The organism is Clavibacter rahimiani (assembly GCF_052654495.1).
The window spans coordinates 2,022,493-2,080,163 of record NZ_CP199790.1 but is presented as its reverse complement, the minus strand read 5'-3'; the positions used below and the strand labels follow the sequence as shown (position 1 = coordinate 2,080,163).

50 protein-coding genes (2 of these 50 only partly in view) are annotated in these 57,671 nt (G+C 72.3%); 38 read left to right on the top strand and 12 right to left on the bottom strand.

Annotation, left to right across the window (positions count from 1 at the left end; translation table 11 throughout):
• Both ftsR and ACT7CP_RS09860 read left to right on the top strand, forming a co-directional pair.
• On the top strand, window positions 1-421 hold the 3' portion of the coding sequence (ftsR, locus tag ACT7CP_RS09865) for a transcriptional regulator FtsR (RefSeq protein ID WP_413962701.1). Its footprint begins 281 nt before the window's first position; only the last 421 of its 702 coding nucleotides appear in the window; its start codon lies beyond the left edge, outside the window; its stop codon occupies window positions 419-421.
• 265 nt (window positions 422-686) lie between these two features.
• Entirely contained in the window at window positions 687-1,229 is a 543-nt protein-coding gene (locus tag ACT7CP_RS09860; RefSeq protein WP_012038569.1) for a MerR family transcriptional regulator, read from the top strand.
• Window positions 1,230-1,380: 151 nt separating this feature from the next.
• Here the strand turns inward: ACT7CP_RS09860 and ACT7CP_RS09855 are convergent, their stop codons facing one another.
• Window positions 1,381-2,193, bottom strand: coding sequence for a ParA family protein (locus ACT7CP_RS09855; RefSeq protein WP_086513362.1), 813 nt, complete (start codon window positions 2,191-2,193; stop codon window positions 1,381-1,383).
• A gap of 80 nt (window positions 2,194-2,273) precedes the next feature.
• Between ACT7CP_RS09855 and ACT7CP_RS09850 the strand changes: the two genes are divergently transcribed.
• The 3 genes from ACT7CP_RS09850 to ACT7CP_RS09840 are packed head-to-tail and all read left to right on the top strand — an operon-like array spanning window position 2,274 to window position 7,690.
• A complete protein-coding gene (locus ACT7CP_RS09850; RefSeq protein WP_445442068.1) occupies window positions 2,274-5,681 on the top strand; it encodes a pyruvate carboxylase in 3,408 nt (1,135 codons plus the stop codon).
• Between the two features lie 5 nt (window positions 5,682-5,686).
• The gene (locus tag ACT7CP_RS09845; protein ID WP_445442067.1) at window positions 5,687-7,165 is read left to right on the top strand and encodes a mycothione reductase; all 1,479 of its coding nucleotides are present in this window, start codon (window positions 5,687-5,689) and stop codon (window positions 7,163-7,165) included.
• A 33-nt stretch (window positions 7,166-7,198) separates the two neighbouring features.
• Window positions 7,199-7,690, top strand: a complete 492-nt coding sequence (locus ACT7CP_RS09840) for a peptide deformylase (RefSeq protein WP_413962704.1) — start codon at window positions 7,199-7,201, stop codon at window positions 7,688-7,690.
• A 40-nt stretch (window positions 7,691-7,730) separates the two neighbouring features.
• Here the strand turns inward: ACT7CP_RS09840 and ACT7CP_RS09835 are convergent, their stop codons facing one another.
• Entirely contained in the window at window positions 7,731-9,557 is a 1,827-nt protein-coding gene (locus tag ACT7CP_RS09835) for an AMP-dependent synthetase/ligase (protein ID WP_445442066.1), read from the bottom strand.
• Between the two features lie 132 nt (window positions 9,558-9,689).
• Here ACT7CP_RS09835 and ACT7CP_RS09830 point away from each other — a divergent pair, with 132 nt between their 5' ends.
• The 3 genes from ACT7CP_RS09830 (at window position 9,690) to ACT7CP_RS09820 (ending at window position 12,862) form a co-directional block, all read left to right on the top strand.
• Window positions 9,690-10,655: an ROK family glucokinase gene (locus ACT7CP_RS09830; protein ID WP_445442065.1), complete on the top strand. Its 966-nt coding sequence runs from the start codon at window positions 9,690-9,692 to the stop codon at window positions 10,653-10,655.
• Between the two features lie 87 nt (window positions 10,656-10,742).
• A complete protein-coding gene (locus ACT7CP_RS09825) occupies window positions 10,743-11,432 on the top strand; it encodes a lysophospholipid acyltransferase family protein (protein ID WP_413962707.1) in 690 nt (229 codons plus the stop codon).
• 59 nt (window positions 11,433-11,491) lie between these two features.
• Window positions 11,492-12,862, top strand: a complete 1,371-nt coding sequence (locus ACT7CP_RS09820) for a class II 3-deoxy-7-phosphoheptulonate synthase (protein ID WP_413962708.1) — start codon at window positions 11,492-11,494, stop codon at window positions 12,860-12,862.
• A gap of 80 nt (window positions 12,863-12,942) precedes the next feature.
• Here ACT7CP_RS09820 and pknB read toward each other — a convergent pair whose 3' ends face one another.
• Complete coding sequence (pknB, locus tag ACT7CP_RS09815; protein ID WP_445442064.1) at window positions 12,943-14,892, bottom strand: Stk1 family PASTA domain-containing Ser/Thr kinase; 1,950 nt, start codon at window positions 14,890-14,892, stop codon at window positions 12,943-12,945.
• A gap of 82 nt (window positions 14,893-14,974) precedes the next feature.
• The gene (locus ACT7CP_RS09810) at window positions 14,975-16,261 is read right to left on the bottom strand and encodes a LysM peptidoglycan-binding domain-containing protein (protein ID WP_445442063.1); all 1,287 of its coding nucleotides are present in this window, start codon (window positions 16,259-16,261) and stop codon (window positions 14,975-14,977) included.
• Between the two features lie 219 nt (window positions 16,262-16,480).
• On the opposite strand from ACT7CP_RS09810, the gene ACT7CP_RS09805 reads away from it, so the two are divergent.
• Window positions 16,481-16,822 carry an Rv2175c family DNA-binding protein gene (locus tag ACT7CP_RS09805; RefSeq protein WP_413962711.1) on the top strand — a complete coding sequence of 114 codons (342 nt, stop codon included), beginning with the start codon at window positions 16,481-16,483 and terminating at the stop codon, window positions 16,820-16,822.
• A 53-nt stretch (window positions 16,823-16,875) separates the two neighbouring features.
• Here the strand turns inward: ACT7CP_RS09805 and ACT7CP_RS09800 are convergent, their stop codons facing one another.
• Complete coding sequence (locus tag ACT7CP_RS09800; RefSeq protein WP_445442062.1) at window positions 16,876-17,997, bottom strand: polyprenyl synthetase family protein; 1,122 nt, start codon at window positions 17,995-17,997, stop codon at window positions 16,876-16,878.
• Window positions 17,998-18,074: 77 nt separating this feature from the next.
• Between ACT7CP_RS09800 and ACT7CP_RS09795 the strand changes: the two genes are divergently transcribed.
• The 20 genes from ACT7CP_RS09795 to dnaE all read left to right on the top strand — a co-directional run bounded on the left by ACT7CP_RS09795 (window position 18,075) and on the right by dnaE (window position 42,029).
• A complete protein-coding gene (locus ACT7CP_RS09795) occupies window positions 18,075-18,470 on the top strand; it encodes a DUF3040 domain-containing protein (protein ID WP_413962713.1) in 396 nt (131 codons plus the stop codon).
• Window positions 18,471-18,809: 339 nt separating this feature from the next.
• The gene (mraZ, locus tag ACT7CP_RS09790; protein ID WP_012038555.1) at window positions 18,810-19,241 is read left to right on the top strand and encodes a division/cell wall cluster transcriptional repressor MraZ; all 432 of its coding nucleotides are present in this window, start codon (window positions 18,810-18,812) and stop codon (window positions 19,239-19,241) included.
• Between the two features lie 103 nt (window positions 19,242-19,344).
• Window positions 19,345-20,301: a 16S rRNA (cytosine(1402)-N(4))-methyltransferase RsmH gene (gene rsmH / locus ACT7CP_RS09785; RefSeq protein WP_445442061.1), complete on the top strand. Its 957-nt coding sequence runs from the start codon at window positions 19,345-19,347 to the stop codon at window positions 20,299-20,301.
• Window positions 20,298-20,972 carry a cell division protein FtsL gene (locus tag ACT7CP_RS09780; RefSeq protein ID WP_445442060.1) on the top strand — a complete coding sequence of 225 codons (675 nt, stop codon included), beginning with the start codon at window positions 20,298-20,300 and terminating at the stop codon, window positions 20,970-20,972. Before rsmH ends, ACT7CP_RS09780 begins: the two co-directional genes overlap by 4 nt.
• Window positions 20,973-21,063: 91 nt before the next feature.
• Entirely contained in the window at window positions 21,064-22,845 is a 1,782-nt protein-coding gene (locus tag ACT7CP_RS09775) for a peptidoglycan D,D-transpeptidase FtsI family protein (protein ID WP_445442059.1), read from the top strand.
• A 12-nt stretch (window positions 22,846-22,857) separates the two neighbouring features.
• Window positions 22,858-24,402: a Mur ligase family protein gene (locus tag ACT7CP_RS09770; RefSeq protein ID WP_445442058.1), complete on the top strand. Its 1,545-nt coding sequence runs from the start codon at window positions 22,858-22,860 to the stop codon at window positions 24,400-24,402.
• A gap of 1 nt (window position 24,403) precedes the next feature.
• Window positions 24,404-25,813: a UDP-N-acetylmuramoyl-tripeptide--D-alanyl-D-alanine ligase gene (locus ACT7CP_RS09765; RefSeq protein WP_445442057.1), complete on the top strand. Its 1,410-nt coding sequence runs from the start codon at window positions 24,404-24,406 to the stop codon at window positions 25,811-25,813.
• The gene (gene mraY, locus ACT7CP_RS09760) at window positions 25,807-26,916 is read left to right on the top strand and encodes a phospho-N-acetylmuramoyl-pentapeptide-transferase (protein WP_191146854.1); all 1,110 of its coding nucleotides are present in this window, start codon (window positions 25,807-25,809) and stop codon (window positions 26,914-26,916) included. The genes ACT7CP_RS09765 and mraY overlap by 7 nt, the downstream gene beginning before the upstream one ends.
• Before the next feature lie 2 nt (window positions 26,917-26,918).
• Window positions 26,919-28,463: a UDP-N-acetylmuramoyl-L-alanine--D-glutamate ligase gene (murD, locus tag ACT7CP_RS09755; RefSeq protein ID WP_445442056.1), complete on the top strand. Its 1,545-nt coding sequence runs from the start codon at window positions 26,919-26,921 to the stop codon at window positions 28,461-28,463.
• Window positions 28,420-29,709, top strand: coding sequence for a putative lipid II flippase FtsW (gene ftsW / locus ACT7CP_RS09750; protein WP_445442055.1), 1,290 nt, complete (start codon window positions 28,420-28,422; stop codon window positions 29,707-29,709). Before murD ends, ftsW begins: the two co-directional genes overlap by 44 nt.
• Window positions 29,706-30,806: an undecaprenyldiphospho-muramoylpentapeptide beta-N-acetylglucosaminyltransferase gene (murG, locus tag ACT7CP_RS09745; RefSeq protein ID WP_445442054.1), complete on the top strand. Its 1,101-nt coding sequence runs from the start codon at window positions 29,706-29,708 to the stop codon at window positions 30,804-30,806. Before ftsW ends, murG begins: the two co-directional genes overlap by 4 nt.
• A 42-nt stretch (window positions 30,807-30,848) precedes the next feature.
• Complete coding sequence (gene murC / locus ACT7CP_RS09740; protein WP_445442053.1) at window positions 30,849-32,279, top strand: UDP-N-acetylmuramate--L-alanine ligase; 1,431 nt, start codon at window positions 30,849-30,851, stop codon at window positions 32,277-32,279.
• Between the two features lie 242 nt (window positions 32,280-32,521).
• Window positions 32,522-33,658, top strand: a complete 1,137-nt coding sequence (locus tag ACT7CP_RS09735) for a cell division protein FtsQ/DivIB (protein ID WP_445442052.1) — start codon at window positions 32,522-32,524, stop codon at window positions 33,656-33,658.
• 167 nt (window positions 33,659-33,825) lie between these two features.
• Window positions 33,826-34,965 (top strand): cell division protein FtsZ, encoded by a 1,140-nt coding sequence (gene ftsZ, locus ACT7CP_RS09730; protein ID WP_445442051.1) that lies wholly within the window; start codon window positions 33,826-33,828, stop codon window positions 34,963-34,965.
• Window positions 34,962-35,693, top strand: a complete 732-nt coding sequence (locus ACT7CP_RS09725) for a YggS family pyridoxal phosphate-dependent enzyme (protein WP_445442050.1) — start codon at window positions 34,962-34,964, stop codon at window positions 35,691-35,693. The genes ftsZ and ACT7CP_RS09725 overlap by 4 nt, the downstream gene beginning before the upstream one ends.
• Window positions 35,694-35,740: 47 nt before the next feature.
• Window positions 35,741-36,232 (top strand): cell division protein SepF, encoded by a 492-nt coding sequence (locus tag ACT7CP_RS09720; protein WP_445442049.1) that lies wholly within the window; start codon window positions 35,741-35,743, stop codon window positions 36,230-36,232.
• Between the two features lie 69 nt (window positions 36,233-36,301).
• The gene (locus ACT7CP_RS09715; protein WP_015490517.1) at window positions 36,302-36,601 is read left to right on the top strand and encodes a YggT family protein; all 300 of its coding nucleotides are present in this window, start codon (window positions 36,302-36,304) and stop codon (window positions 36,599-36,601) included.
• A gap of 139 nt (window positions 36,602-36,740) precedes the next feature.
• A complete protein-coding gene (locus ACT7CP_RS09710; RefSeq protein WP_445442048.1) occupies window positions 36,741-37,394 on the top strand; it encodes a DivIVA domain-containing protein in 654 nt (217 codons plus the stop codon).
• A gap of 127 nt (window positions 37,395-37,521) precedes the next feature.
• Window positions 37,522-38,439 carry an RluA family pseudouridine synthase gene (locus ACT7CP_RS09705; protein ID WP_413962728.1) on the top strand — a complete coding sequence of 306 codons (918 nt, stop codon included), beginning with the start codon at window positions 37,522-37,524 and terminating at the stop codon, window positions 38,437-38,439.
• Between the two features lie 128 nt (window positions 38,440-38,567).
• Entirely contained in the window at window positions 38,568-42,029 is a 3,462-nt protein-coding gene (gene dnaE / locus ACT7CP_RS09700) for a DNA polymerase III subunit alpha (protein WP_445443978.1), read from the top strand.
• Between the two features lie 25 nt (window positions 42,030-42,054).
• On the opposite strand, the gene ACT7CP_RS09695 is transcribed toward dnaE, so the two are convergent.
• Window positions 42,055-42,570, bottom strand: coding sequence for a flavin reductase family protein (locus tag ACT7CP_RS09695; protein WP_445442047.1), 516 nt, complete (start codon window positions 42,568-42,570; stop codon window positions 42,055-42,057).
• A gap of 60 nt (window positions 42,571-42,630) precedes the next feature.
• Between ACT7CP_RS09695 and hisD the strand changes: the two genes are divergently transcribed.
• Genes hisD through ACT7CP_RS09680 form a run of 3 tightly spaced genes read left to right on the top strand, consistent with a single transcriptional unit; the run spans window position 42,631 to window position 45,504 of the window.
• Window positions 42,631-43,935: a histidinol dehydrogenase gene (gene hisD / locus ACT7CP_RS09690; protein WP_445443977.1), complete on the top strand. Its 1,305-nt coding sequence runs from the start codon at window positions 42,631-42,633 to the stop codon at window positions 43,933-43,935.
• A 17-nt stretch (window positions 43,936-43,952) separates the two neighbouring features.
• Window positions 43,953-44,426, top strand: a complete 474-nt coding sequence (gene nrdR / locus ACT7CP_RS09685) for a transcriptional regulator NrdR (RefSeq protein WP_445442046.1) — start codon at window positions 43,953-43,955, stop codon at window positions 44,424-44,426.
• A gap of 43 nt (window positions 44,427-44,469) precedes the next feature.
• The gene (locus ACT7CP_RS09680) at window positions 44,470-45,504 is read left to right on the top strand and encodes a quinone-dependent dihydroorotate dehydrogenase (protein WP_445442045.1); all 1,035 of its coding nucleotides are present in this window, start codon (window positions 44,470-44,472) and stop codon (window positions 45,502-45,504) included.
• 36 nt (window positions 45,505-45,540) lie between these two features.
• On the opposite strand, the gene ACT7CP_RS09675 is transcribed toward ACT7CP_RS09680, so the two are convergent.
• A complete protein-coding gene (locus ACT7CP_RS09675) occupies window positions 45,541-46,134 on the bottom strand; it encodes a DUF3043 domain-containing protein (RefSeq protein WP_445442044.1) in 594 nt (197 codons plus the stop codon).
• Window positions 46,135-46,174: 40 nt separating this feature from the next.
• Between ACT7CP_RS09675 and ACT7CP_RS09670 the strand changes: the two genes are divergently transcribed.
• The 6 genes from ACT7CP_RS09670 (at window position 46,175) to ACT7CP_RS09645 (ending at window position 51,742) form a co-directional block, all read left to right on the top strand.
• Window positions 46,175-47,596 (top strand): dipeptidase, encoded by a 1,422-nt coding sequence (locus tag ACT7CP_RS09670; protein ID WP_445442043.1) that lies wholly within the window; start codon window positions 46,175-46,177, stop codon window positions 47,594-47,596.
• Window positions 47,597-47,727: 131 nt separating this feature from the next.
• Complete coding sequence (gene erpA, locus ACT7CP_RS09665; protein ID WP_012038530.1) at window positions 47,728-48,090, top strand: iron-sulfur cluster insertion protein ErpA; 363 nt, start codon at window positions 47,728-47,730, stop codon at window positions 48,088-48,090.
• Between the two features lie 123 nt (window positions 48,091-48,213).
• Window positions 48,214-49,125 carry an aa3-type cytochrome oxidase subunit II gene (gene ctaC / locus ACT7CP_RS09660; RefSeq protein WP_445442042.1) on the top strand — a complete coding sequence of 304 codons (912 nt, stop codon included), beginning with the start codon at window positions 48,214-48,216 and terminating at the stop codon, window positions 49,123-49,125.
• A gap of 11 nt (window positions 49,126-49,136) precedes the next feature.
• The gene (gene ctaD / locus ACT7CP_RS09655; RefSeq protein WP_307500861.1) at window positions 49,137-50,882 is read left to right on the top strand and encodes an aa3-type cytochrome oxidase subunit I; all 1,746 of its coding nucleotides are present in this window, start codon (window positions 49,137-49,139) and stop codon (window positions 50,880-50,882) included.
• Between the two features lies 1 nt (window position 50,883).
• Entirely contained in the window at window positions 50,884-51,300 is a 417-nt protein-coding gene (locus ACT7CP_RS09650; RefSeq protein ID WP_413962735.1) for a cytochrome c oxidase subunit 4, read from the top strand.
• A 4-nt stretch (window positions 51,301-51,304) separates the two neighbouring features.
• Window positions 51,305-51,742, top strand: coding sequence for a GNAT family N-acetyltransferase (locus ACT7CP_RS09645; RefSeq protein WP_413962736.1), 438 nt, complete (start codon window positions 51,305-51,307; stop codon window positions 51,740-51,742).
• A gap of 191 nt (window positions 51,743-51,933) precedes the next feature.
• Here ACT7CP_RS09645 and ACT7CP_RS09640 read toward each other — a convergent pair whose 3' ends face one another.
• The 5 genes from ACT7CP_RS09640 to qcrC form a co-directional block, all read right to left on the bottom strand.
• Window positions 51,934-53,307 carry a PP2C family protein-serine/threonine phosphatase gene (locus tag ACT7CP_RS09640; protein ID WP_445442041.1) on the bottom strand — a complete coding sequence of 458 codons (1,374 nt, stop codon included), beginning with the start codon at window positions 53,305-53,307 and terminating at the stop codon, window positions 51,934-51,936.
• A 252-nt stretch (window positions 53,308-53,559) separates the two neighbouring features.
• Window positions 53,560-54,474 carry a methyltransferase domain-containing protein gene (locus ACT7CP_RS09635; RefSeq protein WP_445442040.1) on the bottom strand — a complete coding sequence of 305 codons (915 nt, stop codon included), beginning with the start codon at window positions 54,472-54,474 and terminating at the stop codon, window positions 53,560-53,562.
• 115 nt (window positions 54,475-54,589) lie between these two features.
• Entirely contained in the window at window positions 54,590-56,224 is a 1,635-nt protein-coding gene (gene qcrB, locus ACT7CP_RS09630) for a cytochrome bc1 complex cytochrome b subunit (protein ID WP_445442039.1), read from the bottom strand.
• The gene (qcrA, locus tag ACT7CP_RS09625; protein WP_413962740.1) at window positions 56,205-57,314 is read right to left on the bottom strand and encodes a cytochrome bc1 complex Rieske iron-sulfur subunit; all 1,110 of its coding nucleotides are present in this window, start codon (window positions 57,312-57,314) and stop codon (window positions 56,205-56,207) included. The genes qcrB and qcrA overlap by 20 nt, the downstream gene beginning before the upstream one ends.
• 45 nt (window positions 57,315-57,359) lie before the next feature.
• On the bottom strand, window positions 57,360-57,671 hold the 3' end of the coding sequence (qcrC, locus tag ACT7CP_RS09620; protein WP_413962741.1) for a cytochrome bc1 complex diheme cytochrome c subunit. Its footprint extends 489 nt past the window's final position; only the last 312 of its 801 coding nucleotides appear in the window; the start codon falls outside the window, past its right edge; it ends in the stop codon at window positions 57,360-57,362.

Below are 57,671 nucleotides of genomic sequence, written 5' to 3'. Positions count from 1 at the left end.
CCTGTCGCCCGCGCTCCCCGGTGCCGCGACCACGCCGCCCGCGTCCATGCTCGACCAGGAGCGCCGCTACAGCCGCGCGGAGCTGGTGCGGGAGTCGGGCGCCACGGCGCCGCTCCTGGGCGACGCGATCACCGCGGGGGTGCTCGTGCCCGCCGAGGTCTACGGCGAGGAGGCCGTGCAGGTGATGCGCGCGCTCGTCGAGCTGCAGCGCACCGGCATCGAGCCCCGTCACCTCCGCGGCTTCCGCCAGGCGGCGGAGCGCGAGCTAAGCCTCATCGAGTCGGCTCTCGTGCCGGTGTCCCGGCGCCGCGACGCGTCGAGCCGGGCCCACGCGGCGGAGCTCGCGCGCGAGATCGCCCAGCAGCTCGAGGTCGTGCGGGGGAGCCTCATCCGCTCCGCGCTCGGCCGCCTCTCCTCCTGACCGCGCTCGCGTCCACGGGCCCGGCCCGTAGACTGACGTGTCCGCACGGGGCCGTCCGCATGTCGGAGGGCGCCGTCGGGACCGGTCGATCCGCACCCCCGACGGGGGCTCCGCGGAGGGCCGGGGCGACACGCCGGGCGCTTCCGCCGGATGTCGTTGATCGGGCCCGCGGGCCCCGCTACCGTGAGAACACGATCCCGACGAACCGACCCGAGCAGCGCGCGACCCCCACCGGGGCGGGCGCCACGGGGTGGAAGGCAGAACGATGAGCGACTCCACCCCGGACTCCGGGCGCTACGACCTCGGTCTGCTGTTCACCGACGGCCTCCCCGAGATGGACGCCAGCGCCGGCTACCGGGGCGCCGTCGCCGCGCGCGCCGCGGGGATCACCTACCGCCAGCTCGACTACTGGGCCCGCACCGGCCTCGTCGAGCCCACCGTCCGCGGCGCCTCGGGCTCCGGCACCCAGCGCCTCTACGGCTTCCGCGACATCCTCGTGCTGAAGCTCGTCAAGCGCCTCCTCGACACCGGCATCTCCCTCCAGCAGATCCGCACCGCCGTGAACCAGCTCCGCGAGTCCGGCGTCGTCGACCTGGCGCAGACCACCCTCATGAGCGACGGCGCGAGCGTCTACCTCTGCACCAGCAACGACGAGGTCATCGACCTCGTGAGCCGCGGCCAGGGCGTCTTCGGCATCGCGGTCGGCAAGGTCCTCCGCGAGGTGGAGCACAGCCTGGTCGAGATCGACACGCAGACCGTGGACCCCACCGACGAGCTCGCGGCCCGCCGCGCCGTCAAGGCGTCCTAACCCGCTCCTCCCTGCGCCGCCGCAGGAGGCGCGCATCTCCGCGACCCCGGTGACCGAGGCGCCCTCGGCGAGGCGGTGAGCTCCGCGCGGGACGGCGCTGCAGGCACACCGATCGACGCCGTCTCGACGGCGATGGATCCGGAGGACCGGATCAGCGCGCGGTGTTCTCCGCGTAGTCGCCGATCTTGGCCGTGCGCATGATGCGCTCGAGCAGCTGGTCGAAGTTGCGCGCCATCTCCTGCGCACTCTCGCCGGGCCACACGTGCAGCGGCTTCGCGGCGCCCTGCGCCTGCTGGAGCGACGTGCGCTCGGGCAGCTGCGGGCTCAGCACGAGCGGGCCGAACATGTCGCGGAGCTCCTTGATGCGGAACTGGTGCTCGAGCGACTGCACGCGGGCGCGGTTGACGATGATGCCGAGCGGCTGCAGGCGTGGGGAGAGGCCGCGGCGGATCTCCTCGATGGCGCGGAGCGCGCGGTCCGCGGCGGCGACGGAGAAGAGGCCGGGCTCGGTGACGACCGTGACGCGGTCGCTGGCCGCCCACGCGGTGCGCGTGAGGGCGTTGAGCGACGGGGCGCAGTCGATGAGCACGAGGTCGTAGTCCGCCTCGACGTTGGCGAGGGCCTCCTCGAGCTTCCAGATGTCGCGGATGCTCGGGTGCGGGCCGTCGAAGTTGATGGCGGAGGGGCTGCCGATCATGACGTCGATGGTGCCCGTGCGGCCCTTGGTCCAGCCGCTCGGGGCGATGGCCGCGCGCACGATCTTCTCCTTGGGGGAGGCGAGCACGTCGGCCACGTTGAGGTGGCCGGCGACCTGGATGTCCATGCCCGTGGACACATCGGCCTGCGGGTCGAGATCGACCACCAGGGTCCTCAAGCCACGGGAGAAGGCGGCGGACGCCAGTCCCAGGGTCACTGTGGTCTTCCCCACGCCCCCCTTGAGGGAGCTGACGCTCAGTACATGCACGTGGGAGAGGCTACCGTCGATACTCTGGGAAGACCTAAACGCGGGGGTGCCCGAAGCCCCGTCCGACGAGAGGCCCCGCCATGTTCGAGAAGATCCTCGTCGCCAATCGCGGGGAGATCGCGATCCGGGCCTTCCGCGCCGCCGTCGAGCTGGGCGCCCGCACGGTGGCCGTCTACCCGCACGAGGACCGGCACTCGCTGCACCGGCTGAAGGCCGACGAGGCGTACCTGATCGGCGAGGAGGGCCACCCGGTCCGGGCGTACCTCGACGTCGACGAGATCATCCGCGTGGCGCTCGAGTGCGGCGCCGACGCCATCTACCCGGGCTACGGCTTCCTGTCGGAGAACCCGGGGCTCGCGCGCGCGGCCGCCGCGAACGGCATCGTCTTCATCGGACCCGGGGCGGACGTCCTCGAGATGGCGGGCAACAAGGTCACCGCCAAGGAGCACGCGACCGCGGCCGGCGTGCCCGTCCTCGCCTCCACGCCGCCGTCGACCGACGTCGACCTGCTCCTCGCCCAGGCCGAGGGGATCGGCTTCCCGATCTTCGCCAAGGCCGTCGCGGGCGGCGGCGGACGCGGGATGCGCCGCGTCGAGCGCTCGGAGGACCTCGAGGACGCGCTGCGGGCCGCCATGCGCGAGGCCGACAGCGCGTTCGGCGACCCGACCATGTTCCTCGAGCAGGCGGTGCTCCGGCCCCGGCACATCGAGGTGCAGATCCTCGCCGACGCCGGCGGCGAGACCGTCCACCTCTTCGAGCGGGACTGCTCGGTGCAGCGCCGCCACCAGAAGGTGGTGGAGATCGCGCCGGCGCCGAACCTCGACCCGGCGATCCGGGACGCCATGCACGCGCACGCCGTCGCGTTCGCCCGCAGCATCGGCTACGTGAACGCCGGGACGGTGGAGTTCCTGCTCGACACGGACGGGCCCCGCGCGGGCCAGCACGTCTTCATCGAGATGAACCCGCGCATCCAGGTGGAGCACACGGTGACCGAGGAGGTCACGGACGTCGACCTCGTGCAGTCGCAGATGCGCATCGCGGCGGGGGAGAGCCTCGCCGACCTGGGGCTGCACCAGGAGGACGTCGTGCTGCACGGCGCCGCGCTCCAGTGCCGGATCACGACCGAGGATCCCGCGCAGGGCTTCCGGCCGGACACGGGCAAGATCACGACCTACCGCTCGCCGGGCGGCGGCGGGATCCGCATCGACGGCGGCACGGTCGCCACCGGCGCGCAGATCAGCCCGCACTTCGACTCGATGCTCGCGAAGCTCACCTGCCGCGGGCGCGACTTCCCCGCGGCCGTCACGCGCGCCAAGCGGGCCCTCGCCGAGTTCCGGATCCGCGGCGTCTCCACCAACATCCCGTTCCTCCAGGCCGTGCTCGACGACCCGCAGTTCCAGGCGGGCGACCTCAGCACGTCCTTCATCGACGAGCGGCCGGGCCTCGTCCGCAGCAACGTCTCCAAGGACCGCGGCACGAGGATCCTCAACTGGCTGGCCGACGTCACGGTCAACCAGCCGAACGGGCCGCGCACCGCGCTCGTCCGGCCCGCGGACAAGCTGCCCGACGTCGACCTCCGGCAGCCGGCGCCCGCCGGGTCCCGCCAGCGCCTGCTCGAGCTCGGCCCCCGCGGCTTCGCGGAGGCCCTGCGCGCGCAGACCGCCCTCGCCGTCACCGAGACCACGTTCCGGGACGCGCACCAGTCGCTGCTCGCCACGCGGGTCCGCACGCGCGACCTCGTGGCGGTCGCGCCGCACGTGGCGCGCACGACGCCCGAGCTCCTCTCGGTCGAGGCGTGGGGCGGTGCGACCTACGACGTCGCGCTGCGCTTCCTCGGCGAGGACCCGTGGGAGCGGCTGGCGTCGCTCCGCGAGGCGCTGCCGAACATCGCCATCCAGATGCTCCTCCGCGGCGCCAACACGGTCGGCTACACGCCGTACCCGACCGAGGTCACCGACGCGTTCGTGCAGGAGGCGGCCGCCACGGGCGTCGACGTGTTCCGCATCTTCGACGCGCTCAACGACGTGGAGCGCATGCGCCCGGCCATCGACTCGGTCCTCGCCACGGGCACCACCGTCGCCGAGGTCGCGCTCTGCTACACGGGCAACCTGCTCGACCCGGCCGAGGACCTCTACACGCTCGACTACTACCTCGCCCTCGCCGAGCGGAGCGTCGCCGCCGGGGCGCACGTCCTCGCGATCAAGGACATGGCCGGGCTCCTCCGGCCGGCCGCCGCCGAGCGGCTCGTGACCGCGCTCCGCCGCGAGTTCGACCTTCCGGTGCACGTGCACACGCACGACACCGCGGGCGGGCAGCTCGCGACCCTCCTCGCCGCCAGCCGCGCGGGCGCCGACGCGGTCGACGTCGCGAGCGCGCCGATGTCGGGCACCACGAGCCAGCCCTCCGCCTCCGCGCTCGTCGCGGCCCTCGCCGACACCGACCGCGACACCGGGCTCTCGCTCGACGCGGTCAGCGACCTCGAGCCGTACTGGGAGGCCGTGCGCCGCCTCTACCGGCCCTTCGAGTCCGGGCTGCCGGGCCCGACCGGCCGGGTCTACCGGCACGAGATCCCGGGCGGCCAGCTGTCGAACCTCCGGCAGCAGGCCATCGCGCTGGGGCTCGCCGACGACTTCGAGCTGATCGAGGACATGTACCAGGCGGCCGACCGGATCCTCGGCCGCATCCCCAAGGTCACGCCGTCGTCCAAGGTGGTCGGCGACCTGGCCCTCCAGCTGGCGGCCGCGAAGGCCGACCCGCGGGACTTCGCCGAGAACCCGCAGGACTACGACATCCCCGACTCCGTGATCGGCTTCATGGCCGGCGAGCTGGGCGACCTCCCGGGCGGCTGGCCCGAGCCCTTCCGCACCCGGGTCCTCCAGGGCCGCGACGTGCGCATCGGCGTGACGCCGCTCTCCGACGACGACCGGCGGGTGCTCGGGGTGCCGGGCGCCGAGCGCCGGCGCACCCTCAACCGCCTGCTGTTCCCGCAGCCCACCGAGCAGTACGAGACCATCCGCGAGCTCTTCGGCGACCTCTCCGTGCTCGACACCGAGGACTACCTGCACGGGCTCCGCCAGGGCCAGGAGCACGTCGTGCGGATCGGCCGCGGCGTCGAGGTCATCATCGGCCTGGAGGCCGTGGGCGACGCCGACGCGTCGGGCATGCGCACCGTCATGGTGGTCATGAACGGGCAGCTCCGCCCCGTGTTCGTCCGCGACCGCGGCATCGCCGTCACGACCGTCGCCGCCGAGAAGGGCGACGCCTCCCGGCCCGGGCACGTGTCCGCGCCGTTCTCCGGCGTGGTGACCCTCAAGGTCCGGGAGGGCGACGTCGTCGCCGCCGGCCAGGCCGTCGCGTCGATCGAGGCCATGAAGATGGAGGCGGCCATCACGTCGCCCGTCGCGGGCCGCGTCGCGCGGCTCGCCGTCCCCACCACCCAGCAGGTCGACGCGGGCGACCTGCTCGTGGTCGTCGAGACCGAGAAGTGAGCCCGATGACCCGCACGCAGGAGACACCTGACGAGACGCCCGACGAGCGCTACGACCTCGTGGTCGTGGGCGGGGGATCCGGCAACTCCATCGTCGACGAGCGCTTCGCTGACCAGCGTGTCCTGCTCGTGGACGACGGCGAGCACTTCGGCGGCACCTGCCTCAACGCGGGCTGCATCCCCACCAAGATGCTCGTGCACGTGGCCGACGTCGCCGCGGGGACGCGCGACGGCGCCGCCCTCGGGATCCGCGCCTCGGTCGACGCCGTCGACTGGCCCGCGATCAGCGCGCGCGTCTTCGGCCGCATCGACGCCATCAGCGAGGGGGGACGCGAGTGGCGCGAGAGCGGCGCGGAGAACGTCACGCTCCTGCGCGAGAGCGTCGGCTTCGAGGGGCCCGGCGTGCTCGTGACGGCCAGCGGGCAGCGGATCACCGCGGACCGGATCGTGCTCGCGGCGGGGTCCCGCCCGCGCCCGCTCCCGGCGGCCTACACGCCGGACCCGTCGATCCACGACTCCGACTCGATCATGCGCATCGCCGAGCTCCCGGCCTCGCTCCTCATCGTCGGCGGCGGCTACGTCGCGGCCGAGTTCGCCCACGTGTTCAGCCACCTGGGCGTGCACGTCACGCAGGTGGCCCGCTCCCCGCGCCTCCTCGGGCACCTCGACGAGGACGTGTCCACCCGCTTCACGACGCTCGCGCGCACCCAGTGGGACCTCATCACCGACTGCGAGGTGGAGGAGATCGAGCGCGACGGCGACGTGCTCCGCTCGCGCCTCGCGTCCGGCCACCTGGTGGAGACCGAGGCGGTCCTGGTCGCGCTCGGCCGCATCCCGAACACCGACACGCTCGCCGTCGCGAACGCCGGCTACGACCTGCACGCGGACGGCCGCATCGTCGTGGACGCGCAGCAGCGCGTGCTCGCGGGCGGGGAGCCCGTGCCCGGCGTCTTCGCGCTCGGCGACGTCAGCGCGGAGCACCAGCTCAAGCACGTCGCCAACCACCAGGCCCGCGTCGTGCAGCACAACCTGCTGCATCCGGATGACCTCGTCGGCGGCGCGCCCGGGCCGGTCCCGCAGGCCGTGTTCTCGCGTCCGCAGATCGGCTCGTTCGGCCTCACGGAGGCGGAGGCGCGCGCGGCCGGCCCCGTCGTCACGATCGAGCAGCCGTACTCGTCCACCGCCTGGGGCTGGGCGCTCGAGGACACGACGTCGTTCTGCAAGCTCGTGGTGGATCCCCGCGACGGCGGCACGATCCTCGGCGCGCACATCATCGGCTCCGACTCGGCGGCGCTCATCCAGCCGCTCCTCATGGCCGCGAGCCTGGGGCACCGGGTCACGGGGCTCGCCCGCGCGCAGTACTGGCCGCACCCGGCCGTGACCGAGGTCGTCGAGAACGCCCTGCTGTCCGCCGAGTCCGCGGTGGCCGACTGGGCACGGGAGAATGGTCCGGGCGATGCGCCCGCGGGGGCCGGTCGACCCTGACCCGCCGCCCGCCAGGACCCACGGAAGCAGAGAATGACTGAACGACAGATCCGCCTGTTCGGCGATCCGGTGCTGAAGACCGTCTCCTCGGAGATCCGCGAGATCGACGAGGGCGTGCGCGCCCTGGTCGAGGACCTCCTCGACAGCGTGCGGCCCGACGGCCGGGCCGGCGTGGCGGCGGCGCAGATCGGCGTGAACCTCCGGGCGTTCAGCTACAACGTGGGGCCGGCGTTCGGCTACATCCTCAACCCGGTCATCGAGGAGCTCCGCGGCGAGGCCGTGCTCGTCGACGAGGGCTGCCTCTCCGTGCCCGGCCTGTGGTTCCCCACGATGCGCCACCCCGAGGCCGTCATCAGCGGCATCGACCTCGACGGGAACGCGGTCCGCCTCGAGGGCACGGGCGTGCTCGCGCAGGCGTTCCAGCACGAGGTGGACCACCTCGACGGCCTCGTGTACCTCGACCGGCTCGACAAGCAGCGCCGCCGCGAGGCCATGAAGCAGGTGCGCGAGTCCGACTGGTTCTGATCCGCCGTCGGTCCCGCGCGCGCGGGACCGACGACCGGCGTCAGTGGACCAGCGAGTGCCCCTCCGTGTTCGGCGCGGCCTCGTAGATCCGGGTGATGACGTCGGCGAACGCGTCGAGCACCACCTGGCGCTTGATGCTGAGCTTCGGCGTGAGGTGCCCGGCCGCCTCGGTGAGCTCCACCGGCAGCACGACGAACTTCCGGATCGACTCGGCGCGCGACACGGTCGCGTTGGCCGCATCGACAGCACGCTGCACCTCGGCGAGCACCGCGGGGTTCTGCGACGCCTGCTCGAGCGTCAGCGCCGGGTCCTGCCCGTTGTTGCCGAGCCAGACCGTGAGCATCTCGGGGTCCAGCGTGATGAGCGCCGAGATGAACGGCCGTCGGTCGCCCGCGACCACGACCTGCCCGACGAGCGGGTTCGCGCGGATCGGGTCCTCGAGCGCGGCGGGCGCCACGTTCTTGCCGCCCGCCGTGACGATGATCTCCTTCTTGCGCCCCGTGATCGTGAGGTAGCCGTCCGCGTCGTAGCTGCCGAGGTCGCCCGTGCGGAACCAGCCGTCGTCGAAGACGGCCGCGGTCGCCGCCTCGTCCTGCCAGTAGCCGTCGAAGACGTTGACGCCCTTGACCTCGATCTCGCCCTCGTCGGTGATCCGGGTGGAGACGCCGGGGAGCGCGGGCCCCACGGTGCCGATCCGGAAGCCCGCGACGAGGTTCACGCTCACGGGCGCCGTCGTCTCGGTGAGGCCGTAGCCCTCGAGGATGGTGAGCCCGAGCGAGCGGTAGAAGTGGCCGAGGCGGAGACCGAGGGGCGCGGATCCGCTCACCGCGTAGCGCACCCGGCCGCCCATCGCCTGCCGGATCTTCGAGTACACGAGCGCGTCGAACAGCTTGAACTGCAGCGCGAGCGCCAGCGGGACCTTCCCCGCGTCGACCGCGACCGAGTGCGCGTAGGCGACCTCCGCGGCCTTGCGGAACACCTTGCCCCGGCCGGCGCCCTCCGCCTTCTGCTCCGAGGAGTTGTAGACCTTCTCGAACACGCGCGGGACGGCGAGCAGGAACGTCGGCTTGAACGACGCCAGCGCGGGGAGGAGCTGCGTGGTGTCGGCCTGGTGGCCGGTCTTCACGCCGGCCTGCACGTTGAGGATCGAGATGAAGCGCGCGAACACGTGCGCCGTCGTGATGAACAGCAGCGTGGACGCGCCGACCTGCACGACCTCGCTCATCGCGACCTCGGCGTTCCGGGCGAGCTCGACGAAGTTGGAGTGGGTGAGCACGCAGCCCTTCGGCCGTCCGGTGGTGCCCGACGTGTAGATCAGGGTCGCCATGTCGGAGCCCACGGCGATGTTGCGCCGGCGCTCGATCTCCTCGTCCTGCACGTCGACGCCCTGCCGCGCGAGCTTGTCGAGGTCGCCGAGGTCGATCTGCCACACGTGTCGCACCGCGGGCAGCTCCGGGTGCACCTCGTCGAAGCGCGAGAAGTGCTCGGCGGACTCGAGGACCACGGCGACGCTGCCGGAGTCCTGCATGTTCCAATGCACCTGGCCGGGGGAGGACGTCTCGTAGACGGGCACGAGGACGCCGCCGGCGAAGAAGACCGCGAAGTCGACGAGGGTCCACTCGTAGCGCGTGCGGCACATCATGCCGATGCGCTCGCCCGGCTCGATCCCGGCGGCGACGAAGCCCTTCGCGAGGGCGACGACCTGGCGGTGGAACTCGGACGCCGAGACGTCGGTCCACCCGCCGGACCCGTCCGGCAGCGCGAACAGCGGAGCGTCGGGGCTCGTCCTCACGCGGTGCACGAGGACGTCGGTGACGTTGTCCTCGGGTCTCGCCTCGACGGCGGCGGGCATGGTGTGCTGTTCCACGGCAGCTCCTTCGGTACCGGAAATGGATGGGGTCAGCTTAACGGCGGCCGGCGCCCCCGCGCTCGTCCCCGGTCGGGGGCGTCCGGCGCGTCACTAGGATCGACTGGCGAGACGAACGGAAGGGCCCGCGGAGTGCATGCAATCGGGATAGACATCGGCGGGACGAAGATCGCGGGAGCCGTGGTCGACGAGCTCGGCGTCATCGCGGCGGAGGACCGGGTCCCCACCGAGGCCAGCAGCCCGGACGCCATCGTCGAGGCCGTCGTCGGCATGGTCGAGCGCCTGCGCGCCCAGCACCCCGACGCCGTGGCGGTCGGCGTCGCGGCGGCCGGCTTCATCGACGCCGCCCAGTCCACCGTCTACTACGCCCCGAACATCAACTGGCGCAACGAGCCGGTGCGCGAGAAGCTCCGCGGCCGGATCGACCTGCCCATCGTCATCGAGAACGACGCGAACGCCGCCGGCTGGGCCGAGTTCCGCTACGGCGCGGGCCGGCTGGTCAGCGACATGGTCACCCTCACCATCGGCACGGGCGTGGGCGGCGCGATCGTCGCCGACGACCGCCTCTTCCGCGGCGGGTTCGGCGCGGGCGCCGAGCTCGGCCACATGCGCGTCGTCCCCGACGGCCTGCCGTGCGGCTGCGGCGCCCGCGGCTGCATCGAGCAGTACGGATCCGGCCGGGCGCTCCTCCGCACCGCCGACGAGCTCGCGGACCTCGGCGGCACGCACGGCGCGGGCCTCGCGGCACGGCGCCAGGAGGTGGGCACGCTCACCGGCCACGACGTGGGCGACCTGATCCAGGCTGGCGACCCCGGCGCGCTCCTCGCGCTCCGTCGCCTCGGCGGCTGGCTGGGGGAGGCGGCCGCCAGCATCGGCGCGATCCTCGACCCGCAGATGTTCGTCATCGGCGGCGGCGTCGCCCAGGCCGGCGACCTCCTGCTCGACCCGATCCGCGACGCCTACCTCGCGCACCTCCCGGCCCGCGGCTACCACCCGGAGCCGGAGTTCCGCATCGCCGAGCTCGTGAACGACGCCGGCGTCGTGGGCGCGGCCGACCTCGCGCGCCTGCACGCCGCCGCCCTCCGCCACGGCGCCTGACGCCGGGCGGCCCGGCCCCCGCCTGCCGGGCGCGGGCGTCGTCGCTGGCTATGCTGGATCCGACCCCGCCCGGAAGGTGGCCATCCGATGTTCTACTGGTTCATGAAGAACCTGGTCGCGGGACCCATCCTCCGCAGCACCTTCCGCCCCTGGGTCACCGGGCTCGAGAACATCCCCGCCAAGGGCGGCGTCATCCTCGCGAGCAACCACCTGTCGTTCATCGACTCCGTGTTCCTGCCGCTCCTGGTCGACCGCAACCTCGTCTTCCTCGCGAAGAGCGACTACTTCACGGGCACCGGCCTCAAGGGCTGGGCCACGAAGATGTTCTTCACGGCCACGGGCATGCTCCCCATCGACCGGTCGGGCGGCAAGGCCTCCGAGGCGTCGCTCAACACGGGCCTCCGCGTCCTGGCCGAGGGCCGCATGCTCGGCATCTACCCGGAGGGCACCCGCAGCCCCGACGGCAAGATGTACCGCGGCCGCACGGGCGTCGCCCGCATGATCCTCGAGGGCGAGGTCCCGGTCGTCCCGATCGCGATGATCGACACCGAGAAGGTCATGCCCATCGGCACGCGGATCCCCAAGGTCCGCCGGATTGGTGTGGTCATCGGCGAGCCGCTAGATTTCAGTAGGTTCGCCGGCCTCGAGGGAGATCGGTTCATCCTCCGCTCCATCACCGACGAGATCATGTACGAGCTCTCGAGGCTCAGCGGCCAGGAGTACGTCGACGTCTATGCGACCTCGGTCAAGGAGAAGCGCGCGAGCGCGGCCCGCTGACCGTCTCCCGCACCGCCTCCACCGCGCACCACGCGCACGACACGAACCGGGATCCCACCGTGGCCTCTGAGCACCTCGTCCCCGCCCACCCCGACGTCCTCGCCGGACTCGACCACTGGCGCACGCTCGAGGTCAAGCAGCAGCCCGCGTGGCCCGACGCCGCCGCCGTGCACGCCGCCAGCGCCGAGATCGCGCTCCTGCCGCCGCTCGTGTTCGCGGGCGAGGTCGACCAGCTGCGCAGCCGCCTCGCCGCCGCCGCCGACGGCCGCGCGTTCCTCCTCCAGGGCGGCGACTGCGCCGAGACCTTCGCCGGCGCGACCGCCGACCAGATCCGCAACCGCGTGAAGACCGTGCTGCAGATGGCCGTCGTCCTCACGTACGGCGCCGCGATGCCCGTCGTGAAGATGGGCCGCATGGCCGGCCAGTTCGCCAAGCCCCGCTCGAGCGACTCGGAGACGCGCGGCGACCTGACGCTGCCCGCGTACCGCGGCGACATCGTCAACGGCTACGACTTCACCCCGGAGTCCCGGGCGGCTGATCCCGCGCGCCTCGTGAAGGGGTACCACACGGCCGCCTCCACCCTGAACCTCATCCGCGCCTTCACGCAGGGCGGGTTCGCCGACCTCCGCGAGGTGCACAGCTGGAACAAGGGCTTCGCCGCGAACCCCGCCAACCAGCGCTACGAGCAGCTCGCCCGCGACATCGACCGCGCCATCAAGTTCATGGAGGCCGCGGGCGCCGACTTCGACGACCTCAAGCGCGTCGAGTTCTACACGGGCCACGAGGGCCTGCTCATGGACTACGAGCGGCCCATGACCCGCATCGACTCGCGCACCGGCACGCCCTACAACACGTCGGCGCACTTCATCTGGATCGGGGAGCGCACGCGCGACCTCGACGGGGCGCACGTCGACTTCCTGTCGCGCGTCCGCAACCCGCTGGGCGTCAAGCTCGGCCCGAGCACCACGCCCGAGACGGTGCACGAGCTCATCGAGAAGCTCGACCCGGATCGCGAGCCCGGCCGCCTCACCTTCATCACGCGCATGGGCGCGGGGAAGATCCGGGACGCCCTCCCGCCCCTGCTCGAGGCCGTGAAGGCGTCGGACGCGAACCCGCTGTGGGTCACCGACCCGATGCACGGCAACGGCCTCACCACGCCCACCGGCTACAAGACCCGTCGCTTCGACGACGTGGTCGACGAGGTCCAGGGCTTCTTCCAGGCCCATCGGGCAGCGGGCACGCACCCGGGCGGCATCCACATCGAGCTCACCGGCGACGACGTCACGGAGTGCCTCGGCGGCTCCGAGCACATCGACGAGGCCACCCTCGCGACGCGCTACGAGTCGCTGTGCGACCCGCGGCTCAACCACATGCAGAGCCTCGAGCTCGCGTTCCTCGTCGCCGAGGAGCTGGCGGCCGCGCGCGGCTGATCCGCATCCGTCGCTCCGCGCCCCGTCGCCCTCCCGGGCGGCGGGGCGCCGTCGTGTGAGCGCCAGGCGAGGGAGCGGGGTCAGCCGGAGGCCGTGATGCCGAGGTTGACCGTCGAGCCGCGCCGCGCGAGCGCCTGCGCCTCGGGGCTCGCCGAGGCCACCCGGGTGATGCTGTTGGGCAGCGCGTCCCAGAACGCGGAGTACGCGTACTTGAAGCCGGCCGCGTCGAGCGCCGCCTTCGCCTCGTCGCGCGTGAGCCCCACGACCGCCGGGACGGCCACGAGGTCGGGGCCCTTCGACACCTCGAGCCCCACCTTGCTGCCCGGCGCCCCGTCGGGCCCGGAGCGGACCGGGTTCTGGTCGAGCGGGTAGACCGAGATGACCTCGCCCTTCTCCACGTCGTCGCTGAAGCTCTGCTTGCCGGCCTCGCCGACGAGGCCCGCCTGGGCGAGCGTCGCGACGGCCTGGTCGACGGAGCGCCCGTGCACGTCCGGGATCCGGCCGGCGGCGACGACCAGCGTGACGGGCTGCTGCTCGGGGTACTGCGCGCCGATGGGCGCGCCGGCGGCGTCGAGGACCTGCACGACCGTGCCCTCCTCCGCGTCGCCGTACTGGCGGATGGTCGCCTCCTGCACCACGAAGGGCACGCCCTCCAGCCGGCTGCGGGCATCGCCCTCCGTGCTGCCGACCACGTCGGGCACGTCGAGGAGCTGCGGCCCGGTCGAGGCGTAGACGGTGACGGTGGATCCCTGGTCGACGGGGGTGCCCGACTCCGGATCGCTGCGGGTCACGTGCCCCACGGCGACGTCCACGCTCGGCTCCTCGGCGCGCGCGACCACGAAGCCCTGGCCCTGCAGCGTCCCCGCGGCGTCGTCCACCGCCATCTCCGTGACGGTCGGGACGGGCACGCGCGCTCCGGGTCCCTGGCCGTAGTACCAGCCGGTGCCGCCCGCGAGGGCAGCGAGCATGACGATGAGGAGAGCGAGCACCCAGCCGCGCGCGCGACGGCGCTGTCCGGCCGCGGCCAGCGCGGCGACGGACTCCGGCTCGGAGCGCTCCGTCTCCTGCCGCAGCATGACGGGCGGGCCGCCGACGACCTGCGTCTCGCCCGTCGTGACGGGCGGTAGCGCCGGGGCGCTGGGGAAGACCACGGTGCGCTGGAGCGGCGCGGGGTCGCCGGACCGGGCGTCGAGCCGGTTCTGCACGGCGTAGAGCTCGTCGAGGAGAGCTCGTGCGTCGCGAGGGCGCTGCTCGGGATCGCGCGCGGTCGCCCACAGCACCAGCTCGTCGAGCTCGACGGGCACGGACGCGTTCGCGGTGCTGGGCGTCGGCACCTGGTCGTTCGCGTGCTGGTACGCGATCTGCATGGGCTGCTCGCCCTTGAAGGGCTGCTCCCCGGCCAGCATCTCGTACATCATGATGCCGACGGCGTAGATGTCGCTGCGGGTGTCCGCGATGCCGCGGGTGACGAGCTCGGGGGAGAGGTACGCGATCGTGCCGAGGAGCGCCTGGCCCGTCGCGGTGTTCGCGCTGACGGCCCGCGCGAGGCCGAAGTCGCCGATCTTGATGCGCCCGTCGTCCGCGAGCAGCACGTTCTCGGGCTTGAGGTCGCGATGCACGATCCCGGCCTTGTGCGCGGCCGCCAGCCCCGACAGCACGGCCTCGAGGATGTCAAGCGTCTGCTCGGGCGTCAGCCGCTCGTACTCCTGCAGGAGCTCACGGAGCGTCATGCCGGGCAGGTACTCCATGACGAGGTACGCCATGTCGGAGTCCTGGCCCTGGTCGAAGACGTTCACGACGTTGGGGTGCGCGAGGCGCGCGGCGGACCGCGCCTCCTGGATGAAGCGGTCGCGGAACGCGCTGTCGTCGGCGAGGTGGCCGTGCATGACCTTGACGGCCACGCGGCGCTCCAGGCGCAGGTCGGTGGCGACGTAGACCGTCGCCATCCCGCCGCGCGCGATGCGGGACCTGACCTGGTACCGACCGTCGAGGAGACGGCCGATCATGGGGTCGGTCGGGCTGGAGGTCACTGGATGATTCTAGGGATCGAGGCTGTCCGGGCCTCCCCGGCACACCGGAGCGCCGCCGCGCGGGTGCGCACGCCGATCGGCGTCAGCCGATCTCGTCGAGCCAGGCCCAGGCCGAGGCCTCCCACTTGGCGTACGCGTCCGGGTAGGCCGAGTACTGGACGGCCTGCGCCGCCTGCGTGACGGTCATGGACTTCCAGCCGGCGATGTCCAGGAGCCCGCGCGTGGCTCCCGGGTTCGGGTTCACGGGACCGCCGAAGAACGCGCGGGACGCGAAGACGGGGTCGTTCAGCTGGGCGGGCTGGCCCCAGCCCTGGCTCGGACGCTGCTGGAACAGGCCGATGGAGTCGCGGTCGCCCCAGTCCAGGTTCCGGAGGGTGGACTCCTGCGCCGCCGTCGCGAGCGCGATGACGAGCCCGTAGTCGCTGACGCCGGCGGACCGGCCGACCTGGACGATGACGCTCGCGTTGCGGCGCATCTCGTCGGTCATGATCGTCGTCCCGTGGAGCGACGCGACCTGCACGACCGCGGCGGAGGCGTGCGGGATGGTGAGCTTGCTGCCCGCGTAGATGATGCTCGACCAGTTGAGGCCGTTGGCGTTCAGGAGGTCCTGCACCGTGACGCCGGACTCCTGGGCGATGCTGTGCAGCGTGTCGCCGGTCTCGATCGTGTAGGTGCCGGAGAGACCCGCCGTGGCGGCGGGCGACGCGCTGGCGGGCGCGGCGGGGGCAGCCGGTGCGGCCGGAGCCGAGGCGCCGGGGATCGTGAGCCGGTTGCCGGGGAAGATCGTGCTCGTGGCCCGCAGCCCGTTGGCCTGGAGGACGGCCGACGTCGAGACGCCGTGCTTGCCCGCGATGCCGGACACGGTGTCGCCGGCCACGACCGTGTAGCCGGCCCCGGATCCGCTGGGCGCGGTCGCGGTCGCGGGCGCCGGGGTGGAGGAGGAGGCGCCGGAGCCGCCGAGGGTGAGCGTCTGGCCGGGGAAGATGGTGGTCTTCCAGCCGAGGCCGTTCTGCGCGAGCACCGACGCGGTGGAGAGGCCGAAGCGGCCGGCGATGCCGGAGACGGTGTCGCCCTGCTCGACGACGTACGTGGCGGGCGCGGCGACCATGGGCGCGGCGGCCGGGGCGACGGTGGGCGCGGCGATGCGCGGGATCTTCGTCTGCGCGGGGCCGGACTTGGCCTTCGGCACGCGCTTGACGGGAGCGGCCTCGGCGGGCGTCGCCATCCCGAGGCTCACGGCGAGCGAGCCGACCAGCACGATCGGCATGGTGGCGAGGAGCGCCTTGGAGCGGCGGGCTGCCGAGCGTCCGGTCGAGGTGTCCGCGGACCGGCTGGGGTCGCGAGGAGGGGTGGGTTCGGTCATGGGCATGTTGGTCTACTCCGGCCGTCGTGCTCGATTCCCTGATGCAGGTGTTCCACGTTAACACGCAGGGGAAGCAGAGCGCACATAAGTGACGGATGTGGCTGGAGTGATCAGCGACACGCCTGTTCGGCGGATGGGCAGCCGGATCCGCCCTCACCGCCTCCCTGGGTCTCCGGCGGCGACCGCTGTCCCGCCGGCGGGCCGGGACGTGCCAGCATGTGAGACGTGAACGAGCCCTATTCCGACCGTGAGTGGTTGACCGTCCCCGATCTCGTCGACCTCCTGGGTCTCACCGTCAGCCGCGTCCGCCGGCTCATCGAGGACCGGCGCCTGCTGGCCGTCCGCCTCGACGGCGTGCTGAAGGTCCCGGCCGTGTTCCTGCGCGACGGCGAGCCGCTGTCCGAGCTCCGCGGCACGATCATGGTCCTCGGCGACAACGGGTTCACCGACGAGGAGGCCATGGACTGGTTGCTGACGGAGGAGCCGAGCCTCGGCACCGCTCCCGTCGACGCGCTCCTGGCCGGACGCAAGGCCGAGGTGCGACGGGTGGCGCAGGCGACCGCCTGAGCCGCTCCACCCGCGTTCAGTGCGATCCGCGACGGCCCCAGGGCCGGGTCAGGTCAGGTGACGCGACGCGTGACGCTGTCGACGAGCAGCTCGAGCTGGTTGCGGGCGCGCGCGCCGATGGGCGCCTCCCGCAGAGCGGCGAGCGACTCCCGCACGTGGCGGGCGATCATGCCCTCCACCTCGTCCAGGGCGCCGCTCTCCCGCAGGATCGACTGGAGCGCGCGGATCTGCTCGTCATCGAGGTCGGGATCCCCGAGCAGCGCGTCCACCGTGCGACGGACGCCGTCGGGGAGCCGCCGCCGCGCGAGCGCGATGAGGACCGTGCGCTTGCCCTCGCGGAGGTCGTCCCCGCTGGGCTTGCCCGTCACGTCGCTGTCGCCGAAGACGCCGAGCACGTCGTCGCGTAGCTGGAACGCGATCCCGAGCGGGAGGCCGACGGCCCGCAGCGCGGCGACCTGCTCGCGCGTGGCCCCCGCGAGGCTGGCACCCACGACGAGCGGCGCCTCGATGCTGTACTTCGCCGACTTGTAGACGATCACGTTGTGCGCGCGGGCGAGGGTCTCGTCCTCGGGGACGGTCGGCCATGCCACCTCCTCGAGCACGTCGAGGTACTGGCCGACCGTCACCTGCGTGCGCATGGTGGCGAGCTCGGCGCGAGCAGCCCGGGCGGCGGCTCCGTCCGCGAGCGCCAGCAGCGAGTCGATGAGGAGCTCGTCGCTCCAGCCGAGGAGCAGGTCGCCCAGGAGGATGGCGCCGGCCTCGCCGAACGCGGACGACGACCCGCCCCAGCCGCTCGACGCGTGCAGGGTCTCGAGGCGCCGGTGGGCGGCCGGCCGGCCGCGGCGGGTGTCGGAGCGGTCGATGATGTCGTCGTGCACCAGCGCCGCGGCGTGGAAGACCTCGAGGCCCGCGGCCACGCCGACGACGGCGCGGTAGCCGGGTCGCTCCTCGCCCTCCGGGCGTCCCGCGGGGGAGGGCTCGAGGTCGATGACCGAGCGCCAGCCCCAGTAGCAGAACTGGGCGCGGAACCTCTTGCCGCCTCTCAGCAGATCCGAGGAGAACTCGTGGATGCGCACAAGATCCGGGCTGATCTCCCGGAGTCCCGCCGCCTGCGCCGTCAGGAAGTCGTCGAGGCGGGTCTGGACGTGGCTGACGAGGCGGTCGCTTTCGGGCACCCGCCTAGCCTAGCCAGGGGCAGGGAGCTAGAATCCACGGGTGAACACCAACGCGTCGTCCCGAGCCTGAGGGGAACATGATGCCGCTTTCCGAGCAAGAGCAGCGCCTGCTGGAGGAGATGGAGCGCAGTCTCTATCACAACGACGCAGACTTCGTGGCGACCGTCAGCGGTCGCCGCAGCAGACCCAACTACACGATGGTCGTCGTCGGGGTGCTGGTCATCGTGCTGGGCATCGCCGCCCTCGCCGCCGGCGTCATCACCAAGCTGGCCATCATCGGCATCCTCGGCTTCGCGATCATGATCGTGGGCGCCCTCCTCATCTTCAGCCCGCGCGGCACCGTCGAGGACCCGTCGCCGACGAACGTCCCGCGTGCTCCCGGCCGCGGCGGCGGCGCAAGACCGGCCACCTCGTCCTCCTTCATGGACCGGATCAACGAGCGCTGGGAGAAGCGCCAGGGCGGTCAGGACTGACCACCCGCTGAGCGGCACTCCACCGCCCTCCACTCGACCCGAAGGGGCCGATCCCGAACCGGGATCGGCCCCTTCCGCTGTCCCCGGCACCCCTCCCGATCCCTCCCCGGCGCCCTCCGCGCGGTCCTCCGACCGCCCGGAGGGCGCTTCTGCGTGTCCGCGGCGCGCCGGGAGAGGCAGATCCCTCCACATCCCTCCCCCCTGCTGCTGCCCGCGGATCCACGGGGATCCGGGCCCGTGCCCCGCGAATTCATCCGCAGGCCCTGGCGGTCGGTGGAGGGCTGTGGAGTAAAGTGGAGCAAGTCCTGAACCACGGCCGGAGAGACAGGGGGTGTCGGTGTGTTCCTCGGTACCCACTCGCCCCGCCTCGACGACAAGGGGCGGCTCATCCTCCCCGCGAAGTTCCGCGACGAGCTCGAGGGCGGCGTCGTCATGACCCGCGGCCAGGACCGCTGCATCTACGTGTTCACGACGCGCGAGTTCGAGGAGCTGCACGACCGCATGCGCCAGGCGCCGCTCGCGAGCAAGCAGGCGCGCGACTACATGCGCGTCTTCCTGTCCGGGGCGAACGCCGAGACGCCGGACAAGCAGCACCGCATCACCATCCCGCAGGCCCTCCGCACCTACGCCGGCCTCGACCGCGAGCTCGCGGTCATCGGCGCGGGCAGCCGCGTCGAGATCTGGGACGCCGGCACGTGGGACGAGTACCTCACCGCCAACGAGAGCGCGTTCGCCGACACCGCGGAGGAGGTGATCCCCGGCCTGTTCTGACCCCGGCCCCTGACTCCCAGCCGTCCGACGCCCTGCCGCACTTCCCCGGTGGCAGGTCGGGACGGATGGGGATCAGGAGCCGCGGACAGGGCAGCGGGATGCCATGGCCCTCGACGACATCCACACCCCCGTCCTCCTCGAGCGGTGCCTCGAGCTGCTCGCCCCCGCCCTGCAGGGCGAGGGCGCCGTGCTGGTCGACGCCACCCTCGGGATGGCCGGCCACTCCGAGGCGTTCCTCGACGCGATCCCCGGGCTCCGCCTCGTGGGGCTCGACCGCGACCCCGACGCCCTCGCGATCGCGGGGGAGCGGCTCGCCCGCTTCGGCGACCGGGTCCACCTCGTGCACACGGTCTACGACGGCATCGCGCGCGCGCTCGACGACCTGGGCATCGGCGAGGTGCAGGGCGTCTTCTTCGACCTCGGCGTCTCGTCGCTCCAGCTCGACCGCGTGGAGCGCGGCTTCTCCTACTCGCAGGACGCCCCGCTCGACATGCGCATGGACGGGACAGCCGGGCTGACCGCGGCCCAGGTCGTCGCGGAGTACGACGAGCTCGAGCTGCGGCGGATCTTCTACGACTACGGCGAGGAGAAGCTCGCCCCGCGCTACGCGAGCCGCATCGTGCAGGCGCGCGAGGTGGAGCCGATCACCACGTCCGCGCGGCTGGTCGAGATCATCCAGCAGGCGACCCCGGCCGCCGTGCAGCGGGCCGGGCACCCGGCCAAGCGCGTGTTCCAGGCGCTGCGGATCGAGGTCAACCAGGAGCTCAGCGTGCTGGCCCGGGCCATGCCCGCGGCGATCGACCGCCTCGCCGTCGGCGGGCGCGTCGTCGTCGAGTCGTACCAGTCGCTCGAGGACCGGATCGTCAAGCGCGAGCTGCGCGCCCGCTCCACCAGCACCGCGCCCGTCGGCCTCCCCGTGGAGCTCCCCGAGCACCGGCCCGAGCTGAAGCTCCTCGTCCGCGGCGCCGAGCTCGCGGACCAGGACGAGATCGCCCAGAACCCCCGCGCCGCATCCGTACGGTTGCGCGCCGCCGAACGAGCCAGGAGGCGACACGCATGACCGATGCAGCACGCGCGACCGCGCGTCCCCGGATCCGGCCGTCCGCCGAGCCCGCACCGCGCCACATCGAGGTCGTCGCCACCCGCGGGCAGCGGCGCGCGCGGCCGCGCACCGTCTACGCGCTCATCGTCGTCGGCGGGCTCTTCGTCGTCCTGCTCGCCCAGCTCCTGCTCTCGATCGGGCTGTCGGACGGCGCGTACGCCATCCAGTCCCTCCAGCAGCAGCAGAAGGAGCTCGACCGCACGCACCAGGCGCTGACCGAGGACGTCGACCGGCTCTCGTCCCCGCAGAACCTCGCGCGGAACGCGCAGGCGCTCGGCATGGTCGCGAGCGCGTCGCCCTCCTTCCTGTCGCTCGACGGCACGATCCAGGGCACGCCGCAGGCGAAGGACGGCGCGACCACGCCGCTCACCGCGGACACGCTCATCGGCAACTCGCTCCTCTCCGGCGTCCCGCTGACCATCGAGAGCGACCCGGCGAAGCGCGCGGCCGCCCTCCAGGAGGCCACCGCGCAGGACGGCGGCGCCGCGGTCGACCCGGGCTCGGCCATCCCCGGATCCGCCGAGGCCGCGGGCGGCGTGACCGCCGGGAGCGTGAGCGCGCCTCCCGCCTCCGGCGCGGCCTCCGGGCTAGCGTCGGCCACGGCGATCCCCACCCCCACGACCCGCTGATCGCGCGCCCCGCTGAGGGGCCGCGGACGCCGCACCACACCGCTCCGACCGAGCATCGCACCGCCCCGCAGGCACCGAGAGGAATCCCCGAGTGACCACGATCTCGAACCGACGGCGCATCGCCTTCTCGCTCATCGCGATCCTCGCCGTCATCGGGGTCTTCGTCGTGAAGCTCATCGACATCCAGGTCGTGCAGGCCACCGAGCTCAACGAGGCCGCGCTCGGCAAGCGGGCGATCTCGCAGACGCTCCCGGGCGTCCGGGGCAGCATCTACGACGGGCAGGGCAAGGTCCTCGCCGACAGCGTCCTCCGCTACGACGTGACGATGGACCCCTCCAAGGCCGGCGACTTCACGCGCACCGTCACGGGCGACGACGGCAAGCCCGCCAAGCAGGACGTCACGCTCGCCGAGGCTGAAGCGCAGCTGGGTGCGATCACCGGGCAGAAGCCCGAGGAGATCGACGGGCTGATCGACGGCGCCCTCGCGAAGGACTCCAAGTCCCTGTTCGCGTACGTCACGAAGGGCGTCGACGTGGACGCGTACCTCGCCATCCGCGACCTCGAGATCCCGTGGATCTACTTCCAGGCGGTCTCGAGCCGCACCTACCCGAACGGGCAGATCGCCGGCAGCATCCTCGGCTACATCGCGGGCGACGGGACCATCAAGGCCGGGCTCGAGCAGGAGTACGACTCGTGCCTGTCCGCGCAGGACGGCGCGCAGACGTACGAGCGCGGCGCGGACGGCGTCGCCATCGCGGGCAGCACCGTGACGCAGAAGCAGGCCGTGGACGGCAGTGACGTGATGACGAACATCGACACGGACCTCGAGTACTTCGCGCAGACGGCCGTGGCGGAGCAGGCCGTGAAGGTCGGCGCGGACTACGGGCACGCGACCATCGTCGAGGTGAAGACGGGCAAGGTCCTCGCGGTCGCCGAGTATCCCTCCGTCGACCCGAACGACGTCACGGCGACGAAGCCGGAGGACCGGGGGAGCCGGGCGTTCAGCTCGCCCTTCGAGCCGGGATCCACCCTCAAGGCCGTGACGGCCGCCGCCCTCGTCGACTCCGGCAAGGCCGACGCGTCCACGCGGGTGGTCGCGCCGTACACGTTCACGCGGCCCGACGTGAGGCTCAGCGACAGCTACGTGCACCCCGACCTGCGCTTCACGCTGGCGGGCGTCCTCATGGACTCCTCCAACACGGGCATCTCGGCGCTCGGCGAGCGCCTCCCGGCCGCCGACCGGTACGACTACCTGAAGGCGTTCGGCGTCGGCGAGAAGACCGCCATCGACTTCCCCGGCGAGAGCAGCGGCCTCATCCGCCCGTGGCAGGAGTGGGACCCGCAGACCAACTACGCGACCATGTTCGGGCAGGGCCTCACGACCACGGCGCTGCAGGTCGCGAGCATCTACCAGACCATCGGCAACCACGGCGTGAAGCTCCCGCTCTCGCTCGTCGCGGGCTGCAAGCAGGCCGACGGCACCGTGACGGACCAGCCCTCCACCGAGGGCACGCAGGTCGTCTCGCCGGAGGCCGCCGAGTCCACCGTGAACATGCTCGAGACGGTGGTCACCTCCGGGCACCTCGCGAAGGACCTCACGATCCCCGGCTACCGCGTCGCCGCGAAGTCCGGCACGGCGCAGGTGGCGGAGGCCGACGGCAAGTACGGCAAGAACTACCTGGTGTCGATCGCCGGGCTCGCGCCGGCCGAGGACCCCCAGTACGTCGTGTCGATCAGCCTGGCCAATCCGGATACCATGAAGTCCTCGGCGGCCGCGGCGCCGGTCTTCCAGAAGATCATGTCCCAGGTCCTGAAGACCTACCGGGTCCCGCCCTCCAGCGTGCCGTCCCCGAACCTCCCGACGACCTACTGAGAGATGAGGGCGATGACCTCCCCTGCCACTCCCGCCCTCCGCCCCGAGCACCCCGTCGCACGGTCGCTGTCCGGCCTCGTGCGCGACTTCGCGCTCGACGTCGTCGGCGACGTGGACGACGTCGAGGTCACGGGCGTCACGCTCTCGTCCGGCGAAGTCCAGCCCGGCGACCTCTACGTGGGGCTCCGCGGCGCACGCGCCCACGGCGCGCGCTTCGCGACCGACGCGGCCGGCAGCGGCGCCGTCGCGGTGCTCACCGACCCTGACGGCCTCGCGGACGCGCAGGCGTCCGGCCTGCCGGTGATCCTCACCCCCGACCCGCGGGCCGCCCTCGGCGACATCGCCGCGTGGGTCCACCGCTCGGCCGAGAACCCGGCGACCCTCTACGGCGTCACCGGCACCAACGGCAAGACGAGCGTCGTCTACCTGCTCGACGGGCTGCTCCGCCAGCTCGGCGTCGTGACCGGCCTCACCTCGACGGCCGAGCGGCGCATCGGCGAGGAGAGCATCACGAGCCGCCTCACCACCCCGGAGGCGAGCGAGCTGCACGCGCTCCTGGCGCGCATGCGCGAGGCCGAGGTCCGCGCGGTCACGATCGAGGTCTCCGCGCAGGCGCTGTCCCGCCACCGCGTCGACGGCCTCGTGTTCGACGTGGCCGCCTTCATCAACCTGAGCCACGACCACCTCGACGACTACGCCGACTTCGAGGAGTACTTCGAGGCGAAGGCCGCGTTCTTCGACCCCGACCGCGCCCGCCGCGGCGTCGTGTCGCTCGACACGGAGTGGGGCCAGCGGATCGTGGACGGCTCCAGGATCCCGATCACGACCATCTCCACGAAGCCCGGCGTCGAGGCCGACTGGACCGTCACGGTGCTCGAGCAGACCCCCGACTCCACGGGCTTCCGCCTCGAGGGCCCCGACAACCGCGTGCTCGTCTCCCGCGTGCCCGTGCCCGGCTGGTTCATGGCCGCGAACGCCGGCCTCGCGATCGTGATGCTCGTCGAGTCCGGCTACGACCTCGACGCCGTGGCGCACGTGCTCGACCGCGACGGCGGCATCCAGGCCTACATCCCGGGCCGCGCCGAGCGCGTCTCCGGCGACCGCGGTCCCCTCTTCTTCGTCGACTACGGCCACACGCCCGACGCCTTCGAGCAGACGCTGCGGGCCCTGCGGCCCTTCACGCCGGGCCGGCTGGTGATGGTGTTCGGCGCCGACGGCGACCGCGACACCACGAAGCGCGCCGAGATGGGCGCGATCTCCGCCCGGCTCGCCGACGTCGTGGTCATCACCGACTACCACCCGCGCTATGAGGACCCGGCGTCGATCCGGGCGTCGCTCATCGCGGGGGCCCGGGCCGCGGTGCCCGACCGCGAGATCCACGAGGTGCCCGACCCGGCGACCGCGATCCGCACGGCGGTGTCGCTGGTCGGCGAGGGGGACACCATCCTCGTCGCCGGACCCGGGCACGAGGACTACCACGAGGTGGCCGGGCGCAAGATCCCGTTCTCCGCCCGTGACGACGCGCGCGCGGCCCTCCGCGACGCAGGCTGGAGCTGACATGATCGCCCTCACCCTCGCCGAGATCGCCGAGGCGGTCGACGGCCGCCTCCTGCTCCGCGGCGACGCCACCGCGCAGACCGTCGTCGACGGCGCGGTCGACACCGACAGCCGGCTCATCGCGCCCGGCGGGATCTTCGTCGCCAAGCCCGGCGAGGAGACCGACGGCCACCTCTTCGCGCCCCAGGCCGTCGAGGCGGGCGCCGCGCTCCTCCTCGTCGAGCGCGAGCTCGACCTGCCCGTGCCCCAGGTGCTCGTGCCCGACGTGGTCGACGCGCTCGGCCGGCTGGCCCACGAGGTCGTCGCCCGCGTGCGCGCGATCGGCGACCTGCGGATGGTCGCGGTGACCGGATCCAACGGCAAGACCACCACCAAGAACCTGCTGCACGCGATCCTCTCCACCCAGGGCGAGACCGTGTCGCCCGTCGCGTCCTTCAACAACGAGGTCGGCGCGCCGCTGACGATGCTCAAGGTCACGCGCACGACGCGCTTCCTCGTGGCGGAGATGGGCGCGAGCGGGCTCGGCGAGATCACGCGCCTGGTGCGCATGGCGAAGCCGGACGTCGGCATCGTGCTCACGGTGGGCCTCGCCCACGCGGGCGGGTTCGGCGGCATCGAGCGGACGCTCGTCACGAAGACCGAGATGGTGAAGGACCTCCTGCCCGAGGACACGGCCGTGCTCAACGCCGACGATCCGCGGGTCGCCTCCATGAGCGACAAGACCCAGGCCCCCGTGCTGTGGTTCGGGCGGGACGCGCGCGCCGCGGTCCGCGCGACCGACATCCTCGCGTCCGCCGCGGGCACGACCTTCACGCTGCACCTGCCCGACGGCTCCGAGCGTCCCGTGTCCTTCCGCGTGCTCGGCGAGCACCACGTCACCAACGCGCTGGCCGCGGCGGCCGGCGCCTGGGCGCTCGGGATCGACGGGGACGCGATCGTCTCCGCCCTGCAGACCGTGCAGCGCGCGGAGCGCTGGCGGATGGAGGTGCTCGGCGGCAACGGCGTCACGGTCATCAACGACGCCTACAACGCGAGCCCCGACTCCATGGCCGCGGCGCTGCGCACCCTCGCGCAGATCAAGGGCCCCGACCAGCGGACGGTCGCGGTCCTCGGCGAGATGAGCGAGCTGGGCGAGTTCTCCGAGGAGGAGCACGACCGCGTGGGCCTCCTCGCGGTGCGCCTCAACATCGGCCAGCTCATCGTGGTCGGGCGGCCCGCGCGCCGCCTGCACCTCGAGGCCATCGCGCAGGGCTCCTGGGACGGGGAGTCGATCTTCGCCGAGGACGCCGCCGAGGCCCGCGAGGTGCTCAACCGGATCCTCCGCGACGGCGACCTCGTGCTGGTGAAGTCCTCGAACTCCGCGGGGCTCCGCTTCCTCGGGGACGAGCTGGGGGAGAAGTACGCGTGGTAGCCCTCCTCTTCGCGGGCGCCTTCTCGCTCGCCTTCACGCTCTTCCTCACGCCGCTGTTCATCAAGCTGTTCCACCGCCTGCAGTGGGGCCAGTTCATCCGCGACGACGGCCCGCAGACGCACCACACCAAGCGCGGCACGGCCACCATGGGCGGCATCGTCATCATCCTGGCGAGCGTCCTCGGCTACTTCGTGGGGCACCTGCTGACGTGGGACGGGATCCGGTTCGACCCCGTGACCCCGTCGGGCCTGCTCGTGGTGTTCATGATGGTGGGCCTCGGCTTCGTCGGGTTCCTCGACGACTACCTCAAGACCCGCAAGCAGCAGTCCCTCGGGCTCGGCGGCTGGCAGAAGATCGCGGGCCAGGTGCTCGTCGCGGCCGTCTTCGCGGTCCTCGCCATCACGCTGCGCGACCCCGTGTCGGGCCTCACGCCCGCGTCCACCGCCATCAGCCTGTTCCGCGACCTGCCGCTCGACTTCATGGCGCTCGGCGCGGTCATCGGCACGGCGCTGTTCATCGTCTGGATCTGCCTCATCGTCGCGAGCACCTCGAACGGCGTGAACGTGGCCGACGGACTCGACGGACTGGCTGCCGGCGCCTCGATCTTCTCGATCGGCTCGTACGTCATCATCGGCTTCTGGCAGTTCAACCAGTCCTGCGACAGCGTCTCCAGCTACCAGAACGAGTACCGCTGCTACGAGGTGGCGAGCCCGCTCGACCTCGCGATCATCGCGGCCTCCATCGTCGGCGCGCTCATCGGCTTCCTCTGGTGGAACACCTCGCCCGCGCAGATCTTCATGGGCGACACCGGCTCCCTCGGCCTCGGCGGCGCCCTCGCGGCCCTCGCCATCCTCAGCCGCACGGAGCTCCTGCTCGTCTTCATCGGCGGCCTGTTCGTGATCGTCGCGGGCTCGGTGATCCTGCAGCGCATCTACTTCAAGCTCACCCACGGCAAGCGCATCTTCCTCATGAGCCCGCTGCACCACCACTTCGAGCTGAAGGGGTGGGCGGAGGTCACGGTCGTCGTGCGCTTCTGGATCATCGCCGGCCTGCTGGTCGCGGCCGGCGTCGGCACCTTCTACCTGGAATGGATCACGCAGTAGAGATGACGGACGCTCCCCTCGACGACGGCCCGGCGCTCGCGCGCCCGGACTCCCTGCACAGCTGGCACGACGACTGGACGGGGCTCCGCGTCGCCGTCCTCGGCCTCGGGCGCACGGGCTTCTCGGTGGCCGACACGCTCGTCGAGCTCGGCGCGGACGTCCTCGTCGTCGCCTCGGACGCGTCGCCGGAGCGGCTGGCGCTGCTCGACGTGATCGGCGGGCGCCTCGTGCGCCCCGCCGAGGAGGAGCCCGTGCCCGCGGAGCTGGTGGCGTTCGCGCCCGAGCTCGTCGTCGTGTCGCCCGGCTACGCGCCGACGCACCCGCTGCCCGCGTGGGCGAGCGCGGCGGGGATCCCGCTGTGGGGCGACATCGAGCTGGCCTGGCGCGTGCGCGACAAGACGGGCACGCCGGCCGAGTGGATCACCATCACCGGCACCAACGGCAAGACCACGACGACGCAGCTCACGGCCGCGCTCCTGCAGGAGGGCGGCGTGCGCGCGGTGCCCTGCGGCAACATCGGCCTGCCCGTGCTCGACGTCGTCCGCCACCCGGACGGCTTCGACGTGCTGGTGGTCGAGCTCTCCAGCCACCAGCTGCACTACATGCGCGAGGTGCGGCCGCACTCGAGCGCGTTCCTCAACCTCGCGGACGACCACCTCGAGTGGCACGGCTCCCGGAAGGCGTACGCGGCCGCCAAGGGCCGCGTCTACGCCGACACCCGCGTCGCGTGCGTCTACAACCGCGCCGACCGCGCCACCGAGGACGCGCTCCGCGAGGCCGACGTGCAGGACGGCGCGCGCGCCATCGGCTTCGGCCTGGACGCGCCCGGCCCGAGCGACCTCGGGATCGTCGACGGGATCCTCGTCGACCGCGCGTTCCTCGAGGAGCGCTTCACGTCAGCGCTCGAGCTGACCACGCTCGACGAGCTGCGCGCCGTCGGCCTGGCCGCACCCCACATCGTGCAGAACATCCTCGCCGCCGCGGCCCTCGCCCGCTCCTACGGCGTCTCGCCCGCGGTCGTGCGGCAGGCGCTCCAGCGCTTCGAGCTCGACCGCCACCGCATCGAGCGGATCGGCGAGCGCGACGGCGTCGTGTTCGTCGACGACTCCAAGGCCACCAACCCGCACGCCGCGTCCGCGTCGCTCGCGGCGTTCCCGTCGGTCGTCTGGGTCGTCGGCGGGCTCCTCAAGGGCGTCGAGCTCGACGAGCTGATCCGCGCCCACGCCGCGCGCCTCCGCGCGGCCGTCGTGATCGGCGCCGAGCGCGCCGAGGTGCTCGCCGCATTCGCGCGACACGCGCCCGACGTCTCCGTCCTCGAGGTGACCGACAGCGACACTGAGGAGGTCATGCGGTCCGCGGTGCGGCTCGCGGCGGGCGCCGCCCGGGAGGGCGACACCGTCCTGCTGGCACCGGCAGCGGCATCCATGGACCAATTCACCGACTACGCCGACCGCGGGCGCCGATTCCGCGCCGCGGTCGACCACCACCTGGGAGGTGCGGCGGATGACACTGCCCCCGAGAACGACGCGGACCCCTCGCGCGGCTGACGCGCCGGGCCCCCGCGGTCCGCGCACCCCCGCCGCGCCCGAGGCGACCGACGAGCAGGGGACGCAGCGTCGCGGCCTCGCCGCCCGGATCCACCTCGGCCGCGCCTTCCACGCGGAGAGCGGCTCCTACTTCCTCCTCCTCGGCACGACGCTCTTCCTCGTGGTCTTCGGTCTCGTGATGGTGCTGTCGTCGTCGAGCATCGACTCGTTCGTCGCCGGCGGCGGCTTCTTCGGCATCTTCCTCAAGCAGGGCCTGTTCGCGCTCATCGGCGTGCCGCTGATGCTGCTCGTCTCGCTCGTCCCGCCGCTGTTCTGGAAGCGCTGGGCCTGGGTGCTGCTGCTCGCGGCCTGCGCCGTGCAGCTGCTCGTGTTCGGCCCGATGGGCGTCAAGGTCGGCGAGAACATCGGCTGGATCCGCATCGCCGGCACCACCTTCCAGCCCGCCGAGCTCATCAAGGTGGGCCTCGTGATCTGGCTGGCGTTCATCCTCGCCCGCAAGCGCCACCTGCTGCGCACCTGGCCGCACATCCTCATCCCCGTGCTCCCCGTCGCCGGCGGCGCGGTCGGCCTGGTCGCGCTCGGCGGCGACCTCGGGACCGTCATCATCATGGCGAGCATCGTGCTCGGCGCCCTCTTCTTCGCGGGCATCCCCATCGGCAAGCTCACGCTCATGCTCACGATCGGCTCCGTGCTGGCCGTCCTCATGACGATCATCAGCGACAGCCGCATGCGCCGCGTCACCGAGTTCCTCACCGGCCAGTGCGACTACGCGGGCGGCTGCTGGCAGTCGACGCACGGCCTCTACGCGCTGGCCGCGGGCGGCGTCTTCGGCGTGGGCCTCGGCAACTCCAAGGCCAAGTGGATGTGGCTGCCCGAGGCCGACAACGACTACATCTTCGCGATCATCGGCGAGGAGCTCGGCCTCATCGGCGCGATCGTGCTCATCCTCCTGTTCGTGGTGCTCGCCGTGGGCTTCATCCGCGTGATCCGCGCCAACACCGACACGTTCGCCCGCGTCGCGACCGGCGCCGTCATGACGTGGATCATCGTCCAGGCCTTCGTGAACATCGGCGTGGTGCTGAACCTGCTCCCCGTGCTCGGGGTCCCCTTGCCGTTCGTCTCCTCGGGCGGCTCCTCGCTCGTGACGACGCTCGTGGCGATGGGCATCGTGCTGGGCTTCGCCCGGCGGCCCACGACCGAGGAGTCGCCGGACGTGGTCCCGGCCGTCATCGGGATGCGCTCGTGACCGTCTACCTGCTCGCCGGCGGCGGCACCGCCGGGCACGTCAACCCGCTGCTCGCCGTCGCCGACGAGCTGCGCGCGCGGGAGCCGGAGGCGACGATCCTCGTGCTCGGCACGCGCGAGGGCCTCGAGTCCCGCCTCGTCCCCGCCCGCGGGTACGAGCTGCTGACCATCGCGCGGCTGCCCTTCCCGCGTCGGCCGAACCGCGCCGCCGTCGCGTTCGCGCCGGGCTTCGCGCGGGCCGTCGCGCAGATCCGGCGCATGATCGCCGAGCGCGGCATCGACGTGGTCGTCGGCTTCGGCGGGTACGCGGCCGCTCCCGCGTACCTCGCGGCCCGCCGCGCCGGCGTCCCCGTCGTCGTGCACGAGGCGAACGCGTCGCCCGGCCTCGCCAACCGCCTGGGCGCGCGCGTCGCGACCGCGGTCGGCATCACGTTCCCCGACACCGTCCTCCCGCGCGCCGAGGTCGTCGGCATGCCGCTCCGCCGCGAGATCGCGACCCTCGACCGGGAGGCCGTCCGCGACGCCGCGCGCGCCGAGCTCGGCCTCGACGCCGACCGGCCGACGCTCCTCGTCACGGGCGGCTCCACGGGCGCCCGCAGCCTCAACCGCACGGTCGTGCAGGTGGCCGAGCGGATCACCGCGACGGGGGCGCAGATCCTCCACATCGTCGGCGGCGCGCAGGAGTTCACCGACCCCGGCGTCGAGCGCTACCACGTGGTCGGCTACTCCGACCGGATGGAGCTCGCCATCGCCGCCGCCGACCTCGTCGTCTCGCGCGCCGGCGCCGGCGCCCTGTCCGAGCTCACGGCCGTGGGCGTCCCCGCGGTCTACGTGCCGTACCCGGTCGGCAACGGCGAGCAGGCCGTCAACGTCCGCGGCGTGGTCGCGGCCGGGGGCGGCATCGTCGTGGCCGACGCGGACTTCACGCCCGACTGGGTCCTCGCGCACGTCCTCCCGCTCCTGTCCGACCCGGCGGCGCTCGCGCGCATGTCCGAGGCCGCCGCCTCCGTCGGCACCCGCGACGGCGCCGCCCGCATGGCGGACCTCGTGCGCGACGCCGTCGCCGCTCGGCCGTCCCGGCCCCGCGCCCGGCGCTGACCGCCGCCCACCCCGCTTCCCCCACTCCCGAGGAGACCGCACGTGATCGCACCCGACCTGACCATGGACATCCCGACCGAGCTCGGGCGCGTCCACTTCGTGGGCATCGGCGGGTCCGGCATGAGCGGCATCGCCCGGCTGTTCCTCGCCGCGGGCCACCGCGTGACCGGATCCGACTCCCGCGACTCCGACGCGGTCGAGGCCCTGCGGGCGCTCGGCGCGGAGATCCACATCGGGCACGACGCCGCCCACGTGGGCGACGCGGAGGCGCTCGTCGTCACCGGCGCGCTCTGGCAGGACAACCCCGAGTACGTGCTCGCGAAGGAGCGGGGCCTCCCGATCCTGCATCGGTCGCAGGCGCTCGCCTGGCTCATCTCCGGCCAGCGCCTCGTGGCGGTCGCCGGCGCGCACGGCAAGACCACGTCCACCGGCATGATCGTCACCGCCCTCCTCGAGGCGGGCCGCGACCCGTCGTTCGTCAACGGCGGCGTGATCGGCGGGATCGGCGTCTCGAGCGCGCCCGGCTCCGAGGAGCTCTTCGTGGTGGAGGCCGACGAGTCCGACGGCTCGTTCCTCCTCTACGACACGTCGGTGGCGCTCATCACCAACGTCGACGCCGACCACCTCGACCACTACGGCTCGCACGAGGCCTTCGACGACGCGTTCGTGCGCTTCGCCTCGGCCGCCTCCGAGCTCGTCGTCATCTCGAGCGACGACCCGGGCGCGCGCCGCGTGACCGAGCGCATCGAGGGACGCATCGTCACGTTCGGCGAGGACCCCGCGGCCGACGTGCGGATCTCCGACATCGTCACCGACGGCCCCGTCGCCTTCACCCTCACCCAGGACGGCGTCTCCCGCCGTGCCGCGCTCCGCGTCCCCGGCCGCCACAACGCGATCAACGCGGCCGGCGCCTACGCCGTGCTCGTCGGCCTCGGCGTGGATCCCGACGACGCCATCGCGGGCCTCGCCGGCTTCTCCGGCACCGGCCGCCGCTTCGAGCTGCACGCGGAGGTCCGCGGCGTGAGCGTCTACGACGACTACGCGCACCACCCCACCGAGGTCCGCGCGGCGCTCGAGGCCGCGCGGACCGTGGTGGGCGGGGGCCGCATCATCGCCGTGCACCAGCCGCACCTCTACAGCCGCACGCAGATGATGGCGGGCGACTTCGCGCGCGTGTACGAGGAGCTCGCCGACCACACGATCGTGCTCGACGTCTTCGGCGCGCGCGAGGACCCGATCCCCGGCGTCACCGGTGCCCTGGTCTCCGAGCGCTTCGCCGACGCGACCCGCGTCGACTACCTGCCGGACTGGCAGGAGGCGGCCGACCGCGCCGCCGAGATCGCGCGCGACGGCGACTTCATCGTGACCCTCAGCTGCGGCGACGTGTACCGGATCATCCCGCAGGTCGTCGGGGCGCTGGAGCGCCCGGAGGCGTCCGACGAACCCGCCGCGTCCCCGCGGCCGCGCGAGTGAAGCGGCCCGAGGGCTTCGACCGGCCCCGGGTCCCGCGGCAGCCCGCCCCCGGCGCCCCCGCGGCGGGCGACGCGCCCGCCGCCCGCCGCCGCGGATCCCGTGCCGCCGTCCCGCCCGACGTCGCGCCCGCCGCGGGCGGTGCCGCCGGGGCGAGCGCGCCCCCGGAGCGTCCGGGAGCGGGGTCCCCGTCCCGTCCTTCCACCCCGCGTCCCGCGTCCGCCCGTCCGGCGACCCCGCGACCGGTGACCCCGCCGCCGGCGCCCAGCACGGGCGCCGCGCGGACGTCCGCCCCGTCCGCCTCCGCATCCCCGCCCGCGCCCCCGCGCCCCCGCGCGGACTGGCGCGACGACGACGAGCCCGACACCGAGCCGATCGTCCTCCCGCACCTCGCGCAGGCGCCCGTCGAGGCCCCGCCCGTCCCGCGCACCGGACGCGAGCCCGCCCCGACGCGCGCGGGCGGCCTGGCCGGCCGCCTCGGCGCGCGCGCCCGCGGTGCCGCGTCGGCCGCCTCCGCGGCGGCCGGCGCGCAGCCCCTGCGCCGCCGGGCCCGGGCCGAGGGCGAGCCCGCACCGCGCGCGCATCGTCCAGCCCGCCCCGCGAGCGCCGCCACGGGCGACGCCGAGGCGCGTCGCCAGCTGCGCCGCGCCCGTCGCGAGCGCCAGCGCTACGAGCGCCAGGAGGTGCGCCGCTTCACGCAGCGCGCCCGTCGTCGTCGCGCGGGTCTGCTCGGCGCGCTCGGCGCGTTCCTCGTGCTCGCGATCGTCGTGGGCGTCGCGGTGTACTCGCCCCTCCTGGCGCTGCGCACCGTCGAGGTCGAGGGCGCCGACCGCGTGTCGCCGTCGAGCATCCAGGCTGCGCTGTCGGACCAGGTGGGCACGCCGCTGCCGCTCGTGGACCTCGACCGCGTGGGCGACGAGCTCCGCGCCTTCCCCCTGATCCGCAGCTACAGCACCGAGAGCCGCCCGCCGTCGACCCTCGTGATCCGCATCGTCGAGCGCACGCCCGTCGCCGTCATCCAGTCGGGCGCCGGATTCGACCTCGTGGATCCCGCGGGCGTCACGATCGAGCGCGCCACGGCCCGCCCCGACGGCTACCCGCTCATCGACCTCCCGAGCGCCGACTTCGCGAGCCCCCGCTTCCAGGCCGCCGCCGCCGTGCTCGTCGCGCTCCCGGCGGACTTCCTCCCGCAGGTCGACGCCATCCAGGCGAACACCACGGACGACGTCATGCTCACCCTCCGCAGCGGCAAGAAGGTGCTGTGGGGGAGCGGCGAGCGGTCGGCCGACAAGGCGCAGGTCCTGCAGGCGCTCGTGAAGGCCCGCGGCGACGTGGGCTCGTACGACGTCTCCGCCCCGGACGCGCCCGTCGCCGGACCCTGATCCCGCTCGATCCCGCCGCGTCCGCCCCGGATCCGACCCGGCTTCGCGACACGCGGCACGGGAGTCGTCGCACCGACCCCGAGCCCCCTAACGTCGGGATCAGGAAATGCATACTGAGTAAACTCTAAGCCTCCACCGGAGGTCGAAGGTTCTAGCGGAGGCCCGTCGTGTCGAACAACCAGAACTACCTCGCCGTCATCAAGGTCGTCGGCATCGGCGGTGGCGGCGTCAACGCCGTCAACCGCATGATCGAGCTCGGTCTGCGGGGCGTGGAGTTCATCGCGATCAACACCGACGCGCAGGCGCTCCTCATGAGCGACGCCGACGTGAAGCTCGACGTCGGCCGCGAGATCACCCGCGGCCTCGGCGCGGGCGCCGACCCCGAGGTCGGCCGCCGTGCCGCCGAGGACCACGCGGAGGAGATCGAGGAGGCCCTCGCGGGCGCCGACATGGTCTTCGTCACCGCGGGCGAGGGCGGCGGCACCGGCACCGGCGGCGCGCCCGTCGTGGCCCGCATCGCGAAGTCGATCGGCGCGCTCACCATCGGCGTCGTCACGAAGCCGTTCGGCTTCGAGGGCAAGCGCCGCTCGGCCCAGGCCGAGCTCGGCGTCGCGACGCTGAAGAACGAGGTCGACACGCTCATCGTCGTCCCGAACGACCGCCTGCTGGAGATCAGCGACCGCGGCATCAGCATGCTCGAGGCCTTCGCGACCGCCGACCAGGTGCTCCTCGCCGGTGTCCAGGGCATCACGGACCTCATCACGACCCCGGGCCTCATCAACCTCGACTTCGCCGACGTCAAGTCGGTCATGCAGGGCGCCGGATCCGCGCTCATGGGCATCGGCTCCTCGCGCGGCGCCGACCGCTCCATCAAGGCCGCCGAGCTCGCGGTCGCGTCGCCCCTGCTCGAGGCGAGCATCGAGGGCGCGCACGGCGTGCTCCTCTCCATCCAGGGCGGCTCGAACCTCGGCATCTTCGAGATCAACGACGCGGCCAAGCTCGTGCAGGAGGCCGTGCACCCCGAGGCGAACATCATCTTCGGCGCGGTCATCGACGACACCCTCGGCGACGAGGTGCGCGTCACCGTCATCGCCGCCGGGTTCGACGGCGGCGAGCCGGCGTCCAAGGTCGAGAACCGCCGCAGCGGCTTCGTCGCCGCCGGCGGGGGAGCGGTCGCCGCTCCCGAGGCCGCCGCGTCCGCGCCCGCACGCCCCCAGGCGGAGGCGCCCGTCGCGTCCGTCCCGGCGAGCGACCCGACGTTCGAGGACGACGGCGACGACCTGGACATCCCCGACTTCCTGAAGTGACCGACGGCCAGCGCTCCGACGGTGCCGCTGCACCGGACGCCCACCCCGACGAGGCCCACCCGGGCCTCGCCGAGCGGTGGGCGTCCGTGCAGGCGGACGTCTCCGACGGGATCCGCGCGGCCGGCCGCCGCCCGGAGGAGGTGACGACCATCGTCGTCACCAAGTTCCAGCCCGTGTCGCTCCTCCGCGCGCTCGTCGACCTCGGCGTGCGCGACCTGGGCGAGAGCCGTCACCAGGAGGCCCAGGGGAAGGCCGCGGAGCTCGACGGCCGAGATGTCGCCTGGCACTTCGTCGGCCAGCTCCAGGGCAAGAAGGCGCGGCAGGTCAGGCGCTACGCGTCGGCGATCCACTCCGTCGACCGCCCGTCCCTCGTGGACGCGCTGGCCTCCGACGACGAGGAGACCCGCGTCTTCCTGCAGGTGAACCTCACCGAGGACCCGGTGCGCGGCGGCGTGCGCCCCGAGGAGGCCGAGGCACTGGCGGAGCACGCGGCGGCCGCGGCGGGGATCCGCGTCCTCGGCGTCATGGCGGTCGCACCCGACGACGACGAGCCGCGTCGGGCGTTCGCGCGCCTGCGCGGCATCTCCGACGACGTGCGCCGCATCCTGCCCGAGGCGGGCGCGATCTCGGCCGGCATGTCGGGCGACCTCCGCGAGGCGCTGCTCGAGGGCGCGACACACCTTCGGATCGGGTCGGCAATCACGGGAAAGCGACCCGGCGGCCCTTAATGTCGGGAGTGCGGTCCGGTTCGGAGGCCGACCCGGAAAGAGGAATGATGGCCAACCCACTTCGCAAGACCATGGTGTACCTGGGACTCGCCGACGAGGAGCTCGACTACCAGCAGCAGCAGCCCGCGCAGCCGCAGCAGTCGCCCGTCCAGGCCGTCCCGGCGCCCGCCCCCGCTCCCCAGCAGCAGGCGAAGCGCGCACCCGTGACCCCCCTGCACAAGAGCTCGACCACCACAAGGAATGCGGCGCCGGCTGAAATGAACGAGATCCTCACCGTCCACCCCAAGGCCTACAAGGACGCCCAGGTCATCGCCGAGAACTTCCGCGAGGGCGTCCCGGTCATCATCAACCTCTCGCAGATGACGGACGACGACGCGCGCCGCCTCATCGACTTCGCCAGCGGCCTCTCGATCGGCCTCTACGGCAAGATCGAGCGCGTCACCGCCAAGGTCTTCCTGCTGTCGCCGTCGCACGTCGCGGTCTCCGGCGAGCAGTCGGCCACCGAGGCCGAGGTCGAGGCCTCCTTCTTCGGACGCTGATCCGAGTACGTCCCGCATGATGGCGGGCGCCGACGGGTTCTCCCATCGGCGCCCGCCATACTTGTCCCCGTGATCATCGTCAACATCGTCGCCACCGTCCTGTGGTTCGCCCTCCTGGCGTTCATCATCTGCATGTGGGGCCGGTTCGTCCTCGACCTGGTGCAGTCGCTGTCGCGGCAGTGGCGTCCGCGCGGCGCGATGCTCATCGTCGCGGAGGCGTCGTACACGGTCACCGACCCGCCCATCGGCTTCGTCCGCCGTCTCATCCCGCCGCTGCGCCTCGGCCCGGTCGCGCTCGACTTCGGCTGGATGATCACGATGCTCGTGGCGATCATCCTGTTCAACGTCGCCAGCTCCCTCATGCGCTGACGCCCGCCCGGCGCGTCCGCCGATCCGTGCTCCGGTCCCCGGAGCGATGCTTTCCGCTGATAGCGTTGGGTCGCACGTTGTCCCGAATCCCCGTCCGCTCCGGCGGACCCCGCTCTACGCACAAAAGAGGTGGCAGGCCATGGCTCTCACTCCTGAAGACGTCGTCAACAAGCGTTTCCAGCCGACCAAGTTCCGCGAGGGATACGACCAGGACGAGGTCGACGACTTCCTGGACGAGGTGGTCGTCGAGCTGCGCCGCCTCCACCAGGAGAACGAGGAGCTGCGCCAGCGCCTCAGCTCGGGCGACTCCGCCCCGGCCGCGACCGCGGTCATCGACACTCCCGCGCCCGCCGCGGTCGAGCAGGCGCCCGTCGTCGCCGAGCCCGAGCCCACCCCCGAGCCCGAGCCGGCTCCGGCCCCCGTCGTCGCGCAGGCCCCCGTCGCCTCCGCCGACGACGAGGACGACGAGACCTCCAGCACCAGCAGCCTCCTCAAGCTCGCCCGCAAGCTCCACGAGGAGCACGTCCGCGAGGGCATCGAGAAGCGCGACGCGCTCGTCGCCGAGGCCCACGCCACCGCCGCGCGCATCGCCGCCGAGGCCGAGGCCGAGCAGCGCTCGAAGACCGCCGTCCTCGAGAAGGAGCGCCAGGTCCTCGAGGGACGCATCGACGAGCTCCGCACGTTCGAGCGCGAGTACCGCACGAAGCTCAAGGGGTACATCGAGGGCCAGCTCCGCGAGCTGGACTCCTCCGGTTCCAGCGAGGCGCCCGCCACCGCCTCGTTCGGCAACTAGCACGCACCACCCGCTCGCCCGACGGCGGCGCGGGACCCGGCTCCGAGGAGCCACGGGGTCCCGCGTCGCCGTCGTCGTCCTCCGGGCGCCGCCGCGCCCGTCCGCCCCCGCACCGGAAGATCACCCGATGGAGCACCGCACCCTCCCCGTCCCCGACGGGCTCGACGGGCAGCGCGTCGACGCGGGCCTCGCCCGCCTCCTCGGCTTCTCCCGCAGCTTCGCCGCCGAGGTGGCGGAGGCCGGCGGCGTCACGCAGGACGGCCGGGAGGCCGGCAAGTCCGACCGGCTCGTCGGCGGATCCATGCTCGCCGTCAGCTGGCAGCCGAAGCAGGAGCCGTCGGTCGTGCCGCTCGCGGTGCCGGATCTCGGGATCGTGCACGACGACGACGACATCGTCGTGGTCGACAAGCCCGTCGGCGTCGCCGCGCACCCCAGCGTCGGCTGGACCGGGCCGACCGTGCTCGGCGCGCTGGCCGCCGCCGGGTTCCGCCTCAGCACCTCGGGCGCCGAGGAGCGCCAGGGCATCGTGCACCGCCTCGACGCGGGCACGAGCGGGCTCATGGTGGTCGCCAAGACGGAGCGCGCGTACACGGAGCTGAAGCGCCAGTTCCACGACCGGGAGGTCGAGAAGGTCTACCACGCGGTGGTCCAGGGCCACCCGGACCCGCTCGCCGGCACCATCGACGCCCCCATCGGCCGGCACCCCCGGAGCGACTGGAAGTTCGCGGTCACGGCGGACGGCAAGGCCTCGGTCACCCACTACGAGACGCTCGAGGCCTTCCGGCGCGCGGCGCTGCTCGAGGTGCACCTGGAGACCGGCCGCACCCACCAGATCCGCGTGCACATGGCGGCGCAGCGCCACCCCTGCGTGGGCGACGCGATGTACGGGGCCGACCCCACGCTCTCCGCCCAGCTCGACCTCCACCGGCAGTGGCTGCACGCCATGCGGCTCGAGATCACGCACCCCGCCACGGGCGACCGCGCGTCCTTCTCGAGCTCCTACCCGGCCGACCTGCAGCACGCCCTCGACGTCCTCCGCGACTGACGCGCGACACGCCCGCGGGGCCCCGCGGAGCCTGCCTATGATGGCCACACCCTCGACACGACCAGTAGAAGAGACCCGTGCCCCGCAACGACTCGTTCGTCCACCTCCACGTCCACAGCGAGTACTCGATGCTCGACGGAGCGGCCCGCGTCGGCCCGCTCGTGCAGGCGGCGGCCGAGCAGAAGATGCCGGCCGTCGCGATCACCGACCACGGCAACGTGTTTGGCGCGTTCGACTTCTGGAAGCAGGCGAAGAACGCGGGCGTGAAGCCCATCATCGGCACCGAGGCGTACATCACGCCGGGCACCCACCGCGGCGACCGCACCCGCATCCGCTGGGGCAACGGCGGCCAGGACGACGTCTCCGGATCCGGCGCCTACACGCACCTCACGATGCTCGCCGAGACCACGGAGGGCATGCACAACCTCTTCCGCCTCTCGTCGCGCGCGTCGCTGGAGGGCTACTACTTCAAGCCCCGCATGGACCGCGAGCTCCTCAGCACGTACGCCAAGGGCCTCATCGCCACGACGGGCTGCCCGTCCGGCGAGGTGCAGACCCGGCTCCGCCTCGGCCAGTACGACGAGGCCGTGAAGGCCGCGAGCGACTTCCGCGACATCTTCGGGGCGGGCAACTACTTCTGCGAGATCATGGACCACGGCCTCGGCATCGAGCGCCGGATCATGAGCGACCTCCTCCGCCTCGCGAAGGACCTCGACCTCCCGCTCGTCGCCACGAACGACCTGCACTACACGCACGAGCACGACGCGACGAGCCACGCGGCGCTCCTCTGCGTCCAGTCCGGCACCACGCTCGACGACCCGAACCGGTTCAAGTTCGACGCCGACGAGTTCTACCTCAAGACCGCGCAGCAGATGCGGCACCTCTTCCGCGACCACGAGGACGCGTGCGACAACACGCTCCTCATCGCCGAGCGCTGCGACGTGCAGTTCAACGAGTCCGCGAACTACATGCCGCGCTACCCGGTGCCCGAGGGCGAGAGCGAGCAGACCTGGTTCGTGAAGGAGGTCGAGCGCGGCCTGGTCCGCCGCTACCCGCGCGGCTTCTCGGACGACGTGCGGAAGCGCGCGGACTACGAGGTCGGCGTCATCGCGCAGATGGGGTTCCCCGGGTACTTCCTCGTCGTCGCGGACTTCATCGCCTGGTCCCGGGAGAACGGGATCCGCGTGGGCCCCGGTCGCGGATCCGGCGCCGGCTCGATGGTCGCCTACGCCATGGGCATCACCGACCTCGACCCGCTGCAGCACGGCCTCCTCTTCGAGCGGTTCCTCAACCCGGACCGCGTCTCCATGCCCGACTTCGACGTCGACTTCGACGACCGTCGCCGCGGCGAGGTCATCCGGTACGTGACCGAGAAGTACGGCGACGAGCGCGTCGCGCAGATCGTCACCTACGGCACCATCAAGGCCAAGCAGGCGCTCAAGGACTCCAGCCGCGTGCTGGGCTACCCCTTCTCCATGGGCGACAAGCTCACGAAGGCCATGCCCCCCGCCATCATGGGCAAGGACATCCCGCTGTCCGGCATCCTCGACACCGACCACCCGCGCTACCGGGAGGCCGGCGACTTCCGCGAGGTGCTCGCGATGGACCCGGAGGCGCAGAAGGTCTTCGAGACCGCGCAGGGCATCGAGAACCTCAAGCGCCAGTGGGGCGTGCACGCGGCCGGCGTCATCATGTCGAGCGAGCCGCTCATCGACATCATCCCGATCATGAAGCGGGAGCAGGACGGCCAGATCGTCACGCAGTTCGACTACCCCGCGTGCGAGTCGCTCGGCCTCATCAAGATGGACTTCCTGGGGCTGCGGAACCTCACGATCATCGACGACGCGCTCAACAACATCGAGTCGAACCGCGGCGAGAAGCTCGTGCTCGAGGAGCTCGGCCTCGACGACCAGGGCGCGTACGACCTCCTCGCGCGCGGCGACACCCTGGGCGTCTTCCAGCTCGACGGCGGCCCCATGCGCTCGCTCCTGCGCATGATGAAGCCCGACAACTTCGAGGACATCTCGGCCGTCATCGCGCTGTACCGGCCGGGCCCCATGGGCGCCAACTCGCACACGAACTACGCGCTGCGCAAGAACGGGCTGCAGGAGATCACCCCCATCCACCCGGAGCTCGAGGAGCCGCTCCGCGAGGTGCTCGGCACCACGCACGGCCTCATCGTGTACCAGGAGCAGGTGATGTCGGTCGCGCAGAAGCTCGCGGGCTTCACGCTCGCGCAGGCCGACCTCCTCCGCCGCGCCATGGGCAAGAAGAAGAAGTCGGAGCTCGACAAGCAGTTCGCCGGCTTCTCGCAGGGCATGCTCGACAACGGCTACTCGATGGCCGCGGTGAAGGCGCTCTGGGACATCCTGCTGCCGTTCTCGGACTACGCGTTCAACAAGGCGCACTCCGCGGCGTACGGCGTCGTCTCCTACTGGACCGCGTACCTCAAGGCGCACTACCCGGCCGAGTACATGGCCGCGCTCCTCACGAGCGTCGGCGACTCCAAGGACAAGATGGCGCTCTACCTCAACGAGTGCCGCCGCATGGGGATCAAGGTGCTGCCCCCCGACGTCAACGAGTCCATCGGGTTCTTCGCGGCGGCCGGATCCGACATCCGGTTCGGCCTCGGCGCCGTCCGGAACGTCGGTGCCAACGTGGTGGAGGCGCTCCGCGGCGCCCGCACCGAGCAGGGCGCGTTCGAGTCGTTCGACGACTTCCTCAAGAAGGTGCCGCTCCCCGTCGCCAACAAGCGCACGGTCGAGTCGCTCATCAAGGCCGGCGCGTTCGACTCGCTCGGCGACACCCGGCGCGCGCTGCTCGAGGTGCACGAGGGCATGATCGACGCCTCCGTCAGCGACAAGCGCGCGGCCATGAACGGCCAGGTCGGCTTCGACTTCGACAGCCTCTGGGACGAGCCGCAGCACGCGCGCAAGGTGCCCGAGCGGCCCGAGTGGGCGAAGCGCGACAAGCTCGCGTTCGAGCGGGAGATGCTCGGGCTCTACGTCTCCGACCACCCGCTCGCGGGTCTCGAGATCCCGCTGGCGAAGCTCGCGTCCACGGGGATCGCCGAGCTGCTGGCGACCGACGCGTCGATGGACGGCGAGACGGTGACGCTCGCGGGCCTCCTCACGAGCGTGCAGCACCGCACGGCCCGGAACTCCGGCAACCAGTACGGCATGGTGCAGCTCGAGGACTTCGGCGGGGAGATCACCTGCATGTTCATGGGCAAGGCGTACCAGGAGTTCGCGCCGGCCCTGCAGGGCGACACCGTCGTGGTGATCCGCGGCCGGGTGTCGACGCGCGACGACGGCATGAACGTCCACGCGTTCTCGATGTTCCAGCCTGACCTCGGCCAGAGCCTCGGCTCAGGCCCGCTGCTCATCAGCCTCGCCGAGAACCGCGCGACGACCGAGACGGTCATGGGGCTCAACGACGTGCTGATCCGTCACGCGGGCGACACCGAGGTGCGGCTCCAGCTCGTGAAGGGCGACAACGGGCGGGTCTTCGAGATCCCGTTCCCGGTCACGGTGAGCGCCGACCTCTACGGCGAGCTGAAGTCGCTGCTCGGCCCGAACTGCCTGGGCTGACCCGCAGCACCGCGGGTGCCGGCCGTCAGGCGTCGGCGCCCGGGCGCAGGTAGCGCCGCGCGTGGTAGACGAGCGGCTCGTCGTCCGCGCCGGGGCCGCCGTCCTCGATGCGCACGACCACGAGGATGGCGTCGTGCACGTGCACCCGCTCGACGATCCGGGCGACGAGGAGCGCCGTGCCGCCCGCGAGCACGGGCAGGCCGTGCGGACCGGGGGACCAGTGGTCGCCGGCGAAGCGCTCGGCCGCCGGGCCGCTGAGGCGCTCCGCCAGGTGCCGGTCGCGGGCGCCGAGCACGTGGATGGCGACGTGGTCGGCGACCGCGAGGGCCGCCGCGCTCGACGCGGTGCGCGCGAGGCTGAAGCTCGCGAGCGGCGGATCCGCCGAGACGGACGCGAGCGAGGTCGCCGTGAACCCGACGGGGGAGCCGGCGGCGTCCCGCGCCGTGACGACCGCGACGCCCGCGGCATGGCGCCGGAACGCCGCGCGGAAGGCGGCCTGCCCGGGGGCCTCGGCGAGGGTGGTGACGGGGTGCGCGTCCATGCCGGAGACGCTAGCCGCCGGATCCGCCTCCCGCCCGCTCGGTAGACTTCCGGAGTCATGATGCGCATCCAGGACCTCCGCGGCACCACGCCCAGCACCGCCGACCTGCTCGACCTCCTCCCGCGTCCGGTCACCGACGTCGCCGTCGCGCTCGACGTGGCCCGCGAGCTCGTCGAGGACGTGCGCACCCGGGGGAGCGCCGCGCTCCTCGACCAGGCGGAGCGGCTCGACCGCGTGCGGCCGACGTCCCTGCGCGTCCCCGCCGACGCCATCGCCGCGGCCGTCGCGGCCCTCGACCCGACCGTCCGCGCGGCCCTCGAGGAGGCCATCCGCCGCGTCCGGCTGGGATCCGCCGCGCAGGTCCCGCCCGAGACCACGACCACGGTCGTCCCCGGCGGCACCATCGTGCAGCGCTGGCAGCCCGTCCGCCGCGTCGGCCTCTACGTGCCCGGCGGCAAGGCCGTCTACCCGTCGAGCGTCGTGATGAACGTGGTCGCCGCGCAGGTCGCCGGCGTCGCGAGCATCGCGCTCGCCTCGCCCGCGCAGGCCGCGCACGGCGGATCCGTGCACCCCGTCATCCTCGGCGCCGCCGGCCTCCTCGGGGTCGACGAGGTGTACGCCATGGGCGGCGCGGGGGCCATCGGCGCCTTCGCCCACGGCGTCCCCGACCTCGGGCTCGAGCCGGTCGACGTCGTCACGGGCCCCGGCAACATCTACGTCGCGGCGGCGAAGCGCGTCGTGCGCGGCGTCACGGGCATCGACTCGGAGGCCGGCACGACCGAGATCCTCGTCATCGCCGACGCGCAGGCCGACGCCCGGCTCGTCGCGGCCGACCTCGTCAGCCAGGCCGAGCACGACGAGATGGCGGCGTCCGTCCTCGTCACCGACTCGCCCGAGCTCGCGCGCGCGGTCGACGCCGAGGTCGAGGCGTCGGCCGCCTCCACCGCGCACTCCGCGCGGGCGACCCAGGCGCTCACCGGGCCGCAGTCGGCGATCCTCGTGGTCGACGACCTCGAGACCGCCGCGCGCTACAGCGACGCCTACGGCCCCGAGCACCTGTCCGTGCAGACCGTCGACCCGGACGCCCTGCTCGCGCACCTGCACAGCGCCGGCGCCATCTTCCTCGGCCCGCACTCGCCCGTGAGCCTCGGCGACTACCTCGCCGGATCCAACCACGTGCTCCCCACGGGCGGCCAGGCGCGCTTCGGCTCGGGCCTCGGCGCGTACACCTTCCTCCGCCCGCAGCAGGTGGTGCGCTACGACGCCGACGCGCTCCGCGACGCCGAGCCCATGATCGTCGCGCTCAGCCGAGCCGAGGACCTGCCGGCGCACGGCGACGCGGTGACGGCGCGCCTGGCGCGCTGACGTATCCTGGCCACACCATGTTCTGCCCCTTCTGCCGCCACCCCGACTCCCGCGTCGTCGACTCCCGCACGAGCGACGACGGCCTGTCGATCCGCCGGCGCCGGCAGTGCCCCGAGTGCGGCCGCCGCTTCAGCACCACCGAGACCGCGAGCCTCAGCGTCATCAAGCGCAACGGCGTGGTCGAGCCCTTCAGCCGGGAGAAGATCGTCACCGGCGTCCGCAAGGCCTGCCAGGGCCGACCCGTGACGGACACCGACCTCGCGGTCCTCGCGCAGCGCGTGGAGGAGGCGATCCGGGCGACCGGCGCCTCGCAGATCGAGGCGAACGACATCGGCCTCTCGATCCTGCCGCCGCTCCGTGAGCTCGACGAGGTCGCGTACCTCCGCTTCGCGAGCGTCTACCAGGGCTTCGACTCGCTCGACGACTTCGAGGCGGCCATCGCGCAGCTGCGCGTGGCGCACGCCGCGTCCTCCGACGCCGACGCGGTCTAGCCCCACCCGCGGCGCCTCGTCCGCACCCGATAGCCTGGTGCGGATGTATCCCCTCCTCTTCCGCACGGTCCTGACGCGCATGGACCCGGAGGACGCCCACCACCTCGCGTCCACGGCCATCGCCCTCCTCCCGCCGTCCGGCTTCGGCTGGATCGCGCGCCGGCTCACCGCGCCCGACCCGTCGCTCGCGGTCGACGCGCTCGGCCTCCGGTTCCCCTCGCCGTTCGGCGTCGCGGCCGGGTTCGACAAGGACGCCGACGCCGTCCTCGGCCTCGGCCAGCTCGGCTTCGGGCACGTGGAGGTCGGGACGGTCACCGCGGAGGCGCAGCCGGGGAACCCGCGCCCGCGCCTGTTCCGCCTCGTCGACGATCGGGCCGTCATCAACCGCATGGGCTTCAACAACGGGGGAGCGGCGGCTCTCGCGGACCGCCTCCGCCGGCTGCGCGGGCGCCGCGACCGACCCGTCATCGGGGTGAACATCGGCAAGACCCGCGCCGTCGACGTCGAGGACGCCGTGGCCGACTACGTGCGGACGACCCGCATGGTCGCGCCCGTGGCCGACTACCTCGCCGTCAACGTCAGCTCGCCGAACACCCCCGGGCTCCGCGGGCTCCAGGAGATCGACCTGCTGCGGCCGCTGCTCACGAGCATCCGCGACGCGGCCGACGGCGTGCCCGTCCTCGTCAAGATCGCCCCCGACCTGCAGGACGCCGAGGTCGAGCGGATCGCCGGGCTCGCCACCGAGCTCGGCCTCGCGGGCGTCATCGCCACGAACACCACGCTCTCCCGCGCGGGCCTCCGCACGGATCCCCGCGTCGTCGAGGCCGCCGGGGCCGGCGGGCTGTCCGGGGCGCCGCTCGGCATCCGGTCGCTCGAGGTGCTCGCGATCCTGCGCCGCGCGCTGCCGGAGGACGCCTGCGTCATCTCCGTCGGCGGCGTGGACACGGCCGAGGACGTGCAGGCGCGGCTCGACGGCGGGGCCACGCTCGTGCAGGGCTACACGGCTTTCCTCTACCGCGGGCCGCTCTGGGCCCGCTCGATCAACGCCGGGCTCCTGCGCATCCGCCGCGGCCGCTGAGGACTCGCGCCACCGACCGCCGCGAGGTGGACGGGATCAACCGAAGGTGATCCTCTCGCGGCGCTTCACCTGCGGCTTGGGCAGGCGCATCGGCCGCATCTGGATGGTGCGCATGCCCGTGTACCAGCGGATCCCGCGCTCGACGCGGTCGGCGCCGACGCGCTCGGCGATGGCGGCCCGCACGCGGCGGCCCGTGAAGTACGCGTCGATGATCGCCGCGAAGACGAACACGTAGATCGACAACAGCGGGATCGCCGACAGGTTCGGCAGCACGAAGGTGAGCACCACGACCACGCCCATCACGGGCAGCAGCAGCTCGCCGACGCTCCAGCGCGCATCCACGACGTCCCGGGCGAACCGCTTCTGCGGGCCCTTGTCGCGGACGGGGAGGTAGCGCTCGTCGCCCGCCGCCATGCCGGCGTTGGCGCGGGCGCGCGCCTCGCGCGCCTTCTCCTTCGCCTGCTGCGCCGCGAGCTTGCGGTCCTGGGGGACGAGCGGGCGCAGGTTCGCGGCCTCGCGCTCCCGGCGGGTGGGGGTGGGGCCCTTCTTCCCGTCGACCGTGCGGCCGTCGGCGGTCGCCGCGGCGCCCGTCTCGGAGGGGGTCTCTGCGGGGGTGTGCTGCTTCGCCACGTCTCTCGTCCTTGCCTGGAGTGAATCTAAGATTACCTGCATGACGCCTCCCGAGACCTCCGCAGACGCCGTGACCCCGCCGGACCAGGAGGCCGTCGACCGGCTCGCCGCCGCCGTCACGGGCGGTCTGCCCACCACGATCGCCGACCTCTCGGCCCTCGTGCGCATCCCCTCCGTCTCCTGGCCGGCCTTCGACCCGACCCACGTCACCGCCAGCGCGGACGCGGTCGCGGGCCTCCTCGCCGGGCTCGGCGTCTTCGACGACGTCTCCGTCCACCGCGCGACCACCCCCTCCGGCGACGACGGGCAGCCCGCCGTGCTCGCCACGCGCGCGCCGCGCGACGGCAAGCCCACCGTGCTCCTCTACGCCCACCACGACGTGCAGCCGCCCGGGGCCGACGAGCACTGGGAGACGCCGCCCTTCGAGCCGACCCTCCGCGGCGACCGCCTGCACGGCCGCGGCGCCTCCGACGACAAGGCCGGGATCATGACGCACGTCGCCGCGATCCGCGCGCTCGTCGAGGCGGAGGGCGCCGACCTCGACCTCGGGCTGGCCGTCTTCATCGAGGGGGAGGAGGAGGCGGGATCCCGCTCCTTCTCCGACTTCCTGCAGAAGCACCACGACGCCCTCGCGGCCGACGTGATCGTCGTGGCCGACAGCGACAACTGGGACGTCGACACGCCCTCCATCACCATCGCGCTCCGCGGCAACGTCACCTTCCGCCTCACCGTCCGCACGCTCGACCACGCGTCGCACTCCGGCATGTTCGGCGGTGCGGTCCCCGACGCGATGATGGCGGCCGTCCGTCTCCTCGACTCGCTGTGGGACGCCGACGGCTCGGTCGCCGTCGCCGGCCTGACCTCCGCGGAGATGGAGACGCCCGCCTACGACGACGCGCGCCTCGCCGAGGAGGCCGCGCTCCTGCCCGGCGTCTCGCCCGTGGGCACGGGCCCGATCCTCACGCGCCTGTGGGCGCAGCCGTCCATCACCGTGACGGGGATCGACGCCCCCTCCGTCGCCAACGCGAGCAACACGCTCCTCCCCGAGGTGTCGGTGCGCATCAGCGCCCGCATCGCCCCCGGGCAGACGGCCGCCGACGCGTACCGGGCCCTCGAGGCGCACATCGAGGGGCACCGGCCCTTCGGCGCGCACGTCGAGATCACGGACGTCGACCAGGGCGACCCGTTCCTCGTCGACACGACCGGCTGGGCGATGGCCGAGGCCACGGCCGCGATGACCGCCGGCTGGGGCCGCGCGCCCGTGCAGGCCGGCATCGGCGGATCCATCCCCTTCATCGCCGACCTGGTCGAGGCGTTCCCCGCGGCGCAGATCCTGGTCACGGGCGTCGAGGACCCGGACACGCGGGCGCACAGCCCCAACGAGTCGCAGCACCTCGGCGTCCTGCAGCGCGCGATCCTCAGCGAGGCCGTCCTCCTGTCGCGCATCGCCCGCCGCGACTGACGCGCGACCACCCGCGGGGGTCCCACCGGATCCCCGCCCGGCGGCGGGAACACCCGGGTGACTCCCGCGGTTGCACGACGTAGACTCCACCGGAGTCGCCCGACCGCAGATCCCACCCCCGAGGAGTGCTCATGACCGACACCACGCTGACCGAGACCGCCCAGGCGGCCCATCGCGTCGGACTCACGGACACCGCGGCGAGCAAGGTCAAGAGCCTGCTCCAGCAGGAGGGCCGCGAGGACCTCCGCCTCCGCGTCGCCGTCCAGCCCGGCGGATGCTCCGGCCTCATCTACCAGCTCTACTTCGACGAGCGCGAGCTCGACGGCGACGCCACGGTCGACTTCGACGGCGTCGAGGTCATCGTCGACAAGATGAGCGTCCCCTACCTCGACGGCGCCACCATCGACTTCGAGGACACCATCCAGAAGCAGGGCTTCACCATCGACAACCCCAACGCCGGCGGCTCGTGCGCGTGCGGCGACTCGTTCCACTGACACATGGAGCGGTAAGCGATCCGACCCCGGGAAACCGGGCTTCGAACAGGGAGTCGTCCATCGGGCGGCTCCCTGTCGCGTAGGGTGGAACACGTCACATCCGGTTCTTCGAAGGGTCTGCACGTGCGCTTCACTCGCCGTCAACGTTGGCTGACGATCCCCGTCGCCATAGGCATCTCGGTACTCCTCGCGGGGTGCACGCAGCAGCAGCTCCAGGGCTTCCTCCCCACCGAGGCCGGCACGACGAACCACGTCGACTCGGTCATCGGACTCTGGGTCACGGCGTGGATCGTGCTCCTCGCGGTCGGCGTCATCACGTGGGGCCTCACCATCTGGGCCGCGGTCGTCTACCGCCGCCGCAAGGGCCAGACCGGCCTGCCGGTGCAGATGCGCTACAACATGCCGATCGAGATCTTCTACACGATCGTGCCCCTCATCCTCGTGCTCGGCTTCTTCGCGTTCACCGCCAAGGACCAGGCCGCGATCGAGGCCCGCTTCGACCAGCCCGAGGTCAAGGTCCAGGTCTTCGGCAAGCAGTGGGCATGGGACTTCAACTACCTCGGCGGCGAGACCGAGTCCGGCCAGACGATCTCGGGCGGTGCCTACGAGCAGGGCGTCCAGGCCGTGGACGACCCGGACGGGCCGCAGGGCTCGGTGGACAAGGACAAGCTCCCCACCCTCTACCTGCCGGTGAACACCAAGGTCGAGCTCGAGCTCAACACCCGCGACACGCTCCACTCCTTCTGGGTCGTCGACTTCCTGTACAAGAAGGACCTCATCTCCGGCAAGACGAACTACATGACGTTCATCCCGGAGAAGGAGGGCACGTACATGGGCAAGTGCGCCGAGCTCTGCGGCGAGTACCACTCCCTCATGCTCTTCCAGGTGAAGGTCGTCTCGATCGACGAGTACAACGCCTACATCGCGAGCCAGAAGGCGGCCGGCTTCGAGGGCGACCTCGGCACCGACTACGACCGCCTCCAGAACCTCCCCGGCACCGACGTGCCGGCCACCACCGAGTCGTCCGAAGAGTAGGGCAGCAGCACGTGACATCGACCCTGAATCGTCCCACCGCGATCCCCGCCGGTCAGGCGAAGGTCCTCGACGGCTCCGGCAAGGCCGACCGCCGCGGCAACGTCGTGGTCAACTGGATCACCTCCACCGACCACAAGACGATCGGGTACCTGTACCTGATCACGTCGTTCCTCTACTTCTGCCTCGGTGGCGTGATGGCCCTCGTCATCCGCGCCCAGCTCTTCGAGCCCGGCCTGCACGTGGTGGAGACGAAGGAGCAGTACAACCAGCTCTTCACCATGCACGGCACGATCATGCTGCTGATGTTCGCGACGCCGCTGTTCGCCGGCTTCGCCAACGTGCTCATGCCGCTGCAGATCGGCGCCCCGGACGTCGCGTTCCCGCGCCTCAACGCGTTCGCCTACTGGCTGTTCAACTTCGGCTCGCTCATCGCGGTCGCCGGATTCCTCACCCCGTCGGGTGCCGCGTCCTTCGGCTGGTTCGCCTACGCGCCGCTGTCGAGCACGACGTTCTCGCCAGGGTTGGGAGGCAATCTCTGGGTGATGGGGTTGGCGCTCAGCGGCTTCGGCACGATCCTCGGTGCCGTCAACTTCGTGACCACCATCATCACGATGCGCGCGCCCGGCATGACCATGTTCCGCATGCCGATCTTCACCTGGAACATCCTGGTGACGTCGATCCTCGTGCTCATGGCCTTCCCGGTCCTCGCGGCCGCCCTCTTCGGCCTCGGCGCCGACCGCATCTTCGACGCGCACATCTACGACCCGGCCAACGGCGGCGCCATCCTGTGGCAGCACCTCTTCTGGTTCTTCGGGCACCCCGAGGTGTACATCATCGCGCTGCCGTTCTTCGGCATCGTCTCCGAGGTCTTCCCGGTCTTCAGCCGCAAGCCGATCTTCGGGTACAAGACGCTCGTCTACGCGACCATCTCCATCGCGGCCCTCTCGGTCACGGTGTGGGCGCACCACATGTACGTCACCGGCTCCGTCCTGCTGCCGTTCTTCTCGCTCATGACGATGCTCATCGCGGTCCCCACGGGCGTGAAGATCTTCAACTGGATCGGCACCATGTGGCGCGGCTCGGTCACGTTCGAGACGCCCATGCTCTGGGCCATCGGCTTCCTCATCACGTTCACGTTCGGCGGCCTGACCGGCGTCATCCTGGCGTCGCCCCCGCTCGACTTCCACGTGTCCGACACGTACTTCGTCGTCGCGCACTTCCACTACGTGGTGTTCGGCACCGTCGTGTTCGCCATGTTCTCCGGCTTCTACTTCTGGTGGCCCAAGTGGACGGGCACGATGCTCAACGAGCGCCTCGGCAAGGTCCACTTCTGGCTCCTGTTCGTCGGCTTCCACACCACGTTCCTCATCCAGCACTGGCTGGGCGTCATGGGCATGCCGCGTCGCTACGCGACGTACCAGCCCGAGGACGACTTCACGTGGATGAACCAGCTGTCGACCATCGGCGCGGGCATCCTGGCGCTGTCGATGATCCCGTTCTTCCTGAACGTCTGGATCACCGCCCGCACGGCGCCCCGCGTCACGGTCAACGACCCGTGGGGCTACGGCCGCTCGCTCGAGTGGGCGACCTCCTGCCCGCCGCCGCGGCACAACTTCACGTCCATCCCGCGGATCCGCTCCGAGGCCCCGGCGTTCGACCTCAACCACCCCGAGGCCGGCATCCCGGTCGGCATCGGCCCGGCGAAGGACGCTCCTGACGCCGCGACCTACGACATCTCCAGCGACAAGGTGAAGTGACGTGCGCGCGAATAGGAACCTCTTCTACGTCCTGACGGTCTTCTTCGTCATCGCGGCGGCCGCCTACACGATCTGGCACGTCATCGACACCGGCGAGGTGGAGTGGGTGGGCACGCTGGCCATCGCGCTCTCCGGCGCCCTGTCCGGGTTCATCGGCTTCTTCGTGGCCCGTCTCTACGCCGCGCAGAACGGTGAGCTCCCGGAGGACCGCAGCGACGCCAACGTCGACGACGGCGACCCGGAGCTCGGCTTCTTCAGCCCGTGGAGCTGGTGGCCCGTGATCCTCGCGGCCGGTGCGGCCTCCGTGTTCCTCGGCCTCGCCGTGGGGATCTGGATCGCCCTCATCGGCGGCTGCCTCGCGATCATCGCGCTCGTGGGCTGGACCTACGAGTACTACCGCGGCTTCTTCGCCCGCTGATCCCATGGTCGACATCCGGCACGCGCTGGCCTCGGACGGGGATGCGGTCTTCGCCCTCTGCCAGCAGCTCGACATGATCAACGCCCCCGCCACGCGCGACGACTTCGACGTCACGTTCTCCCACATCCTGCGGGCGAACAAGGACGTCGGTCGCGACGTGCTGCTGGTCGCGGAGGACGGCGGCCGGGTCGTGGGCTACGCGTACCTCGTCGTCTCCCGGCTGCTCTATGCCGGTGGGCTGAGCGCCCATCTCGAGGAGCTCGTGGTCGACAGCGGTGCCCGCAGCGCCGGGACCGGCTCCTCGCTGGTCCGTGCGGTCGAGCGCCTGTGCGGCGACCGCGGCGTGGGACAGATCACCATGAGCACGCGCCGCGCCGGTGAGTTCTACAAGCGCCTGGGCTACGAGCGCACGGCGGAGTTCTACAAGAAGCTCCTCCGCTAGGAGCGACTAGCGCGACGTCACGATGCCCGACCCCTGCTGGGGTCGGGCATCGTCGCGTCCGGGGGAGCCGGCTCGGCGGTGTCCCGTCCGAGGCGCGCCTGCGGAAGACGCCGAGGCGCCGCCGGTGCGATGCGAGGCACAGGTGCGGCCGCCGAGGTCCTCCTGCCCTGACCGGTGCCCGCGCGGACCGGTCAGCCGGCGGCGGCCAGCCGGCGGATCGCCACGACCGTAACGTCGTCGGGAGGCGTGGTCTCCGGCACGAGGCGGGTGAGGCTGGCCACGGCGGCGACGGCCGTGGGCTCGGCGGCCATGGCTGTCAGCGCCGCCAGGTCCATGGACGCCATCGTCCCGTCGAAGAGGTCCAGCACGCCGTCGCTGCAGATGAGGAGCAGGTCGCCGGGGTCGAGCCGCAGGGCCGTCGTCTGCCACTCCTGCGTGCCCAGGGCGCCGAGGGGGAGGTTCCTCGACGGGATGGGCTGGCGCGTGCCGTCCGCCCGGCAGAGGATCCCGAGGCCGTGCCCGGCGTCGACGAGCGCGATGTCGCCGGTGCGAGCATCCAGCCGCAGGTGCAGGAGCGTGACGAAGGCGTCGTTGGCGTCAAGATCGGACTCGACGGCCCGGTCGACCACCGTGAGGGTGCCTCCGGGATCGTGCGCGGGCGAGGCGACGTGGAGCGCGGCGCGCACCGTCGCGGCGATCATGGCGGCGCCGACGCCCTTGCCCATCACGTCCGCCAGCGTGACGACGAGGCCGTCGGGCGTCTGCTGCCAGTCGAAGAAGTCGCCGCTGACGTCGCCGCTCGGGACGCACGCCCCGGCCACCTCGTAGCCGGGCAGGTCCGGCACGGTCTGGGGCAGGAGCCGTCGTTGCACCCCGCCGCCCTCGACGAGCTCCTGCCGCGACGACGCCGCGCGCGCGACCAGGACGCGAGCGACCTGCTCCCCGCTCAGGGAGGCCATGCTGAACGACACCACGACGAGGAGGACCAGGGTGATGAGGGTCGTGGACGGCGTGCCGAACCAGGTCGTGAAGGGGGCGCTCCGCGGACCCTCCGCTACGAAGACGACAAACCGGGCGGCGTAGTACGCGGACAGCGCTCCGGAGGAGAGGATCAGGGGCCACCGGGTGCGGGACAGCCCCGCGTCGAGCAGGACGATCTCCCGCGTCGACATCCCGATGAGGCCCGCCATCAGGGTGAGGTACAGCGGTCCGCCGGACCAGTCGTTGCTCGCGGGGGAGTCGACGCTCGAGACGGCCACGATGAGCGCGGCGGGGGCGACGACGAGCCACCAGGGCGTCGGCCGTCCGCGGAGGGATCTGCTGCCCATCCACACCGAGGCGGCGCCCGCCACGATGAGACCGTTGCCGAGCGGGTTCCCCCAGACCTGCGCTCCCGTCCCGTCCTGCAGGTACGCGAGGGAGCCGCCCATGAAGAGGGCCAGCGCCGCGCACCACCAGAAGCTGAAGGCGGACCGCGTGCTCCGGAACGTCACGAGCGCGAACAGCAGGAACAGGGTGAGCGTCGTGACGCCGAAGGCGACGCGGAGGGTGATCGAGTCGAGCAAGGTGCGGTCCGTGTTCCGTGGGTCGGGCCGGCGCGATCCCGTCGGGGATCAGCAGGCCGCGAGGGCGGGGCTCCCGGACCGGGGAGCGACGAGCACGAGGGGGAACCGCTTCCCCCCGGACAGCAGCAGTGTGACATCCCCCACGCTACCCGGCGCGGGACCGGATGCGGGGCGTGCGGGCCACGCCCGACGTCACGGGCGCGAGTCGGCGCGCGCCGGGTAGGGTCGCACCAACGCGGGGGACGAGCCGCGTCAGGCGGAGGGGACGCCGTCGCGACGGCGGAGGACGTGGATCATCACGTCGATCGTCACGTCCTGCGTGACCCGGGATCCTTCGGGCGGCGCGTCCGGAGCCTCGGGCGACGTCTGCCGGGCGCCCGCATGGTGGGCCGACGGCCCCATGCCGAGCAGCAGGGCGACGTCGTCCTCCGCGAGCCGCAGGACGCGCTGCACGCGCGTCTCCGACACCGCCTCGAAGAGCGCGTCGGCCGCGCCCAGGATCCGCTCCCGCTTGTCCTCCTGCACGCCCACGGCCCGGCCCGCAGCCCTCAGCTCGGCGAGGTGGTCCGGGCCGGCGGCCACGACGGCGACGCGGCCGCCCGGGCGGAGCGCGCGGTGGAACTCCGGCAGGTTGCGCGGGGCGAACACATCGAGGATCAGATCGGCGACGCCGTCGCGCAGGGGGAGGGAGGACCAGGTGTCCGCCACGACCCCGTCCACATCGGCACGGCCCCGGACGGCGACGGCCACCGCGGCGGGGGAGAGGTCGGCGGCGAGGCCCGTCGAGCCGGGGATCCCGTCGAGGAGCGCGTGCAGGTAGTGCCCGGTGCCGCAGCCGGCGTCGAGGATGCGGAGGCCGGACCGCCCGTCGGCTCCGGCGACGACCGGCGCGGATCCCGCCGGCGTCGTCCCCTGACCGACCGCTGCCTGGAGGGCCTCCATGAGCGGCGCGTAGTGACCGCGGTCGAGGAAGCGACCGCGGGCCGCGATCATCTCCGCCGAGTCGCCGGTGACGCGCGTGCCGGACGCGAGGAGGCTCGCGTAGCCCCGCTTGTTGGCGTCGACGGCATGCCCGCGCTCGCAGCGCAGCACGAGCGGCGGGACCGCGTGCAGGTCCGCGCCGCAGGTCGGGCAGCGCAGCCAGGACGCGAGCCGGGCGAGATCCACGGATGCTCCTCGAGGTCGTGCCGATGCGGTGGCTGGACGCACGAGAGCCGGTCCAGCGTGTCGCCGGACCGGCTCTCGGTGCCTGCTCGCGGATCAGCGCGAGCGGGGGTGGTTCCTAGTGGTGGTCGCCGTGGCTGCGCTCGACGTCCTTCGTGGTGACCGGGGAGATCCGGTCCTCGAAGAACCACTTCGACAGCGCCGCGCGGGCCCGCTGGTTGACCGTGATGCGTCCACGGCTGTCCGGGCGGATCATGAGCGGCTTGTAGTCGTCGAAGCTCACGAGGCGCCAGCGCTCGTACTCGTCGAGCTGCTCGTGCACCTCGATGAACTCGCCGCCGGGCAGCTTCACGATGCGGCCCGACTCGACGCCGTGGAGGGCGATCTCGCGGTCCTTCTTCATGAGCGCCAGGCAGATGCGCTTGGTGACCTGGTAGGCGATGACCGGTCCGAGGATCAGCAGCGCCTGCAGCGTGTGGATGACGCCCTCCATCGACACCTTGAAGTGCGTGGCGATGAGGTCGGAGCTCGCGGCGGACCAGAGGACCGCGTAGAAGGAGACGCCGGCGGCGCCGATCGCGGTGCGCGTCGGGGCGTTGCGCGGGCGGTCGAGGATGTGGTGCTCGCGCTTGTCGCCCGTGATCCACGCCTCGATGAAGGGGTAGAGCGCGACGAGCACGATGAACCCGCCCAGGACCGTGATCGGCAGGATGATGTTGAACGAGAACGTGTGGTCGAGCAGCACGAACTCGAGTCCCGGCGGGACGAGGCGCAGGGCGCCGTCCGCGAAGCCGATGTACCAGTCGGGCTGCGTTCCCGCCGACACCGGCGAGGGGTCGTAGGGGCCGTAGTTCCAGATCGGGTTGATCGTGAAGAACGACGCCATGACCACGATCACGCCGAAGACGACGAAGAAGAATCCGCCGGCCTTGGCCGCGAAGGTGGGGAGCACGGGCACGCCGACCACGTTCTCGTTCGTGCGGCCGGGGCCGGCGAACTGGGTGTGCTTGTGCACGACCACGAAGAGGAGGTGAAGCGCCAGGAACGCCACGAGGATCGCGGGCAGCAGCAGGATGTGCAGCGTGTAGAGCCTCGGGATGATCGCCGTGCCCGGGAACTCGCCGCCGAAGAGGAGGAACGAGATCCAGGTGCCGACGACCGGGATGCCCTTCACCATGCCGTCGATGATCCGCAGGCCGTTGCCGGAGAGCAGGTCGTCGGGGAGGGAGTAGCCCGTGAAGCCCTCGGCCATCGCGAGGATGAAGAGGACGAAGCCGATGAACCAGTTGAGCTCGCGCGGCTTGCGGAAGGCACCCGTGAAGTAGATGCGCAGCATGTGCAGGCCGATCGAGGCCACGAACAGCAGGGCCGCCCAGTGGTGGATCTGGCGCATGAGCAGGCCGCCGCGGATGTCGAACGAGATGTCGAGCGACGACGACATGGCCACGGACATCTCGACGCCCTTGAGGGGCGCGTACGAGCCCTCGTAGTGCGTCTCCGCCATCGACGGGTCGTAGAAGAAGGTGAGCCAGGAGCCCGTCAGCAGGATGACGACGAAGCTGTAGAGCGCCACCTCGCCGAGCATGAAGGACCAGTGGTCCGGGAAGATCTTCCGCCCGAACTCCTTGACGGCGACGCTGACGCTGGTGCGCTCGTCGAGGTAGGTCGCGGCGGCGGCGGTGAGGCCGCCCCCGCTCTTGGCGGCGGGCGCGGTGGCGCCGGCCGTGGTCGGATCAGCTGTTGTAGTCGCCACGACGCTCCCAGAAACTGGCCCCTACGGGCTCGGTGAAGTCACTCTGTGCAATGAGGTAGCCCTCGTCGTTGACGGCGATGGGCAGCTGCGGCAGGGGCCGCTTGGCCGGTCCGAAGATGACCTCGCAGTGGTTGGTCACGTCGAACTGGGACTGGTGGCAGGGGCAGAGCAGGTGGTGGGTCTGCTGCTCGTAGAGCGCCACCGGGCAACCCACGTGCGTGCAGACCTTGGAGTAGGCGACGATCCCGTCGTAGGACCAGCCCTTGCGCTCGGGCGACTCCACCAGGTCCTCGGGACGCAGGCGCATGAGCAGCACCGCGGCCTTGGCCTTCTCCTCGAGCTTGCCCTCCTCGAGCTCCATGAGGGAGGCGGGGATGACGTGGAACGCCGAGCCGATCGTGACGTCCGAGGCCTTTATGGGCGTGCCGGAGGGATCGCGGGTGAGGACCTCGCCCTTCTTCCACAGCGTGTGGCTGAGGGCGGAGGCGGGCTCCTCCGCGCTGCCCGGGTACAGATCGCGGAAGAGGACCACGGCCGGCAGCGGGAAGGCGACGAGGGCGCCGATGAGGCTGTTGCGGATGAGCGAGCGACGGCCGAAGCCGGACTCCTCGTTCGCCTGGGCGAAGATCTCGACGGCGCGTGCCTGCGTGGCGGGGGAGCCGCCCTGCGGGTGGCGCTCGTCGATCAGCTCGTGGTCGCTCATGAGCGCCTTGGACCAGTGGATGGCGCCGATGCCGAGGCTCAGCAGCGCCAGGGCGATGCCGACGCCGAGGAACAGGTTGTTGAGCCGGACGCTGCCCGGGTCGTCCGCATAGATCGGGAAGCCGAAGTAGGCGCCGATGGCGAAGACGCTGCCCACGATGGACAGGTAGAACCAGGTGTAGACGACGCGCTCGGCCGTCCGGGCCTTCTTCGGGTCCTTGTCGGTGACGCGGAGGCGGTGCTCCGGGAAGCCCGGGTTCTGGAAGCCGTCGCGGGTGGCGACGGCGGTGCCGCCGGGGAGCACGACGTCGCGGCCCGCGGCCTCGAGCTGGCCGGCGTCGTAGCCCGCGGGGACGACGCCCGACTCGTCCTTATCGTCGTGTGCCATGTGCGTGCCTCTCCTGTGTGCGTGTGCAGATCATCGATGCGGGCGTCAGTTGGACCGGGCCGTGAGCCACACGGTCAGGGCGACGATGCCGCCGAGGCCGAAGATCCACATGAAGAGGCCCTCGGAGACCGGGCCGAGCCCGCCGAGGTTCGCGCCGCCGACGTTGCTGTTCTCCTCGATGTACTGCAGCGACGTGATGATGTCGCGCTTGTCCTCGGGGGAGATGTTGGTGTCGTTGAAGACCGGCATGTTCTGCGGGCCGGTGACCATGGCCTCGTAGATGTGGACCGGGTCCACGCCCTCGAGGCTGGGCGCGAACTTGCCCTCGGTGAGGGCGCCTCCGGCCGCGGCCACGTT

What these genes read in the sequence shown, in the direction of transcription:
- ACT7CP_RS09645 (WP_413962736.1), top strand. Translation starts at nt 51,305, where the DNA reads ATGGTCGACATCCGGCACGCGCTGGCCTCGGACGGGGATGCGGTCTTC.
- hisD (WP_445443977.1), top strand. Translation starts at nt 42,631, where the DNA reads ATGCGCATCCAGGACCTCCGCGGCACCACGCCCAGCACCGCCGACCTG.
- ACT7CP_RS09795 (WP_413962713.1), top strand. Translation starts at nt 18,075, where the DNA reads ATGATGCCGCTTTCCGAGCAAGAGCAGCGCCTGCTGGAGGAGATGGAG.
- ACT7CP_RS09840 (WP_413962704.1), top strand. Translation starts at nt 7,199, where the DNA reads ATGACTGAACGACAGATCCGCCTGTTCGGCGATCCGGTGCTGAAGACC.
- dnaE (WP_445443978.1), top strand. Translation starts at nt 38,568, where the DNA reads ATGCTCGACGGAGCGGCCCGCGTCGGCCCGCTCGTGCAGGCGGCGGCC.
- ACT7CP_RS09705 (WP_413962728.1), top strand. Translation starts at nt 37,522, where the DNA reads ATGGAGCACCGCACCCTCCCCGTCCCCGACGGGCTCGACGGGCAGCGC.
- ACT7CP_RS09670 (WP_445442043.1), top strand. Translation starts at nt 46,175, where the DNA reads ATGACGCCTCCCGAGACCTCCGCAGACGCCGTGACCCCGCCGGACCAG.
- ACT7CP_RS09810 (WP_445442063.1), bottom strand. Translation starts at nt 16,261, where the DNA reads ATGCCCATGACCGAACCCACCCCTCCTCGCGACCCCAGCCGGTCCGCG.
- ACT7CP_RS09780 (WP_445442060.1), top strand. Translation starts at nt 20,298, where the DNA reads ATGACCGATGCAGCACGCGCGACCGCGCGTCCCCGGATCCGGCCGTCC.
- ACT7CP_RS09765 (WP_445442057.1), top strand. Translation starts at nt 24,404, where the DNA reads ATGATCGCCCTCACCCTCGCCGAGATCGCCGAGGCGGTCGACGGCCGC.
- nrdR (WP_445442046.1), top strand. Translation starts at nt 43,953, where the DNA reads ATGTTCTGCCCCTTCTGCCGCCACCCCGACTCCCGCGTCGTCGACTCC.
- ACT7CP_RS09860 (WP_012038569.1), top strand. Translation starts at nt 687, where the DNA reads ATGAGCGACTCCACCCCGGACTCCGGGCGCTACGACCTCGGTCTGCTG.
- ACT7CP_RS09850 (WP_445442068.1), top strand. Translation starts at nt 2,274, where the DNA reads ATGTTCGAGAAGATCCTCGTCGCCAATCGCGGGGAGATCGCGATCCGG.
- ACT7CP_RS09845 (WP_445442067.1), top strand. Translation starts at nt 5,687, where the DNA reads ATGACCCGCACGCAGGAGACACCTGACGAGACGCCCGACGAGCGCTAC.
- ACT7CP_RS09695 (WP_445442047.1), bottom strand. Translation starts at nt 42,570, where the DNA reads ATGGACGCGCACCCCGTCACCACCCTCGCCGAGGCCCCCGGGCAGGCC.
- ACT7CP_RS09710 (WP_445442048.1), top strand. Translation starts at nt 36,741, where the DNA reads ATGGCTCTCACTCCTGAAGACGTCGTCAACAAGCGTTTCCAGCCGACC.
- murD (WP_445442056.1), top strand. Translation starts at nt 26,919, where the DNA reads ATGACGGACGCTCCCCTCGACGACGGCCCGGCGCTCGCGCGCCCGGAC.
- ftsW (WP_445442055.1), top strand. Translation starts at nt 28,420, where the DNA reads ATGACACTGCCCCCGAGAACGACGCGGACCCCTCGCGCGGCTGACGCG.
- qcrA (WP_413962740.1), bottom strand. Translation starts at nt 57,314, where the DNA reads ATGGCACACGACGATAAGGACGAGTCGGGCGTCGTCCCCGCGGGCTAC.
- ACT7CP_RS09720 (WP_445442049.1), top strand. Translation starts at nt 35,741, where the DNA reads ATGGCCAACCCACTTCGCAAGACCATGGTGTACCTGGGACTCGCCGAC.
- ACT7CP_RS09770 (WP_445442058.1), top strand. Translation starts at nt 22,858, where the DNA reads ATGACCTCCCCTGCCACTCCCGCCCTCCGCCCCGAGCACCCCGTCGCA.
- rsmH (WP_445442061.1), top strand. Translation starts at nt 19,345, where the DNA reads ATGGCCCTCGACGACATCCACACCCCCGTCCTCCTCGAGCGGTGCCTC.
- erpA (WP_012038530.1), top strand. Translation starts at nt 47,728, where the DNA reads ATGACCGACACCACGCTGACCGAGACCGCCCAGGCGGCCCATCGCGTC.
- ACT7CP_RS09680 (WP_445442045.1), top strand. Translation starts at nt 44,470, where the DNA reads ATGTATCCCCTCCTCTTCCGCACGGTCCTGACGCGCATGGACCCGGAG.
- ACT7CP_RS09825 (WP_413962707.1), top strand. Translation starts at nt 10,743, where the DNA reads ATGTTCTACTGGTTCATGAAGAACCTGGTCGCGGGACCCATCCTCCGC.